The 57,671-nt window shown below is 63.4% G+C and carries 53 protein-coding genes (2 of these 53 only partly in view); 39 read left to right on the top strand and 14 right to left on the bottom strand.

Going from position 1 to position 57,671, the window contains the following annotated elements:
• Nucleotides 1-601, bottom strand: partial view of a DUF1177 domain-containing protein gene (locus C1717_RS07545; RefSeq protein WP_102372612.1) — the 5' portion only. Its footprint begins 338 nt before the window's first position; 601 of the gene's 939 nt are visible here — the first part of the coding sequence; the start codon lies at nt 599-601; the stop codon falls past the left edge of the window.
• Between the two features lie 246 nt (nt 602-847).
• Here C1717_RS07545 and C1717_RS07540 point away from each other — a divergent pair, with 246 nt between their 5' ends.
• From C1717_RS07540 to C1717_RS07485, 12 genes are all read left to right on the top strand, one after another.
• The gene (locus C1717_RS07540; RefSeq protein ID WP_102372611.1) at nt 848-2,461 is read left to right on the top strand and encodes an ABC transporter substrate-binding protein; all 1,614 of its coding nucleotides are present in this window, start codon (nt 848-850) and stop codon (nt 2,459-2,461) included.
• A gap of 260 nt (nt 2,462-2,721) precedes the next feature.
• Nucleotides 2,722-4,167 (top strand): C1 family peptidase, encoded by a 1,446-nt coding sequence (locus tag C1717_RS07535; protein ID WP_102372610.1) that lies wholly within the window; start codon nt 2,722-2,724, stop codon nt 4,165-4,167.
• Between the two features lie 76 nt (nt 4,168-4,243).
• Nucleotides 4,244-5,860: an ABC transporter substrate-binding protein gene (locus C1717_RS07530; RefSeq protein ID WP_102372609.1), complete on the top strand. Its 1,617-nt coding sequence runs from the start codon at nt 4,244-4,246 to the stop codon at nt 5,858-5,860.
• A 78-nt stretch (nt 5,861-5,938) separates the two neighbouring features.
• Nucleotides 5,939-6,898 (top strand): ABC transporter permease, encoded by a 960-nt coding sequence (locus C1717_RS07525; protein WP_102372608.1) that lies wholly within the window; start codon nt 5,939-5,941, stop codon nt 6,896-6,898.
• A complete protein-coding gene (locus C1717_RS07520; RefSeq protein WP_219722294.1) occupies nt 6,898-7,806 on the top strand; it encodes an ABC transporter permease in 909 nt (302 codons plus the stop codon). Before C1717_RS07525 ends, C1717_RS07520 begins: the two co-directional genes overlap by 1 nt.
• 12 nt (nt 7,807-7,818) lie before the next feature.
• Nucleotides 7,819-8,847 carry an ABC transporter ATP-binding protein gene (locus C1717_RS07515; protein WP_102372607.1) on the top strand — a complete coding sequence of 343 codons (1,029 nt, stop codon included), beginning with the start codon at nt 7,819-7,821 and terminating at the stop codon, nt 8,845-8,847.
• Nucleotides 8,844-9,872 (top strand): ABC transporter ATP-binding protein, encoded by a 1,029-nt coding sequence (locus C1717_RS07510; RefSeq protein WP_245859556.1) that lies wholly within the window; start codon nt 8,844-8,846, stop codon nt 9,870-9,872. Before C1717_RS07515 ends, C1717_RS07510 begins: the two co-directional genes overlap by 4 nt.
• Before the next feature lie 141 nt (nt 9,873-10,013).
• On the top strand, nt 10,014-11,276 hold the full coding sequence (locus C1717_RS07505) for a M20 family metallopeptidase (RefSeq protein WP_102372606.1): 1,263 nt from the start codon (nt 10,014-10,016) through the stop codon (nt 11,274-11,276).
• Nucleotides 11,277-11,288: 12 nt separating this feature from the next.
• Entirely contained in the window at nt 11,289-12,770 is a 1,482-nt protein-coding gene (locus C1717_RS07500) for a S10 family peptidase (protein WP_102372605.1), read from the top strand.
• A 147-nt stretch (nt 12,771-12,917) separates the two neighbouring features.
• Nucleotides 12,918-13,334, top strand: a complete 417-nt coding sequence (locus C1717_RS07495) for a peptide deformylase (RefSeq protein ID WP_102372604.1) — start codon at nt 12,918-12,920, stop codon at nt 13,332-13,334.
• 44 nt (nt 13,335-13,378) lie between these two features.
• On the top strand, nt 13,379-14,716 hold the full coding sequence (locus C1717_RS07490; RefSeq protein ID WP_102372603.1) for a M18 family aminopeptidase: 1,338 nt from the start codon (nt 13,379-13,381) through the stop codon (nt 14,714-14,716).
• A gap of 195 nt (nt 14,717-14,911) precedes the next feature.
• A complete protein-coding gene (locus C1717_RS07485; protein ID WP_102372602.1) occupies nt 14,912-15,235 on the top strand; it encodes a TFIIB-type zinc ribbon-containing protein in 324 nt (107 codons plus the stop codon).
• Here C1717_RS07485 and C1717_RS07480 read toward each other — a convergent pair.
• From C1717_RS07480 to C1717_RS07450, 7 genes are all read right to left on the bottom strand, one after another.
• Nucleotides 15,232-16,026 (bottom strand): ABC transporter ATP-binding protein, encoded by a 795-nt coding sequence (locus tag C1717_RS07480; RefSeq protein ID WP_102372601.1) that lies wholly within the window; start codon nt 16,024-16,026, stop codon nt 15,232-15,234. The two genes, C1717_RS07485 and C1717_RS07480, sit on opposite strands and share 4 nt — an antisense overlap.
• Before the next feature lie 2 nt (nt 16,027-16,028).
• Nucleotides 16,029-17,015: an ABC transporter permease gene (locus C1717_RS07475; RefSeq protein ID WP_102372600.1), complete on the bottom strand. Its 987-nt coding sequence runs from the start codon at nt 17,013-17,015 to the stop codon at nt 16,029-16,031.
• A 317-nt stretch (nt 17,016-17,332) separates the two neighbouring features.
• Nucleotides 17,333-18,358, bottom strand: a complete 1,026-nt coding sequence (locus tag C1717_RS07470; protein ID WP_102372599.1) for an ABC transporter substrate-binding protein — start codon at nt 18,356-18,358, stop codon at nt 17,333-17,335.
• Nucleotides 18,359-18,436: 78 nt separating this feature from the next.
• Nucleotides 18,437-19,441: an ABC transporter substrate-binding protein gene (locus C1717_RS07465; RefSeq protein WP_102373089.1), complete on the bottom strand. Its 1,005-nt coding sequence runs from the start codon at nt 19,439-19,441 to the stop codon at nt 18,437-18,439.
• Nucleotides 19,442-19,536: 95 nt separating this feature from the next.
• Nucleotides 19,537-20,463 (bottom strand): hypothetical protein, encoded by a 927-nt coding sequence (locus tag C1717_RS07460; RefSeq protein ID WP_102372598.1) that lies wholly within the window; start codon nt 20,461-20,463, stop codon nt 19,537-19,539.
• A 209-nt stretch (nt 20,464-20,672) separates the two neighbouring features.
• Nucleotides 20,673-22,112 carry an asparagine--tRNA ligase gene (gene asnS, locus C1717_RS07455; RefSeq protein WP_102372597.1) on the bottom strand — a complete coding sequence of 480 codons (1,440 nt, stop codon included), beginning with the start codon at nt 22,110-22,112 and terminating at the stop codon, nt 20,673-20,675.
• Nucleotides 22,113-22,269: 157 nt separating this feature from the next.
• Complete coding sequence (locus C1717_RS07450) at nt 22,270-22,887, bottom strand: HAD family hydrolase (protein ID WP_245859553.1); 618 nt, start codon at nt 22,885-22,887, stop codon at nt 22,270-22,272.
• 267 nt (nt 22,888-23,154) lie between these two features.
• Here C1717_RS07450 and feoB point away from each other — a divergent pair, with 267 nt between their 5' ends.
• A complete protein-coding gene (gene feoB / locus C1717_RS07445) occupies nt 23,155-25,512 on the top strand; it encodes a ferrous iron transport protein B (RefSeq protein ID WP_102372595.1) in 2,358 nt (785 codons plus the stop codon).
• A 128-nt stretch (nt 25,513-25,640) separates the two neighbouring features.
• Here the strand turns inward: feoB and C1717_RS07440 are convergent, their stop codons facing one another.
• Entirely contained in the window at nt 25,641-26,171 is a 531-nt protein-coding gene (locus tag C1717_RS07440) for a cysteine hydrolase family protein (protein ID WP_102372594.1), read from the bottom strand.
• 124 nt (nt 26,172-26,295) lie between these two features.
• Between C1717_RS07440 and C1717_RS07435 the strand changes: the two genes are divergently transcribed.
• Nucleotides 26,296-26,877 (top strand): uracil-DNA glycosylase family protein, encoded by a 582-nt coding sequence (locus C1717_RS07435; RefSeq protein ID WP_102372593.1) that lies wholly within the window; start codon nt 26,296-26,298, stop codon nt 26,875-26,877.
• Nucleotides 26,878-27,393: 516 nt separating this feature from the next.
• On the opposite strand, the gene C1717_RS07430 is transcribed toward C1717_RS07435, so the two are convergent.
• Together C1717_RS07430 and C1717_RS07425 are read right to left on the bottom strand one after the other, a co-directional pair.
• Nucleotides 27,394-28,086, bottom strand: a complete 693-nt coding sequence (locus C1717_RS07430) for a hypothetical protein (RefSeq protein ID WP_102372592.1) — start codon at nt 28,084-28,086, stop codon at nt 27,394-27,396.
• A 2-nt stretch (nt 28,087-28,088) separates the two neighbouring features.
• Nucleotides 28,089-29,879: an ABC transporter ATP-binding protein gene (locus C1717_RS07425; protein ID WP_102372591.1), complete on the bottom strand. Its 1,791-nt coding sequence runs from the start codon at nt 29,877-29,879 to the stop codon at nt 28,089-28,091.
• Between the two features lie 396 nt (nt 29,880-30,275).
• On the opposite strand from C1717_RS07425, the gene rplJ reads away from it, so the two are divergent.
• The 11 genes from rplJ to rpsJ all read left to right on the top strand — a co-directional run bounded on the left by rplJ (nt 30,276) and on the right by rpsJ (nt 47,194).
• Nucleotides 30,276-30,797 (top strand): 50S ribosomal protein L10, encoded by a 522-nt coding sequence (rplJ, locus tag C1717_RS07420; protein ID WP_102372590.1) that lies wholly within the window; start codon nt 30,276-30,278, stop codon nt 30,795-30,797.
• Between the two features lie 103 nt (nt 30,798-30,900).
• Nucleotides 30,901-31,278 carry a 50S ribosomal protein L7/L12 gene (rplL, locus tag C1717_RS07415; RefSeq protein WP_102372589.1) on the top strand — a complete coding sequence of 126 codons (378 nt, stop codon included), beginning with the start codon at nt 30,901-30,903 and terminating at the stop codon, nt 31,276-31,278.
• A gap of 571 nt (nt 31,279-31,849) precedes the next feature.
• Entirely contained in the window at nt 31,850-32,755 is a 906-nt protein-coding gene (locus C1717_RS07410; protein WP_102372588.1) for a UTP--glucose-1-phosphate uridylyltransferase, read from the top strand.
• Nucleotides 32,637-33,587: a glycosyltransferase gene (locus tag C1717_RS07405; RefSeq protein WP_146003676.1), complete on the top strand. Its 951-nt coding sequence runs from the start codon at nt 32,637-32,639 to the stop codon at nt 33,585-33,587. The genes C1717_RS07410 and C1717_RS07405 overlap by 119 nt, the downstream gene beginning before the upstream one ends.
• A 272-nt stretch (nt 33,588-33,859) precedes the next feature.
• Nucleotides 33,860-37,366, top strand: coding sequence for a DNA-directed RNA polymerase subunit beta (gene rpoB, locus C1717_RS07400; protein WP_180965935.1), 3,507 nt, complete (start codon nt 33,860-33,862; stop codon nt 37,364-37,366).
• A 6-nt stretch (nt 37,367-37,372) separates the two neighbouring features.
• Nucleotides 37,373-41,869: a DNA-directed RNA polymerase subunit beta' gene (locus C1717_RS07395; RefSeq protein WP_180965877.1), complete on the top strand. Its 4,497-nt coding sequence runs from the start codon at nt 37,373-37,375 to the stop codon at nt 41,867-41,869.
• A 409-nt stretch (nt 41,870-42,278) separates the two neighbouring features.
• Nucleotides 42,279-43,544 carry a CPBP family intramembrane glutamic endopeptidase gene (locus C1717_RS07390; protein WP_102372584.1) on the top strand — a complete coding sequence of 422 codons (1,266 nt, stop codon included), beginning with the start codon at nt 42,279-42,281 and terminating at the stop codon, nt 43,542-43,544.
• A 219-nt stretch (nt 43,545-43,763) separates the two neighbouring features.
• Entirely contained in the window at nt 43,764-44,138 is a 375-nt protein-coding gene (gene rpsL / locus C1717_RS07385) for a 30S ribosomal protein S12 (RefSeq protein ID WP_102372583.1), read from the top strand.
• A gap of 67 nt (nt 44,139-44,205) precedes the next feature.
• Nucleotides 44,206-44,679: a 30S ribosomal protein S7 gene (gene rpsG / locus C1717_RS07380; RefSeq protein WP_102372582.1), complete on the top strand. Its 474-nt coding sequence runs from the start codon at nt 44,206-44,208 to the stop codon at nt 44,677-44,679.
• 18 nt (nt 44,680-44,697) lie between these two features.
• Nucleotides 44,698-46,821 carry an elongation factor G gene (gene fusA, locus C1717_RS07375; RefSeq protein WP_102372581.1) on the top strand — a complete coding sequence of 708 codons (2,124 nt, stop codon included), beginning with the start codon at nt 44,698-44,700 and terminating at the stop codon, nt 46,819-46,821.
• 64 nt (nt 46,822-46,885) lie between these two features.
• Nucleotides 46,886-47,194 carry a 30S ribosomal protein S10 gene (rpsJ, locus tag C1717_RS07370; protein WP_102372580.1) on the top strand — a complete coding sequence of 103 codons (309 nt, stop codon included), beginning with the start codon at nt 46,886-46,888 and terminating at the stop codon, nt 47,192-47,194.
• Between the two features lie 119 nt (nt 47,195-47,313).
• On the opposite strand, the gene C1717_RS10820 is transcribed toward rpsJ, so the two are convergent.
• Complete coding sequence (locus C1717_RS10820; protein WP_146003675.1) at nt 47,314-47,835, bottom strand: GNAT family N-acetyltransferase; 522 nt, start codon at nt 47,833-47,835, stop codon at nt 47,314-47,316.
• Nucleotides 47,836-48,067: 232 nt separating this feature from the next.
• Between C1717_RS10820 and C1717_RS07360 the strand changes: the two genes are divergently transcribed.
• The 13 genes from C1717_RS07360 (at nt 48,068) to rplX (ending at nt 55,074) form a co-directional block, all read left to right on the top strand.
• Nucleotides 48,068-49,033, top strand: coding sequence for a Gfo/Idh/MocA family protein (locus C1717_RS07360; RefSeq protein ID WP_102372579.1), 966 nt, complete (start codon nt 48,068-48,070; stop codon nt 49,031-49,033).
• Between the two features lie 346 nt (nt 49,034-49,379).
• Nucleotides 49,380-50,000: a 50S ribosomal protein L3 gene (rplC, locus tag C1717_RS07355; protein ID WP_102372578.1), complete on the top strand. Its 621-nt coding sequence runs from the start codon at nt 49,380-49,382 to the stop codon at nt 49,998-50,000.
• Between the two features lie 45 nt (nt 50,001-50,045).
• Entirely contained in the window at nt 50,046-50,672 is a 627-nt protein-coding gene (gene rplD / locus C1717_RS07350) for a 50S ribosomal protein L4 (protein WP_102372577.1), read from the top strand.
• The gene (gene rplW / locus C1717_RS07345) at nt 50,673-50,960 is read left to right on the top strand and encodes a 50S ribosomal protein L23 (protein ID WP_102372576.1); all 288 of its coding nucleotides are present in this window, start codon (nt 50,673-50,675) and stop codon (nt 50,958-50,960) included. It begins immediately after the preceding gene.
• A 156-nt stretch (nt 50,961-51,116) separates the two neighbouring features.
• The gene (rplB, locus tag C1717_RS07340) at nt 51,117-51,947 is read left to right on the top strand and encodes a 50S ribosomal protein L2 (RefSeq protein ID WP_102372575.1); all 831 of its coding nucleotides are present in this window, start codon (nt 51,117-51,119) and stop codon (nt 51,945-51,947) included.
• 30 nt (nt 51,948-51,977) lie between these two features.
• Nucleotides 51,978-52,238, top strand: a complete 261-nt coding sequence (gene rpsS, locus C1717_RS07335) for a 30S ribosomal protein S19 (protein ID WP_102372574.1) — start codon at nt 51,978-51,980, stop codon at nt 52,236-52,238.
• A 14-nt stretch (nt 52,239-52,252) separates the two neighbouring features.
• Nucleotides 52,253-52,624 carry a 50S ribosomal protein L22 gene (gene rplV, locus C1717_RS07330; protein ID WP_102372573.1) on the top strand — a complete coding sequence of 124 codons (372 nt, stop codon included), beginning with the start codon at nt 52,253-52,255 and terminating at the stop codon, nt 52,622-52,624.
• Between the two features lie 5 nt (nt 52,625-52,629).
• Entirely contained in the window at nt 52,630-53,340 is a 711-nt protein-coding gene (gene rpsC, locus C1717_RS07325; protein ID WP_102372572.1) for a 30S ribosomal protein S3, read from the top strand.
• On the top strand, nt 53,340-53,768 hold the full coding sequence (rplP, locus tag C1717_RS07320) for a 50S ribosomal protein L16 (RefSeq protein ID WP_102372571.1): 429 nt from the start codon (nt 53,340-53,342) through the stop codon (nt 53,766-53,768). Before rpsC ends, rplP begins: the two co-directional genes overlap by 1 nt.
• Complete coding sequence (gene rpmC, locus C1717_RS07315; protein ID WP_102372570.1) at nt 53,768-53,983, top strand: 50S ribosomal protein L29; 216 nt, start codon at nt 53,768-53,770, stop codon at nt 53,981-53,983. The genes rplP and rpmC overlap by 1 nt, the downstream gene beginning before the upstream one ends.
• A gap of 16 nt (nt 53,984-53,999) precedes the next feature.
• Nucleotides 54,000-54,263 carry a 30S ribosomal protein S17 gene (gene rpsQ, locus C1717_RS07310; RefSeq protein WP_102372569.1) on the top strand — a complete coding sequence of 88 codons (264 nt, stop codon included), beginning with the start codon at nt 54,000-54,002 and terminating at the stop codon, nt 54,261-54,263.
• Nucleotides 54,264-54,360: 97 nt separating this feature from the next.
• On the top strand, nt 54,361-54,729 hold the full coding sequence (gene rplN / locus C1717_RS07305; protein ID WP_019239652.1) for a 50S ribosomal protein L14: 369 nt from the start codon (nt 54,361-54,363) through the stop codon (nt 54,727-54,729).
• Between the two features lie 18 nt (nt 54,730-54,747).
• Nucleotides 54,748-55,074 carry a 50S ribosomal protein L24 gene (gene rplX / locus C1717_RS07300; protein ID WP_102372568.1) on the top strand — a complete coding sequence of 109 codons (327 nt, stop codon included), beginning with the start codon at nt 54,748-54,750 and terminating at the stop codon, nt 55,072-55,074.
• 398 nt (nt 55,075-55,472) lie between these two features.
• Here the strand turns inward: rplX and rpiB are convergent, their stop codons facing one another.
• Entirely contained in the window at nt 55,473-55,934 is a 462-nt protein-coding gene (rpiB, locus tag C1717_RS07295; protein ID WP_102372567.1) for a ribose 5-phosphate isomerase B, read from the bottom strand.
• Between the two features lie 158 nt (nt 55,935-56,092).
• Nucleotides 56,093-56,746, bottom strand: coding sequence for a ribulose-phosphate 3-epimerase (gene rpe, locus C1717_RS07290; protein ID WP_102372566.1), 654 nt, complete (start codon nt 56,744-56,746; stop codon nt 56,093-56,095).
• A 290-nt stretch (nt 56,747-57,036) separates the two neighbouring features.
• Here rpe and C1717_RS07285 point away from each other — a divergent pair, with 290 nt between their 5' ends.
• On the top strand, nt 57,037-57,671 hold the 5' portion of the coding sequence (locus C1717_RS07285; protein WP_102372565.1) for a sugar phosphate isomerase/epimerase family protein. It continues 304 nt past the right edge of the window; the window shows 635 of its 939 coding nt (coding positions 1-635); the start codon lies at nt 57,037-57,039; the stop codon falls past the right edge of the window.

The raw sequence follows: 57,671 nt of genomic DNA, 5'->3' as shown, positions 1-57,671 counted from the left end.
GGGTCATGACATCCATCAGGTCGTTCGCAACGGGCAGGATGTAGCCGTCCTTGGTGGTGGGGGAGATGGCGATGCCGTTCACGTTGATGATGCGGTTGCCCTTGGTGGTGTCGATGGAGACGATTGCCTCCATGCGCGGGTCGACCTCCATGCGATTCATGGTAGCCATATCGATGGGGGAGTCCATGAACGGCACGGGCTCATGCGGGAGCGTCGGGGCGTCAGGGCAGACATGCGTCGCCACGATGACGTCACCGGGCAGGACATCGCCGGCGGCGTGCATCTCGACGAGCTTGAGCGCGCACGTGAGCGCGGCGAGCGCGCCATCGCCGTCCGATACCGCACCGATGAGCTCGGGGCGGGCGCCCAAGCCGCCAAGACGGCCGATCACGCCGAGGGTGGGCGCGTCTCCGCCTTGGCTCTTGCCGTTCGAGCCGGGGATGAGGATCTTGATGCAGTCGGTGCTGCCGGTCTCGGAGCCCACGGTCTCCACGGTGACATCGGTCGCACCACGCGAACGAAGCAGCTCGGCGACCTCCTCGCCGTTGGCCTGGGGCTTGTCGATGAGGTCGTAGATTTCGAGCAGTTGACGCAAAAGCATGGCGCTCCCTTCGATCGAAGTAGATATCCGAGAGCAAAGTCTAACGCAAATGGGGGTGCCGAATTGTCTGGGAACGGTGAAGTTGCGCCGCCCGTTGTTTCCTAACGGTGAACTGACGCGTTTCCCCGCCGGTGGGCGTTCGCCCTCCCTATAGTTACCTACAAGTTCCACACTCCGGTGCGCTAAGGCGCTAGCAGGAACAAGCGACATGCCTCGCGCACCGGTACGGTCGGGTTAGGAGTCGATATGAGCAAGTTGACGAGTAAGCGCATCACCCGCAGGGGATTCCTGGGCGGCGTCGCCATGGCGGGTGTTGCCGGAGCCGGGCTTATGCAGGCGGGTTGCGCGTCCGGCGATTCGGGTGGATCGGGTTCCTCTGCCACCGTCGAGGGCGGCACATTGAACATCTCGCTGGCATCGTCGCCGGCTTACCTCGACCCGGCAAAATATACCGGTGTCTACGAGTCCCAGATCATCAACAACGTTTGCGACACGGTCGTGCAGTACAGCATGGACCTCTCGGAGATCGTCCCGGCGCTTGCGACCGAGTGGACCGTTTCCGAGGATGGTGCGACCTACACCTTCACGCTGCGCGATGACGTCGTCTTCCAGGCGGGCGAGTACCAGGATGGCCGCGCGATGACCGCCGAGGACATCAAGTACTCGCTGGAGCGTTCCGCTAACGACTCGGCCATGAACCGTCTCGACATGCTCGACCACTGCAACGTCATCTCCGACACCGAGATCGAGTGCGTGCTCACGAGTCCCAACTCATCGTTCCTCACCGCGCTTACCGACGCGGGCAACGCCATCGTTCCCCAGGAAGAGGTCGAGGGCTGGGGTGACAGTTTCGGCGAGCACCTCGTGGGCACCGGTCCTTTCCGGATGGTGCAGTTCACGCGCGACCAGCAGACCGAGCTTGCGCGCAACGACGCGTATTGGGGCGAGAAGCCCAACCTCGATGGCGTGATCTTCAAGGTCATCACCGACGCCACCCAGTCGGCGAACGCGCTCTTCACCGGTGATGTCGACATGGTCACCGACCTCAAGGGCGAGTCGCTTCAGACGGTCCAGGGCGATTCCAACTACGTCGTCGACCAGATGGACGGCCTCAACATCGCCTACATCTATATGAACATGGTGAACGGCCCGACCGCCGACCAGCGCGTGCGCAAGGCCATCCTCATGGCGGTGAATCGCGAGGACCTCATCGCCGCCGGCTACCCATACGGCGGGGCCTCCGAGGCGACGCTCCCGCTGCCCAAGGGGAGCTGGGGCTACGACGCCGCCGTCGAGGACACCGTGCCGGTCTACGACCCCGAGGGCGCCCGCGAGCTGCTCGCCGAGGCGGGATACCCCGATGGCTTCTCGCTCAAGTACTACACGAGCAACACGACCCAGCGCCTCGACGTGGCCACCGTCTTCCAGCAGCAGCTCAAGGAGAACCTGAACGTCGACGTCGAGATCAACACCAACGACTGGGGCGCCTTCTCCGAGATCGCCGCGGCCGGTCAGGCCGACATCTACGCCATGGGCTGGAGCTGGTATCCCGACCCGTACTTCTTCCTGAACAAGCTGTTCGCGAGCTCCGAGATCGGGGCCCTGGGCAACGGTGCGGGCTTCAACGACCCCGAGGTCGACGACCTGCTCCAGCAGGCCCTCGAGGTGACCGATCAGGACGCCCGTGCGGACCTGTACAAGCAGGCGCTCGCGAAGATCGTGGAGAAGGACCCGATGCTGGTCTATGCGACCGAGGAGGTCTGCACGGGCCTCACGCAGGGGGTCCAGGGCTATGTCCAGCGTGCTGACCAGCTCGTGTACGTCGTGAACTCCGAGGTGAACATGTCCAAGTCCGCCTAGCGGCCGATCGGATCGGGCCAGCGTCGCGCGACGGCCCGAGGCCGCGAGCGGACATGAGGAAGCGCATGCATACGGCGCCGTGCGGGAGCACCGTGCGGCGCCGCCGCTTTGCCGGGATAAAGTGTTACCGATGGGTGAATTGAGGCGAAGGGGTATGCAGACATCACGATTCATCTTATAGTCTACTGGTAACATGCTAGAGCCATATTCATATCGCGCTGGCAAATATGCAGGTGAAGTTAACGAAAGGACCGTGGAGCATGGATAGCAAGGCCGTCCAGAACGACGTCTGCGACCGCGTTCCGGGTGGTGCAGTCGATCCGGGGCGCATCAACGCGCTCACTGAGGGATTCGCCACGAGCCGCGCGAACCGCATCGCCCGCAACGCCGTGACCTCGATGGGCATCGCAGCGGCGGCGCGCGACCAGCGCGCGTGCCGCGCCTACAAGGACACCTACGGCGTGTCGCTCGAGGCCGCCAAGACCGTGACGCACCAGCATAAGTCGGGTCGCTGCTGGATGTTCTCGACGCTCAACGTGGTGCGCGCGCGCACCCTGGGGATCCTCGACGTCGACGACTTCGAGTTCTCCCAGGCTTACACCACGTTCTACGAGAAGCTCGAGAAGTCGAACTCCTTCCTGGAGCGCATCATCCAGACGGCGGACCGCCCGGCGAACGACCGCCTCGTGTACCACCTCACCCTCCACACCGCGGCGGACGGCGGCCAGTTCATGTTCTGCGCGAGCATCCTGGAGAAGTGGGGCGCCGTGCCCAAGGACGCGATGCCCGAGACCGCGTGCACGCACGACACCAAGTACATGAACGAGGTCCTGGGCGACATCCTGATTCGCGATGCCGCCAAGCTGCGCGAGAGCGCTGCGGCGGGCGCCGCATACGAGGAGCTCGAGGCGGCCAAGGCGGACATGCTCGATGAAGTGCACCGCTTCCTGTGCTGCTGCTTGGGCGAGCCGCCGCTGGCAATCGATTTCGATTTCGAGGTCGGCGAGCATGCCGACGTCGATGCCAGCAAGGTTGAAATCACCTCCGACGGCCGCCGCATCCTGCGCGACCACGGTGTGACCCCGCTCGAGATCCTGGAGCGCTATACGCACTTCGATGCCGGCGATTATATCGAGCTCGTGAGCGTGCCGGGCGATTCGCGCCCCTTCGGCCACCTGTATGGCATCGATTGGTTCGACGCCGTCATGGGCGGCCGTCCGCTGCGCCTGCTCAACATGGAGATGCCCGTCGTCGAGCAGGCGGTCATCGCTTCGCTCAAGGGCGGCGTGCCCGCCTACATGATGTGCGACGTGGGCAAGCGCACCCTGCGCGGCGATTCGGATTTCGCGGGCGTGCTGGCTACCGATTCACTCGACCTCGAAGGTCTCTTCGATATCGATCTGTCCATCGACCGCGCCGACAACCTCGACCTCAACGGCACCGGCCTGTCGCACTGCATGGTGTTCCAGGGCGTGCAGCTTGACGATGCGGGGGAGCCGCTCGCCTGGCGCGTGGAGAACAGCTGGGGTGCCGACCAGTGCAAGGACGGCTACCTCATCATCAGCCGCGATTGGTGGCGCGCCTACGGCGGCGACGTCGTGGTGGAGCGCCGGTTCGTGCCCGACGAGGTGCTCGAGCTGCGCGACTCCCTGCCCGTCGAGCACGTCGACCCCTGGGACGGATTCATCAATTACCGAGCCTGGTAGCGTGGTATCTCACGGGTGCGCGACGTTCCGCGCGCACCTGTGGAAATAGCCCCTTTTGAAATGGAGGGAATGGAACATGAGCAAACTTACCAGCAAAACCGTATCGCGTCGCGGTTTCCTGAGCGGGCTCGGCGCCGTGGGTCTCACGGGCGCCGCGCTCTCCGTCGCCGGTTGCTCTTCCGAGGGCGGTTCGGGTTCCGCCGGTAGCGCCGAGGTCACCGAGGGCGGTACGCTCAACATCTCGCTCGCGGCCTCCCCGGCACTTCTCGACCCGGTTAAGTACACGGGCGTCTACGAGTCGCAGATCATCAACACCGTATGCGACACCTTGGTGCAGTACTCGATGGACCTCACCGAGATCGTGCCCTGCCTCGCGACCGAGTGGACCGTGTCCGACGACGGCATGACCTACACCTTCACCCTGCGCGACGACGTGACGTTCCAGCCCGGTGAGTACCAGGACGGCCGCGCCATGACCGCCGAGGACGTCAAGTACTCGCTCGAGCGCTCCAACGTCGAGTCCACCAACAACCGCCTCGACATGCTCGATCACTGCAACGTGATCTCCGACACCGAGATCGAGTGCGTCCTCAAGACCCCGAACTCCGCCTTCCTCACGGCGCTCACCGACGGCGGCAACGCCATCCTCCCGCAGGAGGAGGTCGAGGGCTGGGGTGACAGCTTCGGCGAGCACCTCGTGGGCACCGGCCCCTTCCAGATGGTGCAGTTCACGCGCGACCAGCAGACCGAGCTCACCCGTCATGAGGGCTATTGGGGCGAGCGCCCGAACCTCGACGGCGTGGTCTGGAAGGTCATCACCGACTCCACGCAGCAGGCAAACGCCCTGTTCACCGGCGAGGTCGATCTCGTCACCGACCTCGGTGGCGAGTCGCTGCAGACCGTTTCGGAGAACTCTGACTACATCGTGGAGCAGCAGGAGGGGATGAACTTCAACTACATCTACATGAACATGCAGAACGGCCCGACCGCGAACGCGGATGTGCGCCGCGCGATCCTCATGTCCATCGACCGCGACGAGATCCTCGCTGCCTCCTATCCGTACGGCGGCGGCACGGTCGCATCGGTGCCGCTGCCGCGTGGTAGCTGGGGCTACGATGAGTCCGTCGAGGAACTCGTCCCGTCCTACGACCCCGAGGGCGCCAAGGAGCTTCTCGCCGGCGCAGGGTATCCCGACGGTCTCGAGCTCGAGCTCTTCACCGGCAACACCACGACGAGCCTCGACGTGGCGACGGTCGTCCAGCAGCAGCTCAAGGCGAACCTCAACATCGACCTCGTCATCCACCAGAACGACTGGGCCACGCTCTCCTCGAACGCGTCGTCTGGCCAGTGCAACATGGTGTGCATGAGCTGGACCTGGTACCCCGATCCGTACTTCTTCCTGAACAAGCTGTTCAGCACTGCTGAGATCGGCGGCAACGGCAACTCCGGCCTCTTCAGCGTCCCCGAGGTCGACGACCTGCTCCAGCAGGCGCTCGAGGTCACCGACCAGGACGAGCGTGCGGACCTCTACAAGCAGGCGCTGCGCCTCATCGTGGAGCAGAACCCCATGATCGTCTACAGCACGGCCAACTCCAAGAACGGCCTGAGCAAGAGCGTCCAGGGCTTCGTCCAGCGTGCCGATAACCTGGTCTATGTCGTGAACTCCGAGGTCAATATCTCGAAGACTGCGTAGTAACCGCTGCGCGTATCGCCGCGCGCGGTAGGGTAGGTGCCCGCCGCGCGCGGTGTTTGTTAGGAAAGGTAGGGATTCGTGGCTAAGACGATTCTCAAGAGGGTGCTGCAGGCGATCCCCGTGCTGTTCGTGGTGATCACAGCGACGTTCATCCTCACGCGCATGGTCCCCGGTGACCCCGCCATCACCATGTTGGGACCCCAGGCATCGCCCGATGCTGTCGCCGAGTTGCGTGAGCAGCTCGGTCTCAACGAGCCCATGTGGAAGCAGTACATCGACTATCTCCTCGGCGTGCTGCAGGGCGACTTCGGATGGTCGACCTCGTATAACGGCGATGTCATGCCTCTCATCCTGAGCCGTCTTCCAGCCACGCTCTCCATCACCATGACCGGCCTCATCATCGCCGCGCTCGTGGGAATCCCCATCGGCGTCGAGTCGGCGCTGCACCAGAACTCGATTCTCGACTACGTGTTCATGGTGGTCGCCCTCGTGGGCGTGTCGATGCCTATCTTCTGGCTCGGCCTCATGCTCGTCCTCACGTTCAGCGTGAACCTGGGGCTTTTGCCAGCCATGGGTATGGGCACGTTCTCAAACGGCGTTTGGGACGTGGTGAGCCACATGATCCTGCCGGTGTTCTGCCTTGCCACCATTCCCGCTGCCACGCTCGCGCGCATCTCGCGTTCGAGCATGCTGGACACGATCGGTACCGACTACATCAAGTCGCTCCGCTCGCGCGGCATCAAGGAGACCCTCGTCATCTGGAAGCATGCGTTCAAGAACGCTTTGCCGCCGATCGTGACGGTCCTCGGTCTGCAGATCGCATCAGCCTTCACCGGCGCCATCCTTACCGAGACGATCTTCTCGTGGCCGGGGCTCGGCACGCTGATCGTGAACGCGGTCAACGGGCGCGACTACTCCCTCATCCAGGGCACGGTCCTCTTCACCGCTGTCGTGTTCGTCGTGATCAACCTTGTGGTTGACATCATCTACGCGGTCATCAACCCGCGCGTGAGTTACGAGGGAGGTGGCCAGAACTAATGGCAGCTACCGAGAACAAGGGCTCGGCGCTCGGTGTCGAGGCCCAGCTTGAGATGGTGCGCCGCGAGCGCAAGGCCAACAATGCCTGGCATAAGCTCTCGCGCAACAAGATGGCCGTCGTGGGCCTGGTCATCGTCGTGGTCATGGTCCTCATGGCGGTGTTCGCCAACCAGCTCTCGCCCTACGATCCCAACGCCATCGACATGACGAACGCCTACGCGGCGCCTGGCAGCGAGGGCCATATCTTCGGAACCGATAACTACGGCCGCGATCTGCTGTCGCGCATCATCTTCGGTGCGCGCATCTCGATCTTCGTTGCCGTGGGCGGTACGCTCGTGGGCGCGTTCATCGGCGTCCTCGTGGGTCTCGTGGCAGGCTTCTTCGGCGGCCTGCTCGACTCGATCATCATGCGCGTCATGGACGGCATGATGTCGTTCCCGTTCGTCCTGCTCGCCCTCATCCTCATGACGATCCTGGGCCAGGGAGCCATCAACGTCGTGATCGCGCTCGGTATCGGTAACATCCCGTACTTTGCGCGCGTCGTGCGCGGCCAGGTGCATATCGTCAAGAACGAGGAGTACTGCAACGCCGAGCGCGTCCTCGGCGCCTCGCCAGTGCGCATCCTCTTCACGCATATCCTGCCCAACGCCATGTCGCCGATCATCGTGTACTTCACGCTGAACGTCGCGAGCGCCATCATCTCCGAGGCGGCGCTGTCGTTCCTCGGCATGGGCATCACCCCGCCGACCGCGTCGTGGGGCAACATCCTCTCGGGTGGGCGCACCTGCCTGCGCACCTCCCCGCACATCGCCACGATCTCGGGCATCTTCATCCTCATCACGGTGCTCGGCTTCAACCTTCTGGGCGATGGCATTCGTGACGTGTTCGACCCCAAGCAGAAGCAGTAAGGAGGGTGCCGCATGGCTGAAATCACTCAAGACGGGGCCCGTGAGCACCTTCTTTCGGTGAAGGACCTCAAGACCTACTTCCATACCTCCGCCGGCATCTCCAAGGCCGTCGATGGCGTGAGCTTCACGCTCGATCGCGGTAAGACCCTCGGCATCGTGGGCGAGTCCGGTTCGGGCAAGAGCGTTACCGCCTCATCGGTCATTCGCTTGCTGCCCAAGACGGGTTCCATCGAGTCCGGCGAGATCGAGTTCGACGGCAAGGACATGGTCAACATCAGCATGAGCGACCTGCTTGAGATTCGCGGCAAGGACATCGCGATGATCTACCAGGATCCCATGACCTCGCTCGACCCGGTGTTCAAAGTCGGCAGCCAGATGATCGAGCTCATCCGCGCTCATGAGAACGTGAGCAAGGAAGAGGCCCGCAAGCGCTCCATCGAGATGCTGCGCTTGGTGGGCATCCCCGAGCCCGAGCGCCGTATGGACTCCTACCCTTACGAGCTCTCGGGCGGCATGTGCCAGCGCGTCATCATCGCTATGGCCATGAGCTTGCATCCCAAGTTCATCATCGCCGACGAGCCCACCACGGCTCTCGACGTGACGGTGCAATCGCAGGTGCTCGACCTGCTCCAGGGTCTGCAGGAGAAGTTCGGCACGGCGATCCTGCTCATCACCCATAACTTGGGCATCGTTTGGAAGATGGCGGATGACGTCATGGTCATGTACGCCGGACGCACCGTGGAGCACGCCTCTACCGGCGAGCTCTACGCCAACCCGCTGCACCCCTACACCTGGGGTCTCCTTGACTCCATGCCCAAGCTCTCGGACGATGAGGATGCCGACCTCAAGACCATTCCCGGCGTTCCCCCCGATCTGAGGCTCACCGGTACGTGCTGCAACTTCTGCAACCGCTGCCCGTACGCTAAGGAGATCTGCGAGCGCGAGGTGCCGCCTCTCAATGAGGTCGCGCCCGGCCACTTCGTCGCCTGCCACCTGCAGGACGGCAAGGGCGGACTTGTGAGAGGAGAGGTGAATCGATGAGCGAGATGACTCAGGCCACCGCAGCCGAGCAGGCGCAGGAGCGCCAGCCGATCCTTTCCATCCGCCATCTGAGCAAGGATTTCAAGCTCCGTGGAGAGGGGCTGTTCGACAAGCCCAAGACCCTCCATGCGCTGTCGGATGTGTCGCTCGACGTGTACGAGGGCGAGACGCTCGGCATCATCGGCGAGTCGGGTTGCGGCAAGTCCACGCTCGGCCGCTGCGTGGTGCAGCTGCACCAGGCGACCTCGGGTGAGATCCGCTACAAGGGTCAAGACATCAACGGCCTCAAGGGCCCCGAGCTCAAGGCCATGCGCAAGAACATCCAGATGGTGTTCCAGGACTCGTACTCATCGCTTGATCCGCGCTTCACCGCCGCGCGCGCTATCGAGGAGCCGCTGCGCATCTACAAGCTCGTGCCCGACAAGGCGGAACGCGAGAAGATCGTCTTCGACCTCATGAAGGAAGTCGGCCTCGACATCCAGCATATGGAGCGCTTCCCGCACGAGTTCTCCGGCGGGCAGCGGCAGCGTATCAACGTGGCGCGCGCCCTGGTGCTCGACCCCAAGATCATCGTGTGCGACGAGCCCGTCTCGGCCCTCGACGTTTCGATTCAGGCGCAGGTGCTGAACCTCTTCCGCCGTCTGCAGCGCGACCGCGGTCTCACGTACCTGTTCATCAGCCATGACCTTTCGGTCATCAAGCACATTTCGGACCGCATCGCGATCATGTATCTCGGTCGCGTTGTGGAGCTATGCCCGGCGCATCGCGTCTACGAGAACCCGATGCACCCCTATACGCAGGCGCTGCTCTCGGCCGTGCCGCCCGAGAGCCCCTTCCAGAAGACGGAGGAGCTCAAGCTCAAGGGCGAGATCGCGAGCCCCGTGGGCGATCAGGCGGGCTGCCCGCTTGCCGGCCGCTGCCCGTTCTGCGAGGAGCGCTGCCGCAAGGAGCGCCCCGCCCTCACCGAGGTGGAACCGGGACACCAGGTCGCGTGCTTCCGCTACCACGATGCGGTGACCGCCTAGCGCTTCGACGCCGCGCTCGCGTAGGCTTTGTGCTTAGTCGAGTACAAATCGGCCCGCTGCCGATTCTGGCGGCGGGCCGTTCTATGATGAGAGGCGATACGCTCCAAGGCGGTCGCCGACGAAGAAAGGTGGGTATGCCCTATGGCACCAACGAAGGAATTCCTGCACCAGGCTGTGCTCGACCAGCAAGACGAGCTGCTCGAGCTTTGTCGTGATCTGATTCGCATCAAGAACCAGAGTCCCATCGATAGCCAGGCTCCGGCAATCGCGTTCGTCCGCGACTACCTTGCGCAGGCGGGCATAGAGACCGAGGAGATCGTCGGTGATGGCGGCGAAGATTATCCGGTGGTCTACGCCCAGATGGGAGACCCCACGGGCTTCCGCGTGGTTCTCAACGGCCATGTGGACGTGGTGCCGGTGGGGCAGCTTTCTGGATGGGATTTCGATCCCTTTGGTGCCGAGATGCACGACGGCAAGATCTTTGGCCGCGGCGCCTCGGACATGAAGTGCGGCCTGGCCGTGCTGCTCTTCACCATGAAGATGCTTAAACAATCGGGCGCCGAGCTCAAGGGCGATATCCGCCTGCACATGGTGTGCGATGAGGAGATCGCGGGCAGCGGAACCAAATGGTTCTGCGAGAACGGCTATGCCGACGGAGCCGATGCGGTCATGGTGGGCGAGCCGACCGGTCACGAGACGATCGAGATCGGCCAGAAGGGCATCCTGCATGTGACGCTCACGGCGCATGGAGTGCCCGGCCATGGCTCCACCAACAACTACAAGGGCGACAACGCCATCGTCAAGCTGGCGCGTGTGCTCGTGAACATCGACCAGATCATCTCCGTGCCGGGACACTTCCTCCCCGAGCACGAGCGCGCGGTACGGAACTCGCGCATCGTGGCCGAGCAGACCATTCCTGCAGAGGGCGTCGGCAACGTCGTCGACCACATCTCGTGCAATGTGGGCCTCATCGAAGGCGGCAGCAAGATCAACCAGGTGCCCGACCTCGCGACCGCCCACATCGACGTGCGCCTGCCGTATGGCACCGACCACGATGAGGTCGTAGCCGCCGTCGAGCGCGTGATCGCCGAGAGCGGTGTTACCGGCGTGGAGGCCACCTATGAGTGGATTGCCGAGGGCAACGTGACCTCTGACACCTGCACGCTTGTGACGAGCCTCAAGAAGAACATCGAGGACGTCTGGGGCGAGGAGTGCCTGCCGGCATACCAGTGGGCGTCGAGCGATGCGGCGAACTACCGCCTGCTGGGATGCCCCACCATCCAGTTCGGCCCGTGCAACAACGACGGCATCCACGGCTACAACGAGGACGTGGACGTGATCGATGTCGTGCATGCGGCCGAGATCTACATGCTCACGCTCTGCGACATGCTGGGCGTTGCGTAAAGGAGGATTGCGATGGCAGAGATGGAGAGCGCGGCCGCAAAGCAAGCCGTGCCAGCGCAAGCGGTGCCAGAGCCGGCTGAGGCGAGCCTCATCTGGCGTGCCGGTGGCCGCGAGATCTCATACACGGCCCGCGCCGGCCACCTCGACGTGATCGATAGCGAGGGCGTGCTCGAGGGAAAGATGTTCAACGTCTCCTACCTTGCAGAGAAGGTGGATGGCAAGTGCGTTGACGCGCGCCGTCGCCCGGTGAGCTTCTGCTTCAACGGCGGCCCCGGGTCCGCCTCGGTTCCCATCAACTTCGGCGGCATCGGGCCCCGCCGCGTGGTGCCCAACGGATGCGGGTTCGTCGATGCTGCCAACTACGAGGTGGAGGACAACCCCGGTACGCTCCTTACCGAGAGCGACCTGGTATTCCTCGACGCGCTCGGCACGGGCTGGTCGTTCGTTGCCGAGGGATACGGTACCGAGCGCGTCTACGGCTTGGAGGCGGATGCGCGTGCGTTCTGTCGCGCCATCTGCCAGTGGCTCGAGGATAACGGTCGTTGGGGCTCGCCGCTCTATCTGGTGGGCGAGTCATACGGGACCATGCGTAACTCCGTGCTCATGCGCTATCTCGGCGAGGCGGGCGTGCCGGTCGCCGGTGTGGTCATGGTTTCCGCCCTCTTCGACTGGACGCAGAACCTACCGGGCAACGACCTCTATTACGTGGGCATGATGCCTTCGTTCGCAGCGACGGCGCAGCATTTCGGCCTCGCCGGCGAGAACGTTGACGAGGATGAGTGGTTCGATCGCGCCTCCGCCTTTGCCGGTGACGAGTACGCCTCGGCGTTGCTCCAGGGCGATCGCATCGATGCGTCGCGCCAGCGCGCCGTGGCAGAGCAGCTCTCGGCGTTCATCGGCCTTCCGGTCGAGTACCTCATCGCACGCAACCTGCGCGTCTCGCTCGAGGAGTTCCGCCGCGACCTCATGGCTGCCGATGAGAAGGTCATCGGTCGCCTCGACATGCGCTTTGCCGGAAGCGCCTTGCTGCCCATCCAGAAGGCATCGTTCTACTTCGCGTGCGACGATCCCGCGAGCCATGCCATCGAGGGCGCTTGGTACGCCGCGTTCCGAGCGTTCCTCCGCAACGAGGTGGGCTACCGGGGGCCGGCGAACTACCGACTGAGCGTGTGGGGCGAGATCGGCATCGGCTGGAATTGGGTCCACGACGAGCCCGGCGTGGACGAGACGACGGTCGCGGCGCCCAACGTAGCACTCGACATCGCCGTGGCGCTCCGTCGCAGCCCCACCACGAAGCTCATGATCATGGGCGGGCGCTTTGATGCGGCGACCCCGTGGTGGAACATGGAGCACACCATCGCCCAGCTCTACCTGCCGCGCGAGCTGCGCGAGAAGATCTGGTTCTGCCGTTACGGCTGCGGGCACATGTGCTATGTCGACGAGCCAACGCTGGCTCGCATGACCCAGGACTTCCACGAGTTCTACCAGGCCTAATGTCATCGATGCAGCGGCGTGGGAATCGGGGGGCGCCGGGAAGCGCTACCCGGTTATGATAGCTGCATGCTCGAGCCCGGCGAGCAGAGTCGGGCAAGACATCGCAAGCAAGCCCGCGCCGAGCGCGGACGACCAGAGAGGATTGCAATGATCAAGGAGATCGTGAAGGACCGCGAGTTTCTTTCGAAGCCCGCGGAGGCAGCGACCATCGAAGACGTGGAGGTCATGCAGGACCTGCGCGACACGCTCGAATCGCTTGAGGATGCCGTGTGCCTGGCGGCGAACCAGATCGGATCGCTCAAGGCCATCATCGCCTACGAGGATGGCGGTCGCATCTACACGATGATGAACCCCAAGATCAAGATCGCAGCGCAACCCTACACCGCTCAGGAGAGCTGCCTTTCGCTGGAAGAGGTCACCGAGGTCAAGCGCTTCCGCATGATCACCGTGACCTACCAGGTTCCCCAGGAGGGCAATCTGGTGCGCCGCACCAAGCGCTTTAGCGGTTGGACGGCCGAGGTTGTGCAGCATGCGATCGACCACTGCGCGGGCAAGCTCGTCTAATTGGGCGCCACGTCCTCGCTCGTTCAACTGCTAAGGAGTAGATCATGGTAGAAGAGCTTGATGTGAAAGCAGCCGAGGAGCTCATCGATTTCATCCAGGCGTGCCCGAGCATGTTCCACACCACGCGCACCATCGCCGCCGAGCTCGACCGAGCGGGGTTCACCCGCCTCGCGGAGGGAGACGCATGGGAGCTATCGGCGGGTGGGCGCTACTACACCACCCGTAACGGTTCGAGCATCATCGCGTTCAAGGTGGGGGAGCGCGCCGCCGCGGAGGGGAGCTATCACTTCCAAGTTACCGCGTCGCACGGCGATTCGCCCACCTTCAAGCTAAAGGCGCTGCCGCTCATCGAAGGACCCGAGGGGATGCTCCGCCTGAACGTCGAGGCATACGGCGGGATGATCGACTACACGTGGCTCGACCGCCCGCTATCCATCGCGGGCCGCGTGCTCGTTGAGGCGGACGGCCGTGTGGAAAGCCGCCTCGTCGCACCCGACAGCGACCTCGTCATGATCCCGAGCCTCGCGATTCACCTCGACCGCAGCGTGAACGACTCGTTCTCTCCCAATCGCGCGACCGACATCGTTCCCTTGGTCTCTGCCGGCGAGCTCACGGCGGAGGGCTTCGACGAGCTCATCGCCTGCGAGGCCGGCGTCGAGCGGGCGCAGGTCCTCGCGCGCGACCTCTTCCTGGTGAGCCGCGTGCCGGCGCGCGTGTGGGGCGCGGCGCGGGAGTTCGTCTCCTCGCCTAAGCTCGATGACCTCATGTGCGCGTTCACCTCGCTCAAGGCCTTTATAGCGGCCGAGAATCCCGCGAGCGTGAACGTGTACTGCTGCTTCGATAACGAGGAGGTGGGCTCCAATACCAAGCAGGGAGCGATGTCCACCTTCCTGCCCGATGTACTCACCCGCCTGACCGCAGCGCTCGGTCTCACGCCCGAGGACTATCGCCGCGCGCTCGCGAAGTCGATGATGGTGAGTTGCGACAACGCTCATGCGCTGCATCCGAACAAAACCGATAAGTACGACGGGCAGAACCGCTGCCGCCTGAACGGAGGCATCGTGATCAAGGAGGCGGCGAACCAGCACTACTGCACCGACGCCTTCAGCCGCGCTGCCTTCATCGCCGTGTGCCGCCGCGCGGGCGTGCCGTACCAGACGTTCGCGAACCGCAGCGACATGGCAGGAGGCTCGACCTTGGGCAACCTCTCCAACATCCAGGCAAGCATGCATGCGATCGACGTGGGCTGCGCGCAGCTCGCGATGCACTCCTCGTACGAAACGGCTGGTACGCGCGACGTGCGTCAGGTGATCGCCGCGCTCACGGCATTCCTCGAGGCGGACCTCGCGATCGACGGCGCCCAGGCGGTTACCTTGAGGTAGGGTCTCGATCGATATCTAGACAACGCGGGAAACAAGCAGCGGGACATCCGGCGGTTGGGATGCCCCGCTGCTCTTATTTACGGCCAACCGATTGTTTGGCAACGAGCAGCGATTACCGGCGGGAATCGGGGTATAAGGCGCGTAATGACTGAACGCTGGCGCCGACGCGTGTCGGCAAGGACGAGGAGGAGCACTATGAAATGCCCCGTCTGCAAGGACGTCACGCTGCTCATGAGCGAGAAGAACGGCGTCGAGATCGATTACTGCCCCGAGTGCCGGGGCATCTGGCTGGATAGGGGAGAGCTCGACAAGATCGTCGAACGCGCCCGCGACGCCCGTGACGGCTATCGCGAGGACGATCGCCATCGTGTCGAGGAACAGCGCTACGACGAGCGCCGTTACGACGAGCGCAAACGGTACGACGATCGCCGTTACGACGATAGCTATTACAAGAAGCACAAGAAGAAGAGCCCCATGTCTGCGCTGGGCGACATCATGGAGATCTTCGGCGGCGACTAGTTGAGCAGCATGCGGTCGTTCGCGAGCTCGCCGCCCGAGACCTCCTCGAACTTCTGGAGCAGGTCGGCGACGGTGAGCGCGGCCTTCTCAGCCCCGGCGACATCGTAGATGACGCGCCCCTCGTGCATCATGATGAGGCGGTTGCCCAGGCGGATCGCGTCGTTCATGTTGTGCGTGACCATAAGGGTGGTGAGCTTGCGCTCTGAGACGATCTTCTCGGTGAGCTCGAGCACCTTGGCGGCGGTCTTGGGGTCGAGCGCCGCCGTGTGCTCATCGAGGAGCAGCAGCTTGGGATCGGTGAGCGTCGCCATGAGCAGCGTCAGCGCCTGGCGCTGACCGCCGGAGAGCAGGCCGACCTTGGCTGTGAGGCGCTTCTCGAGCCCGAGCCCGAGCTCCTTCAGGCGCTCGGCGTACTCGTCCTTCTCGGCCTTGGTGACGCCCCAGGCGAGGGTCCGGGTCTTGCCGCGGCGCTTCGCCATGGCTAGGTTCTCGACGATCTGCATGTCTGCAGCCGTACCCATCATGGGGTCTTGGAAGACGCGGCCCAGGTACGTGGCTCGAGCGGGCTCAGAGAGGCGCGAGATGTTCTTGCCATCGAGCGTGATGGTGCCCGCGTCCATGGGGTAGACGCCGGCGATGATGTTCATGAGCGTGGACTTGCCTGCGCCGTTACCGCCGATGACGGTCACGAAGTCGCCTGGTGCGAGGTGCAGATCGACATGGATGAGCGCGCGCTTCTCGTTGATGGTGCCCGCGTTGAACGTCTTGCTGACGGAAGAGAGCTTCAGCATCGTTAGCGCCCCCCTTCGATGGTGGAGTCATTCGAGGTACTGCCCTCAGCGGGGTCTGTGGCGCCCGCGGAGGCAAGGGCCTTCGATGCGCGCGAATAGGAGCGCCTGAGCTGGTATTTCTCCCACACCACGGGTACGCACAGCGCGAGCGCCACAATAACGGCGGAGATGAGCTTCATGTCGTTGGCATCCATGCCCAGCTGCAGCACGATGGCACGGATGAGGAAGTAGACCACCGAGCCCACGACGGCGGCGGTGAGGCGGCTGCCGAATGCGCGCAGCTGCCCCGGCACGAGCCGCCCGAGCACCTCGCCGATCACGATGGCGGCAAGGCCGATGACGATGGCGCCGGTACCCATGCCGATATCGGCGTAGCTCTGGCTCTCGCACACCAAGCCGCCCGAGAGGCCCACCAGGCCGTTCGAAAGCGTTAGCGCGATCATCTTGGTGACCTTGGTGTTCACGCCGAGGGCGCGCACCATTGCCTCGTTGTTGCCCGTGGCGCGGCAGGCCGAGCCGATCTCGGTCCCGAAGAACCAGTAGAGACCGACGATGATGATAACGGCGAAGACGAGCCCCACGAGGATGGAGGCGATGTTCTGAGGCAGGCCGGTAGCGTCGGTCACCGAGGAGAAGAGTGTGTCGACGCGCAGCAGGGGCGTGTTGGACTTACCCATGATGCGCAGGTTGACCGACCAGAGCGCGATCTGCGTGAGGATGCCGGCGAGGATGGCCGGAATCTCGAAGACGGTGTGCAAAAAGCCGGTGACCGCTCCGGCGACCATGCCGGCGAGCATCGCCATGATGATGGCGAGCGTGGGGTCCATGCCGCCCACGACGAGCACGGCGCACACGCATCCGCCGAGCGCGAAGCTGCCGTCGACGGTAAGGTCTGCGATGTCGAGCAGCTTGTAGGTAATGAAGACGCCGAGGACCATGATGCCCCAGAGGATGCCCTGCGATACGGCGCCAAGCATGGCGAGTGCCATACTATCTCCTCCAACCTATCCCTCTATGCGCGGCGCGCCGCGCGTATACGGTGAGTTCACAGCAACACAGCAGTCTAGCATGCCGCCCGCGTCCGCGCGACAGCTAGCGCGAGCTGAATGGCTGGTTGTAATCGAGCGGAAACGAAGCGCCCCGGGCGGATGGTTCCACTCGGGGCGCAAGGGGGGCGATGGGGAATACTGGGAGGCGCTACCTGCGTTTGCCGTACCTTGGCGTAAACCCCGATTGCATGGTGCTCGGCTTTGCTACGGGGTGAGCGTTCAGCTTCCAGCAGGCACGGACGCGCTGTTAGGGGAGCCTACGCAGCGGAGACGTCCTCGCCGCCATCATCGGCGAGAGCGGAGACGTCGATGCCGATCTCGTCTGCGGTAGCCTGGTTATAGACGAGGTCGCAATCCTCGGCATCCATGGTCTCGATGGGCATCTCGGCCGGATCGGCGCCCTCGGTGAGGATCTCGACGGCCATCTCGCCCGCGCGGTAGCCCAGCTCGTAGTAATTGATGGAGACGGATGCGAGGCCGCCTGCCTCGACCATGCCCACCTCGCCGCAGATCGTGGGCACGCCGGCTGCGTTGGCGATGCTCGCAACCTGGGTCATGGCAGCGGCGATGGTGTTGTCGGTGGGTGCGTAGACGACGTCGACCTGGCCGACCATCGTCTCGACGACGCTCTGGATCTCGTTCGAGCTGGAGACCGTGAAGCGCTCGTGACCGATCCCGGCGGCGTCCAGAGCCTCCTCGGCCATCTCGATCTGGATCTCGGAATTGCTCTCAGCGGTGCAGAAGAGCAGGCCGACGGTGCCGGCATCCGGGATGAGCTGCTGAAGCAGGGCGATCTGGTCCTCGACCGGGTTCATGTCGGAGGTGCCGGTGAGGTTGCCGCCGGGTGCGTCGTTCGAGTCGACGAGGCCGGATGCGGCGAAGTCGGTGATGGCCGTGCCCACGACGGGGATGTCCTGCGTGGCTCCCAGGACAGCCTGCGCCGCCGGGGTGGCGATGGCCAGGATGAGGTCGCAGCCGTCGTTCACGAAGGTCTGGGCGATGGTCTGGCAGGCGTTCTGGTCGTTGCTGGCGTTCTGCTGGTCGGCTTCGTAGTCGATGCCCGCCTCGTCGAGCGCGGCGATGAAGCCCTCGTTTGCCGCATCGAGCGCGGCATGCTGCGTGAGCTGGAGCACGCCGATGCGGTACGAGCCGGAGGCGGCGGCAGAGCCGGAGCCAGAGCCAGCGCCCTGCTCGCCGCTGCAGCCGGCGAGGCCGAGCGCGATCGCACCGGTTCCGAGGATTCCTGCGGTAAACGAGCGGCGGGTGAGTTCGAAGCGGTTCATGGTGTTCTCCTTATCGCTGATGGGTACGCGCGCTGCCGCCGGGGGGCTTGGTGCCGCGCGGGTACCGGGTATGGATGGTTAGACGATCTCGGGATCGTCGAGGATCGAAAGGTCGACGCCGCAGGCATCGGCAGAGGCTTGGTTCGCGATGAGCGTGCACTCGCTCGCGTCGAGGAACTCGACGGGCATCTCAGCGGGATCGGCGCCCTCGCTGAGGATGCGCACGGCCATCTCGCCAGCTTTGCGACCGAGGTCGATGTAGTTGATGCTATACGAGGCGGTGCCGCCGTCTTGGACCATGGTGTCGCAACCCACGATCGTGGGGACGCCGGCCTCGTCGGCGATGGAAGAGACCTGCGCCATTGCTGCGGCGATGGTGTTGTCGGTGGGGGCGTAGATGACGTCGACCTGTCCGACCATCGTCTCCACGACGCTCTGGATCTCGTTCGAGCTGGAGACCGTCTGCTCGTTGGGCGTGAGCCCGGCGTCCTCGCAGGTGGCAACCGCGAGCTCGGCCTGGATACGGGAGTTCTCCTCGGCCGTGCAGTACAGGATGCCCACGTTCTGCGCGTCGGGCAGAAGCTCCTGCAGCAGGGCGATCTGATCGGCGACCGGGGTCATGTCCGAGCTGCCGGTGACGTTTCCGCCGGGTGCGTCATTCGTCTCGACGAGGCCTACCGACTCGAAGTCCGTGATGGCAGAGCCCACGATGGGGATGTCCTGCGTCGCGGCGGCAACGGCCTGCGCCGCCGGCGTGCCGATGGCGAAGATGAGGTCGCAGCCGTCGTTCACGAACGTCTGCGCGATGGTCTGGCAGGCGGTCTGATCGTTTGAGGCGTTCTGCTGGTCGACCTCGTAGTCGATGCCCGCCTCGTCGAGCGCGGCGATGAAGCCCTCGTTGGTCTGATCGAGTGCGGCGTGCTGCGTGAGTTGGAGCACGCCGATTCGATACGAGCCGGAGGCGGCGCTGCCGGCCTCCGAGCCTCCATCGGACGAGGTGCCGCCGCAAGCGGCAAGTGGTAGTGCGCCCGCAAGGGCGAGCGAGGAAATCAAGCTGCGGCGGCTCAGGACGGGTATGTTCATGGGGGTCCCCCGAAGATCGTGCGAGCGCCGGGACTCTGCCCGCTGCCCGCGATGGATGATGCGCATGCCCTATGGGGCTTAGTGCTCCATCATACCTACACACCTGCGCTTGCCGGGCGCTCGTCACCAACTTGTAACCTAGGGGGTGCGAGCGTGTCTACGGCGACCAACACGGTGCCGGTGGGGAGGCGGCATGAGAGGGCGCGGAACCTGTCGGTACGCAAGGTTCTGAGCAGCGGATGCTCGCCTCGCGCATCGACGATCTCGCCTTCGACGAAGAGGGTCCCCCCGGAGGGGAAGACGCTCAGCGGCCTCATGCGCTTGAGTCCCGATGGCAGCTCGAAGGTGGCGGTGGCTCCTGCGGCAAGGCAGCGGCGCAGAAGCTCTGGCGTCTTCACGGCCGCGACGTAGATCGTTCCGCACCGTCTCACGAGGTCGCTGCCTCCGCCCTGCTTGAGGAGCGCTTCGAGCTCCAGTCGCTGCGTTGGTCCCGCAAGGGGCACCAGCGCCCTCACGAGCTGGAGTCGGTGGGCGTTGCCGAGCGTACCTCCCAGAACCGCTCTGACGATTTGGCGTAGGTCGTGTTCGGTAAGCGCGCGCGTTGCGAGCGCGTAGCCATGGTTTTTGGCAGTGCGGATGTCGTAACCGAGTTTACGGAGCGTCGAGATGGAGTTGCGCACCGAGCTGGCGGCGACATGGAGCGTGACGGGGAGATCGGGTTTGCCCTCTGCTAGCAAAGAGGCGATGTTCGGCGCAGAGATATAGTGCCGATCGTCGGAATAGCGTTCGAGTGCGCGCAGCACGCAGAAGGTTCTCATCTCGGCAGGGATGTGCGGCTCGGCGCAGATGGACGCGACGCTGCCGTCCGAGTGACTCGGGTCGTTGCTATCAGAGCTGCTCGCGCTTCCGCAGGCTGTGCCGTTCACGCACGCGGAGCCTTCGCTGTTCGAAACGGCTCCCTCGGTCTTGCTGGTTGTCACCACGTGGTCGCTGCCCCGGATGGTCGCTCGTCCGTCCCGCATCGCTCCTCCTCGCGCTCGCCGCCGTCGCTGCTTGGCGGCACCGCCCCGTAGGCGATTAAGGGTACCGTTTCGGCGCGCGCAAATGGAAAACGCCCGCCGCATGCGGCTCCGTGCGTGCGGCGGGCGGTTTGGCAAGTTGTCAACATCCCCAGGTTCTTACCGAAATCCAACGCGGGATGCTGGAGACGGGATCGGGCGACCGGCTCTTCTTAGAACTCGGCGTTGCCCACGGTGCGAGGGTGCGGGATGACGTCGCGGATGTTTCCCACGCCGGTTAGGTACATCACGAGGCGCTCGAAACCCAGGCCAAAGCCGGCGTGCGGGCAGCTGCCGTAGCGGCGCAGGTCGCAGTAGTACTTGTACTGCTCCGGATCCATGCCCAGCTCGGCGATACGGCGCTCGAGCACGTCGAGGCGCTCCTCGCGCTGGCTGCCGCCTACGATCTCGCCGATGCCCGGTACCAGGCAGTCTGCTGCCGCAACCGTTTTGCCGTCGTCGTTCAGGCGCATGTAGAACGCCTTGATCTCGACGGGGTAGTCGGTAACGAAGGTCGGGCGCTTGAAGTGCTGCTCGGTAAGGAAGCGCTCGTGCTCGGTCTGAAGGTCGATGCCCCAGCTCACGGGGTAGTCGAACTTCTGGCCCGCGGAGACGGCCGCCTCCAAGATCTCGATGGCCTCGGTGTAGGTCACGCGTGCGAATTCGGAGCTCGCCACATGCTCGAGGCGCTCGATGAGGCCCTTGTCGACAAACTTGTTGAGCATGCCCAGCTCATCGGGGCATGTGGCCATGACGTCGCGGATGACGTACTTGAGCATATCCTCGGCGAGATTCATGTCGTCCTCGAGGTCGGCGAAGGCGATCTCGGGCTCGATCATCCAGAACTCGGCGGCGTGGCGCGTGGTGTTGGAGTTCTCGGCGCGGAACGTCGGGCCGAAGGTGTAGACGTCACCGAATGCCATGGCGAAGTTCTCGGCGTTGAGCTGGCCGGATACGGTGAGCGATGCCGGCTTGCCGAAGAAATCCTGGCTCCAGTCGATGTCGCCCTCGGCGAGCGCGCCGCCCGAGGCCGCTGCCTGCTCTCCGGTCACGCGGGGGGCGTTCGCCGGGTCGAACGTGGTCACGCGGAACATCTCGCCGGCGCCCTCGCAGTCCGAGGTGGTGATGATCGGCGTGTTCACATACACGAATCCGCGCTCCTGGAAGAAGCGATGGATGGCTGCGGCGGCGACGCTGCGCACGCGGAACACGGCACGGAAGAGGTTCGTGCGCGGGCGGAGGTGCTGCTGGGTGCGAAGGAACTCCACCGTGGCGCGCTTCTTCTGCAGCGGGTAATCGGGTGCGGAGGTGCCTACGACCTCGATGCTCTCGGCGGTGAGCTCGAAGGGCTGCGGGGCATCGGGGGTGAGTTTGAGGGTGCCGGTGGCCGTGATGGCGGCAGATACGTTTTGGTGCGCGATCTCGTCGTAGTTGCCGAGGGTGTCGCGGTTCATGACGATCTGCAGATCCTTGAAGCAGCTGCCGTCGTTTACGGTGACAAAGCCGAAGTTCTTCATGTCGCGGACGGATTTGATCCATCCGGCGACGGTGACGGTCGCGCCACCGAGTTTATCGGCGTCGCGGTACAGCTGAACGATTTTGGTGCGATCCACGGTTGCTCCTTCGCTTGGATTCTCGGCGCGTGCCGTCGGAGAACGGCCGGCCCATCGTAATGCCGTCCTCCATCATACCAGCGCCGCTGTCGCGCCGGGCCGTTCATGTCTCGAGCGCGATGGCGCTTTGCAGGCGCGCTGCGATTCGGGTGGATGACTAACCGGCCAAGCGGCGCTCGAGATCGGCTGCGGCGCGGGCGGGGTCGCCGGCGAAGTGGAACGACTGCATACCGGCAACTTCGGCGCCGATGCAGTTGTTGAGGTTGTCGTCCACGAAGAGGCATGTTGCGGGATCGAGTTCGTAGCGATCGCAGAGCAGCCGGTAGATGGCGGGGTCGGGCTTCATGAGACGCTCCTCGCCGGACACCACGCGCCCGTCCATGCTCGGATAGGCGGGGCAGTGGCCGAGCTGCTCGTCGATGCGGGTGCTCGCGTTCGAGAGCAGGTAGACACCGAGTCCGTGCTCCTTGAGGCGGGGTACCAGGGCGTTCGTCGCGGGGATGGGTTCGGAGTGCTCCGGCCAGTGCGCGATGCATTCGTGCAGGTTGGCGTGGAGCCGTTCGGGGAGCGCCGCCTCGGCGACGCGCTGCATGGTCTCGTGGCCAATCACGCCGGCGTCGAGGAGCGACCACTCGAACCGGTTGAACAGCGCGCGGTCGAGCAGCTCCGCATCGGCCTCGTTGTCGGTGAAGATGCGCGCGAACCGCATGCCGTTGAAGGTCATGAGGACGTTGCCCATGTCGAAGATGACGTTTTCGATGGGTGCGTTCGGCATGGATTCCTCCTTATGCGGGCAGGCGCCCGGGGCCCGCATCCCGTGTGATTGTACGCCAGGCGCCCGCCATCGCGGGGCCGCGGGCGCGCGGCGCGGGCGCAAAAGCATCGCACGAACGTCAAAACCGGCGAGCCGGCCGGTGGATTTGACGGGCATGCGATGCTTTTGCGGGACCGGGGCGGCTGCTCTGGCGGCATGCCGATACTTCACTACAATCTCGTAGGGAACCATGCAGGGGAGATTCGCCTGCCAACAGAGGGGGCACGCATGAAGCTCGATGAGCTCGAGATAGGCAAGGACGCCATCATCGAATCGGTGGATTCGGATGATTCGTCGCTGCGCCAGCACATCTTCGATATGGGGCTTACGCCCGGCACCGAAGTCACCATGATGAAGTATGCGCCCATGGGCGACCCGCTCGAGATCCGCCTGCGCGGCTACGAGCTCACGCTGCGCCGCGCCGACGCCGCTCGCATCGAGGTCGATGACGTGCACGACGCGCACAACTGCCCGCGCAAGAACCCGGAGGTTCAGGTGACCGCGCATCCCGCCTTCGGCGAGAGCGCGGCCCGCCCGCGCCGCGAGGGGGCCGCGTTGTCCGAGAACGCGCCGTTGCGCTTCGCCCTCGCCGGCAACCAGAACTGCGGCAAGACGACGCTTTTCAACCAGCTCACGGGCTCCAACCAGCACGTGGGCAACTTTCCCGGCGTTACCGTCGACCGCAAGGACGGCCAGATCAAGGGGCATCCCAACGCCACGATCACGGACCTGCCCGGCATCTACTCGCTTTCGCCCTATACGAGCGAGGAAGTGGTGAGCCGTCAGTTCATCCTGGAGGAGCAGCCGGACGCTATAATCGATATCGTGGACGCCACCAACATCGAGCGCAACCTCTACCTTACGTTGCAGCTCATGGAGCTCGACCGACCCATGGTGCTCGCCTTGAACATGATGGACGAGCTCACGGAAAACGGCGGTACCGTTGACGTGAACGCGCTCGAGGCGGCGCTCGGCATTCCCGTGGTGCCCATCGCTGCGGCGAAGAACGAAGGCATCGGGGAGCTCACCGAGCATGCCCTGCACGTGGCGCGCTATCGCGAGCATCCTGGCCGCGTGGACTTCTGCGCGCCGGACGGTGCGGACGGCGGTGCGCTGCATCGCTGCATCCACGGCCTCATCCACCTTATCGCCGACCACGCCGAGGCGGCGCGCATTCCCGTGCGCTTCGCCGCGACGAAGCTCATCGAGGGCGACCGGCTCGTTATCGAGGCGCTGGCGCTTGAGCAAAACGAGCTCGACGCGGTAGAGCACATCATCTCGCAGATGGAGGAGGAGGCGGGCGCCGACCGCATGGCGGCGCTGGCGGACATGCGCTTCTCGTTTATCGAGCAGGTGTGCAGCGCCTCGGTGGTGAAGCCGCACGAGAGCCGCGAGCACCTGCGTTCTGTGGCGGCCGACCGCATCCTCACCGGCAAGTACACCGCTATTCCGGTGTTCGTCGGCATCATGGTGCTCGTTTTCTGGATCACCTTCGATGCCGTGGGCCAGCGACTCTCCGACCTGCTGGAGATGGGCATCGGTGCATTCACGGACATGGTGGACGCCGCGCTTACATCCTTTGGGCTGAATCCCGTGGTGCATTCGCTCGTGATCGACGGCATATTCGCCGGCGTGGGCAGCGTGTTGAGCTTTCTGCCCATCATCGTCGTGCTGTTTCTGCTCCTCTCCATCTTGGAGGACTCGGGGTACATGGCTCGCGTGGCCTTCGTGATGGATAAGATCCTGCGCAAGCTGGGTCTTTCCGGGCGGAGCTTCGTGCCCATGCTCATCGGCTTCGGCTGCAGCGTTCCCGCCATCATGGCGACGCGCACGCTGCCTTCCGAGCACGACCGCAAGATGACCGTGATGCTCACGCCGTTTATGAGCTGCTCTGCGAAGCTGCCGGTGTACGCTCTGTTCTCGGCGGCGTTCTTCCCCGATAGCGCTCCGCTCGTCATGGTTTCGCTCTACCTCATGGGCATGTTGGTGGGCGTGCTCGTGGCGCTTGTGCTCAAGGGCACCGCGTTCAAGGGCGATCCGGTGCCGTTTGTGATGGAGCTGCCTAACTACCGTCTGCCCAGTGTGAAGACGACGGTGCGCTTGGCGTGGGACAAGGCGAAGGGCTTCGCTACCAAGGCATTCACCATCATCTTCGTGGCAAGCGTGATCATCTGGTTCCTGCAGACGTTCGATATCCGCTTCAATTTGGTGGACGATCAAGCGAGCAGCATGCTTGCCGCCCTCGGCACGCTCGTGGCTCCGCTCTTTGCGCCGTTGGGCTTTGGTAATTGGATTACGGCGGCTGCCATCGTGGCAGGCTTCGGCGCGAAGGAAAATGTCGCGGCGACGCTCACCGTGCTTATGGGCGGCTCGGTCGCGGCGCTCTCGACGTTGTTTTCGCCGCTTACCGCGTTTACGTTCCTCACGTTCGTTCTGCTGTATACGCCCTGCGTGGCGGCCGTGTCCGCCGTGCGCAACGAACTCGGGACGCGCATGATGCTCGCCGTGGTGCTCATGCAATGTGGCGTGGCCTGGGTCGTGGCGTTCGCGGTGCACGTGGCTGGCATTGCCCTCGGTCTCGCTTAGCGGGATACCGTGGTCGGGTTCGGCATCCCGCTGATAGGTTGCGCGCTGGGGTAACCGCCCTCGCTCGCGAGGTTCGCCATGGGGAGGGCGCCTTTGGACCAGGCGGCTCCGCCCAGCGTCTCGGATTGCTATGCCATTTCGATCTGGCAGCTCGCCATGGTAGCGAGGGCGGCTTCGTGGGCTTCTGGCGTGACGCCGGCGCAGAGGGCGGGATCGACCTTGACGGCAACCTCGGGCAGCGCAGCCTTGATGAGCAGCGCGTTCGACACCACGCAGATATCGGTGCACACGCCCACGAGCTCGATGGACTCGATCGGCTCCTCGTCATTGCATGCGACGAGGTAATGGGCGAGTTCGGTCGATCCAAACGTGGGCTTCTCGAAAACGCGCGCCTGTCGCTCGCGTTGGAGCTCGGCAAGGGCGGGGATGAGCTCCCAACCCTGTGTTCCCTTGATGCAGTGGGGGACGGGCAGGTGCTTGCCCTCTTGCGTGTCAAGGTAGTTCTCTCCATGCGTATCGAGCGTGAAGATGATCTCGCCATCGAAGGAGCTCACCGCTTCAACCAGGGCGCGGGCGATTGCCTGGGCCTCGGGCGTTCCGAGCGCCCCGTCGACAAAGTCGTTCTGCATATCGATGACGATGAGGTAGCGGCTGGACATGGTTCCTCCAATTGCCATGGGTTGTCGCGCATAATGGATGTGGCCAGCGCCCCGGCGCGTGCTGCGCGACCGTGCGGGCACATGGCCTTAGATTATGAAGCAAGATGCAACGCGGAGGGTCGGGATGACAGCCGGTTACCAGCATGTTTCCCACGGGTTCGATCCGGTGTTCGACGAACGCTCGCGCATACTCGTACTGGGCTCGTTCCCCTCTGCGCTCTCGCGTGCAAACGCTTTCTACTACGGTAACCCCAGCAACCGATTCTGGCGAGTCGTCGCAGCATGCACGGGAGACCCTGTTCCGCCAAACGAGGGCGACCCATTGCCCGGTGCGGCACCGCCTGCCGGTGTGGGAGCCGCGCATCCGGCGACTCTCGATGAGTCGATTGAGGCGAAGCGCGCCTTGCTCCTGCGCCGCGGTATCGCGCTTTGGGATGTGATCGAGAGCTGCGACATCAAGGGTTCCTCGGATGCGAGCATAAGAAACGTCGTGCCCGCACGCATCGAGCGCATCGTGGATGTGGCGCCGATCGACACGGTGGCGTGCAACGGCGCCACGGCGGGACGCTTGTATGCGCGCTACTTGCGCGAGCGAACGGGCATCGATGCAGTCGTCCTTCCATCGACGAGCCCGGCGAACGCGGCATGGAGCTTGGAGCGGCTTATCGAGCGCTGGCGCGAGGTGCTGTCTTGGCGTATGCGTTGATGTAGGGAAATCTGCGGTGTTGTCGGTTGCCTCCGAGGTGGGCCGGATGACATCAGCGCGTCGGATGCCCGCGCGGCATGCGGGCCGCTCGTCACACGATTGGGAAACCAAAGGATTTTTTATTTCAAACAATAGATAAAAGCTGCCGGGGTGCTCGGAGGGCGGTGCTGAACCGAAAGTGTCTATTGAGGTGCATCTCGATGGTGCTGGTTTTGCCGAGATGCCCTCAATTGGACAGAATCGGCTTTAAAAGGCCTTGAAATGGCTATCTAGCAGCATCTCGATTTCGAGAACGGTCCAACGACCGCGCCGAGATGCAGCAAAATAGCCATTTCTTCCAGTTTCTTGTGGTCGGCTCCTGTGGGGGCGCCCCGGCTTGGAACCAGGTCCCGTCGTGGAGGTTAGCCGGTCCTTATGAGAACGCCCGCTCCGTGGAACCAGCCGATTGTTGTGCGGGCGTCCCCGCTGTGGTACCAAACCGGTATTCGCAGGAACTGCCTTTCCACCGCCTCTCTTTCAGGAGCGATCCTTGCTGCAGCGCAAGCTGCGAAGTCTCAGCCAGAGCCGGGAAGGGGAGGCGATGATGGGAGCGCCGAGGGCGCTGCCCATGCGCATCGCGGCGATGAGGCTGTCGATGGACTCCGCGACCGGGCGGCGCCACATGCCGAGCCGGGGGGTGCGCATCAGCGCTGGAATTTGATCGCCGTGGGTAACGATGACGGAGCCAGCGTGAACGATGCCGTACGTGCGGAGCGAGTTGGAGAGTTCTCCCAGTTTGGACAGGGCTTCCGTCCCGTCCTCAGATGGACTCACAACGACCAGGTACACGTGCGCCCCGTCGTATCCGGGCGCATCGTGCGGGGGCGTGCCGAGGGCGGCGGCAACGGCGCCGGCATCGGGCATCGCGTTGGATGCGCATGGCGCGATCACCGCCCTACAGGGTGTCCCATCTGCCTTGATAAACAGGGTCCTTTCAGCTTCGTCTCCTTGGTAGGAGGACATGCGCTCGTAGGCGGCATAGGCATCTGCGAGGTCGTCTACGAGCAGCTTCGCCGCCTGTACGAGCACGTCGTCGCCGGCGCCTTCGCTTGGGGCAAGCACGGCGACGCGCCGCTCAATCTGGTGAGCCGGCCCCTCATGCCCGGCGGGGGAACCCGATGCGCTCGGTGCGCCGCCATCCTGCGATGTCGCTGATACCGGAGCTTCCATGCCTACTCGCTCCCCAAAAACGCGCCGGATTGCCGGCTCCACAGCTGCGCGTATTCGCCGCCAGCTCGAATCAGGTCTTCATGGCGACCGTCCTCCACGATCTCGCCGTCGCGAATGACCACGATGCGGTCGAGCGCGGCGACGGTCGAGAGACGATGGGCGATGACGAGCGAGGTGCGTCCGCGCATGAGGTTCTCGAGGGCGTCCTGGATGAGTTTCTCGCTCTCTGAGTCGAGTGCGCTCGTCGCCTCGTCGAGCACGAGTATCGGTGCGTCCATGAGGATGGCGCGCGCGATGGCAACGCGCTGGCGCTGCCCGCCGGAGAGCTTCACGCCGCGTTCGCCCACCTGCGTATCGAGGCCACGCGGCAGCTTCTCGATGAACTCGAGCGCGTTTGCCTCGCGCGCGGCGGCAAGGATCTCCTCCTCCGTGGCGTCTGGGCGCCCGTAGGCGATGTTCTCGCGCACGGTGCGGTGGAACAGAAGCGGCTCTTGCGGCACGTAGGCGATGTGCTGGCGCAGGCTCACTTGGCTGACGTGCGCGATGTCCTGCCCGTCGATCGAGATCGATCCGCCCGAAAGATCGGCGAGCCTCAGCAGCAGCGTGGTGAGCGTGGTCTTTCCCGAACCCGAGCGTCCCACGAGGCCAACGCGTTGGCCGGCGGGGATGTGCAGGTTGAAGTCGCTGAACACCGCGTCCTCGGCATTTGCGTCCGCATAGTGGAAATCGATGGCGGAAAAGTCGATCGATCCGGCGTCCACCACGAGATCGGGGGCACCCGGGTCGTCATCTACCAAGCGCGGCTCGTCAAGCGCGACGGTGAGGTCGTGTGCCTCGCCAAACGAGCGGTTGATCTGCTGGAACATCTGCGACAGCATGTTGAAGCGGCCTGTAAGCGAATTGGTATAGGTGAACATCATGACGAGCGTGCCCGCCGAGATGCCGAACCATGCGTTGCCGCCCGCGATGAACACGGCGACGAGCCCCATCATGAGCACGATGAGCGAGCTCGTTACCGCACCGGTCTTGACGGTCCGCCGCATGCGCCGGCTGTCGGCTGCCTTGACCTCCTGGTTCGCCTCCTCAAAGAGCCCCTGCTCGTAGGCTTCGCGACCGGCGGTCTTCACGGCGAGGATATTGGTTATCGAGTCGGATAGCTCTCCGGAGAGACGGTTCTGCGCGGCAGATGCCGCGGCGTTGATGGGCAGGATCTTGCGGTAGAGCCTGAACACGATGACGACGTAGGCGATGAGCACGACCGCGAGCACGGCAACATAGGCGGGTGCGAGTGGGACGAGCATGGCGATGGTGAGCACGGCGGTCGCGGCGGTGGGTAGCGCGGAGTAGGTGAAGTTGTCCATGAGCAGGCTATACGCCGAGACGAACTTCTGAGTGGAGCTCACGAGCGAGCCGCCGAATCGGTTGTTGTGGAAGGTCATCGACTGGTTGGAGAGCGTGTCGAACGCTTCGCGCCCCAATTCGTATCCGGCGCGGATCTCGAGCTTCGCGCAGGCGTAGTCCTGGAGCTTGCTGCATACCTGGCCTGCGATGTTCACGGCGACGAGCGCTGCGATGTAGGGACCAAAGACCGGCAGGACATCCTCGCTTCTGACACCGCCCGCTCCGACCATGTCGACGATGCGCCCAACGATGAGCGGGCTCGCGAAGGTGAGGAAGAAGACGTAGCCGAGCGTGACGGCCACGTCAAGGACGAACATGGGCAACTGGATTTTGGTTACGCCCCAGAAGTAATGGAGCGTTCGTATGGTGGTGGAGGATTTGCGGGTGGCCATGGGGCTCCTCATCGACGCTGAGGTTCTTCGTGTTCGCAAGCAGCATACCCCGCAATAGGCGGCGCGTGCTCGGCATGGCGGGACATCTTGCCCCGGAGCGGCGCACTTGCACACATTTCCTGCATGCTAACAGCGCAACCGTTGACGCGGCCGCGTCCAAGCGTCATACTATCCAGCGGTTCACGCACGAACCCGCTGCCAGAGACAGCCGGTGCCAAGGCGCAAGTGCCAAGGCTCAATGGGGAAACCCGCCAGCCGAGGTGGTCGAGCAGATAGCTCTTATGTCTTCTCGCCCCCGTCGCTCTTTGCAGCGCGGGGGTTTTCTTTTCCAAGACATCCCCGCAGGTCTTTTGGCGGGTCGTGCCTGGGAAAGAAATCGAGGAGGTGTTACGACAGATGCCACAGCAGTACAAGATCGACAAGGTCGCCGAGATCGAGTCGAAGATCGAGGAGAACAACGGCGTGTTCGTCGTTGGCTACAACGGCCTTACCGTGAAGCAGGCGCAGGAGCTGCGCCATCAGCTTCGCGAGGCCGGTGCCGAGATGAAGGTCTACAAGAACAACCTCGTCCGTCTCGCGCTCCAGAACCAGGACCAGCCTGCCATCGACGAGATTCTCGCCGGTCCGCTGGCCTACGTGTTCTATGAGAACGAGCCCGTCGAGGCAGCGAAGGCGCTCAAGGAGTTCGCTACGAAGTCCAAGGGCGTGCTCGAGATCAAGGGCGGTATTTCCGAGGGCAAGGCGGTCACGGCCGAGGAGGTCAACGCCATCGCCGAGCTCCCCACGAAGGATCAGCTTCTTGGTCAGATCGCTGGCCTTATCAACGGCTTCGCCCGCGATATCGCGGTCTGCGTCAACGGCGTGTCGAGCGGTCTCGCCCGCACGGTCCAGCAGATTTCCGAGCAGAAGGCTGCGTAGTCTTCCGCTCTGCGCGGCCTCATGGTCGCGCGCCTTGGCGCAACCGCGCCGCATGTTAGTTCACTACCGCGCTTAGGCGCGGCAACCGAAAGGAATGCTTACCATGGCTAAGCTTACCAACGAAGAGATCATCGAGGCCCTTAAGGAAATGACCCTTCTTGAGGCTTCCGAGCTCGTGAAGGCTATCGAGGACACCTTCGGCGTCTCCGCCGCCGCTCCTGCCGCCGTCGTCGCCGGCCCGGCTGCTGCCGCTCCCGCCGAGGAGGAGAAGACCGAGTTCGACGTCGTGCTCGAGGGCTTCGGCGATCAGAAGATCCAGGTCATCAAGGTCGTCCGTGAGCTCACCAGCCTCGGCCTCAAGGAGGCCAAGGAGGTCGTCGAGAGCGCGCCCAAGGCCGTTCTCGAGGGTGTCAAGAAGGAGGACGCCGAGGCCGCCAAGGAGAAGCTCGAGGCCGCTGGCGCTGCCGTCTCCCTCAAGTAACTCGACGCAGGCCATGCGCCTGCACGAGAAGGCGGCATGAGCCGCCGCGAACATCGTTCGCATGCGGGGTCCGGGAAACCGGGCCCCGTTTTGTTTTCGCCGAGATTCCGCTGGCTCACTCCGAGATTCCTCTGGCTCGCCCCGAGATCCTGCTAACTAGCCGGAACCGCGTCTAGGAATCCCGGATCTGTCCATTCTTGGGCATCTCGGCGTGTGATGGAGAGGCAGGGTTTCATCGAGGTCCCGCTGGCTAGCCAGAATCGCGCTCAAAATCGCCGAATCTGTCTAGCTCCCGGGATCTCGGCGAATGGAGGGGGGTCGACCGCTCACCGAGATCCTGTGATTTGGACACAAGTCGCTTCTTGGATAGTCGGTGCGTGCGGGTTCGGGTACGGGCAGCCAATGACGTGGATGATCAGGCCTGCGGGACACTTTATGGAAAGTCGATGTTCGTGCGGAAAACCTGGAAATAGGAACCCGAGGGAGACGAATACACCGCGCGGCGCTAAGATGCTGCCAGCAAGGCAACGCCGGGCGGGGCAGCCCGGCGCGTCGAAAGGAACATCCGCCCATGAAGGCCATCATCCCCGCAGCGGGCCTCGGCACCCGCTTCCTCCCCTCCACGAAGTGCACTCCCAAGGAGATGCTGCCGGTGCTGGACAAGCCGGTCATCCAGTATGTGGTGGAGGAGGCGCTCGAACCCGAGGGCGTCGACGATGTCATCATCGTCACCTCGCCCGGCAAGCCTGAGCTCCTGAGCTACTTCCAGCCCGATCGCTCGCTCGAGGGTCTGCTGCGCGAGCGCGGCAAGGCGGCTTACGCCGACGCTGTCGCTGCCACCGGCTCCATGCCCGTTGATTTCCGCTATCAGTACGAGCCGCGCGGCCTCGGCCATGCGATCCGCTCTGCCGCCGATGCCGTGGCGGGCGAGAGCTTCCTCGTGCTGCTCGGCGACTACGTCGTCCCTGGGCGCGACATCTGCACGAAGATGCTCGAGGTCTCGCAGGCGCATGGCGGCGCAAGCGTGATCGCGGTGGCACCCTGCGCGCCCGAGGAGGTCTCGCGCTACGGTGTCATCGCTGGCGAGCGCGCCGGTTCGCTGCCGGGTTCCGAGGACGCCGCCGATTGCGAGCCGGGCGCGGTGTGGCGTGTCTCCGGTCTGGTGGAGAAGCCCGCAGTCGAGGAGGCGCCATCCAACCTCTACATCGTCGGCCGCTATCTGCTGAGCCCGTTGGTCATGGATCTTCTTGCCGACCAGGAGCCCGGTGCTGGCGGCGAGGTGCAGCTCACCGATGCCATGGCTCGCTCGCTTGACCGCGAGAACATGTACGCTGTCGTCATCGACCCGCTCAGCGGCTATGACACCGGTACCCCTTCCGGCTGGATGGCCACCAACGCCCTCATGGCCGCCGAGGATCCACGCTTCAGCGGTGCCTTCTGGGATGCCATCGAGGAGCGCGGCGGCCTCAAGCGCTAGGCGCGGCCTCTTGATGATGGAGGGCGGCATGGCGCGAGCGGAAGGTTCGCGCCCCCAATATACAGATTCAGCTTGTACGGGGCGGGACGGCGAGGTGCGTGAAGCCTGGCGTTCCGCCCCTCTTCTGGCACTCATCACTCCATGCTTCAACGAGGCCGAGGTGCTACCGATCATGATCCCGCGGTTCGTTGAAGAGCTCGATCGGCTCGCGGCAGCGGGCTCTATCGCACCGGCGAGCTTCCTCGTGCTTGTCGACGATGGCTCGAACGATGAAACGTGGAGCCTCATCGACGCTGCGGCTGCGGCGAACCCTGGGCGCGTGCGCGGGTTGCATCTGGGCATGAACCAAGGGCAGCAGCGCGCGCTCGCATCCGGCCTTGCCTCCGTGCGCGGCAAGGTCGACGCCGCCGTCACGCTCGATTGCGACGGGCAAGACGACCCATCGGTGCTCGGGATCATGGTCGATCGGTACCGCGCGGGATTCGACGTCGTCTGCGGCGTGCGATCCGGGCGCCCGGCAGATTCCGCCATGAAGCGCGCGACCGCGCACGCCTTCTATAGGCTGCTTGAGCTCATCGGCGGCGAAGTGGTCTTTGACCACGCGGACTTCAGGCTGATGGCCTCCTGCGTACTCGACCGCCTGGCGTCAATCGACGAAGACCGCCTGTATCTGCGCGGGCTCGTGCCCACATTGGGGTTCAGCTTGTGTACGGTCGCCTACGAGCGCGGGGAGCGCGTGGCGGGCGATACTCGTTACTCGGCACAAAAGATGGTGCGGCTCGCCCTCGACGGTGTGCGGTGCGCCTTGAACATGGCGCGAAGAGGAAAGTAGCCCACATAAAACACATGAACATATGTTCGCTTTAAAGCTTGTACCTGCAACGATGCGGCAAAGTATTTTCACTACTTCAGATTCGGCGGCAAGTCAAGGACTTTCTTGCTAAACGGTAGGCGATTGATAAACTAATAGGTTGCGATACGTGGCCCCAAGGCGCGCGCTCTGCGTGAACGCGAGCCCAAGGGACGAGAGCCGCCTTTCCAAGAAGGAGGAAACTGCTGGTGCCAAACGCAACCCCCACCCCGCACATCACGGCGACCGAGCGCATGCGTCTGAACTTCGGGAAGATCCCGCAAGCGATGGAGCTGCCCAACCTCATCTCCGTACAGAAGCAGTCGTTCGACCGCTTCATGACCGAGGGCCTTCGCGAGGCCTTCAGGGAGTCGAGCCCCATCCAGAGCCAGAACCATGTCCTGGAGGTTACCTTCGGTGACCACCAGTTCGGCGACCCCTCCCACACCGTGGACGAGTGCCGCGAGAAGGACATGACCTATCAGGCCCCGCTGCTCACCGACGTGCGCCTTACCAACACGGAGACCGGCGAGATCAAAGAGCAGCTGGTCTTCATGGGCGACTTCCCCATGATGACCGAGCAGGGCACCTTCATCATCAACGGCACCGAGCGCATCGTCGTCTCGCAGCTCGTCCGCAGCCCTGGCGTGTACTACAGCTCCGAGGTCGAGAAGGATGCCGCCACCGATGAGGACGGCAACAAGACCGACAAGATGGTCTACAAGGCCCAGGTCATCCCCGCCCGCGGCGCGTGGCTCGAGTTCGAGGTCGACAAGCGCGACCAGCTCGTCGTCTCCATCGACCGCAAGCGCAAGCAGAGCGCGACCATGTTCCTGCGCGCGCTGGGCATCGCCGTCACCAACGATGAGATCATCGAGCTCCTCGGCGATTCCGATGTGGTGCGTCGTTCCATCGAGCGCGACGCCGCCCTCACCCGCGAGGATGCCCTCATCGAGATCTACCGCCGTCTGCGCCCCGGCGAGCCGCCCACCGTCGACGCCTCGCGCAGCCTCCTCGAGGGCCTGCTGTTCAACCCGCAGCGCTACGATTTGGCGCGCGTGGGTCGCTACAAGGTGAACAAGAAGCTTGGCCTCACCACCGATGAGGACGTGCAGATCCTCACCGATGAGGACATCGTCGCCACCCTGCGCTACCTCCTCGCGCTTGCCGCTGGCGAGCCCGGCTTCAAGACCGACGACATCGACCACTTCGGCAACCGCCGCGTGCGCACCGTGGGCGAGCTCGTCGCCAACCAGTTCCGCATCGGCATGAGCCGCATGGAGCGCGTCGTCCGTGAGCGCATGAGCTCGCAGGACATCGACGAGATCACGCCGCAGAGCCTCATCAACATCCGTCCGATCACCGCGGCCATCAAGGAGTTCTTCGGCTCCAGCCAGCTCTCGCAGTTCATGGACCAGGCCAACCCGCTTACCGGCCTCACCCATAAGCGCCGCCTTTCCGCGCTCGGCCCCGGCGGCCTTGCGGGGCACAAGTCCGGCTCGAGCCGCCGCACCAACGTGCCCACAGCCGTTCGCGACGTTCACAACTCGCACTACAGCCGCATGTGCCCGATCGAGACGCCCGAAGGCCCCAACATCGGCCTGATCGGTTCGCTCGCCCTCTATGCACGCGTGAACGAGTACGGCTTCATCGAGGCACCCTATCGCCGCATCGTCGACGGTCGCGTGACCGACATCATCGACTGGATGACGGCCGATGAGGAAGAGGACCACATCATCGCGCCCGCGAACACCCCGATCGACCCCAAGACCGGTGAGTTCGTGACCACCGACGCCGAGGGCAACCTCGTGCGCCCGCACACGATCGTTGCTCGTACTCGCGACTTCGACGGCTCGTTCGGCGCACCTGCCGACGTTCCCGTGGACAGCGTCGACTACATGGACGTCTCGCCGCGCCAGATGATCTCGGTCGCCGCCACGCTCATTCCCTTCCTCGAGCACGACGACGCCAAGCGTACCCTCATGGGCGCCAACATGCAGCGCCAGGCCGTGCCGCTGGTGCATCCTGCCGCGCCCTATGTGGGCACCGGTATGGAGCGCCGCGCCGCCGTCGACTCCGGCGAGGTCACCCTTGCCAAGCATGCCGGCGAGGTCATCTTCGCCGACGCTTCCAAGATCACGGTGAAGACCGCTGACGGCATGGACGAGTACAAGCTGCCCAAGTACCAGCGCTCCAACCAGTCGACCTGCATCAACCACCGCCCGCTCGTGCGCGTGGGCGACGAGGTGGAGGAGGGCCAGCCGCTTGCCGACGGCCCGTCCACCGACCACGGCGAGCTCGCGCTCGGCCAGAACCTGACGGTTGCCTACATGAGCTGGGAAGGCTACAACTACGAGGACGCCATCGTGGTGTCCGAGCGCGTGGTGGCCGAGGACCTACTCACCACCATCAACATCTCGCGTCACGAGATCGACGCGCGCGACACCAAGCTCGGCCCCGAGGAGATCACCCGCGAGGTTCCCAACCTCTCCGAGGACATGCTCGCCAACCTCGATGAGGACGGCATCATCCGCATCGGCGCCGAGGTGGGCCCCGGCGACATCCTGGTGGGCAAGGTCACACCCAAGGGCGAGAGCACCCAGACTGCCGAGGAGCGCCTGCTCAAGGCCATCTTCGGTGCCAAGGCCCACGACGTGCGCGATACCTCGCTCAAGATGCCGCACGGCGCCTATGGCCGCGTCATCGACGTGGTGCGCTTCAGCCGCGAGAACGGCGACGACCTCGCGCCCGGCGTGAACGAGCAGGTGCGCGTCTACGTGGCGCAGCGCCGCAAGATCCAGCAGGGCGACAAGATCGCCGGTCGCCACGGCAACAAGGGCGTCATCTCCGAGATCCTGCCGGTCGAGGACATGCCCTACATGGCCGACGGTACGCCGGTCGACGTCATCTTGAACCCGCTCGGCGTGCCTTCGCGTATGAACGTGGGCCAGCTGCTCGAGTGCCACCTGGGTTGGGCTGCTGCCTCCGGTTGGGACGTTGACGACGCGGACTCCAAGAAGTACGTGCCCGGCCCGTTCTTCGTCTCGACGCCGGTTTTCGACGGCGCGAGCGAGGACGAGATCGCCGAGGTCATCCGCCGCGCCAACAAGAACCTGCTCAACCTTGCCTCCGAGCGCTACGGTGAGCACATGCGCCCCGAGTTCGTGACGCAGCTCGACGAGCGCGGCAAGACCACGCTCTTCGACGGCCGTTCCGGCGAGGAGTTCCGCGAGCCCATCACCGTGGGCACGAGCTACATCCTGAAGCTCGGCCACATGGTCGACGACAAGATCCACGCGCGCTCGACCGGCCCGTACAGCCTCGTGACCCAGCAGCCGCTGGGCGGCAAGGCCCAGTTCGGCGGCCAGCGCTTCGGTGAGATGGAGGTCTGGGCGCTCTACGCATACGGCGCCGCCAACGTCCTCCAGGAGATCCTCACTGTCAAGTCCGACGATACGATCGGTCGCGTGAAGGCGTACGAGGCCATCGTCAAGGGCGAGAACATCCCCACGGCGGGCCTGCCCGAGTCCTTCAAGGTGCTCGTGAAGGAGATCCGCTCGCTTGCGCTCGACATCGAGCCGCTGCATGACGCCGAGCCCGCGCCCGCGCAGGCGGCTGCCTCCGAAGACGCCGCCGAGGCCGAAGTCGACCCGTTCGCCGACTACGCCGTGCTCGACGAGGAAGCTCCCGTCGACGCCGCCTCCGACGCCGCCGAGGCCATTCTCGGCGATGAGTTCGCCACCACCACTGATAAGGAGTAGTTGACCGTGGCAGATTTCGAAGCTACTGATTTTGATGCGGTGAAGATCTCCCTTGCCAGCGCCGACCAGATCCGCTCCTGGTCGAGGGGTGAGGTCAAGAAGCCGGAGACCATCAACTACCGTACCCTCAAGCCCGAGAAGGACGGCCTGTTCTGCGAGAAGATCTTCGGTCCCGCGAAGGACTGGGAGTGCTCCTGCGGCAAGTACAAGGGCATCCGTTTCAAGGGCATCGTCTGCGAGCGCTGCGGCGTCGAGGTGACCACCTCCAAGGTCCGCCGCGAGCGCATGGGCCATATCGAGCTCGCCGCCCCGGTGAGCCACATCTGGTTCTTCAAGAGCCCCACGAGCTTCCCCATGAGCCGCCTGCTCGACATCAAGAGCAAGGACCTGGAGAAGGTGCTCTACTTCGCGAGCTACATCGTCACGCATGTTGACTACGAGGCCCGCGAGGCCGACGCCGACGACCTGCGCGAGGAGCTCGCCGCCGATCTCGAGGAGCTGGACGCCGAGTGCGCCCGCCAGATCGAGGCCCTGAAGGAGCAGGGTGACCCTGCGAACTTCGACGAGTTCAGCGACGAGGAGCCGCTGACGCCTGAGGAGATCGCCGCCGGCATCATCGACATCGAGGAGGAGACGAAGGACGAGAAGCAGCTTCGTACCGAAGCCTTCGATGCCTTCATGAAGCTCCATGAGCGCGACCTCATCTCCGATGAGCCGCTCTTCCGCGAGATGAAGCGCTACTACTCCATGTACTTCTCCGGCGACATGGGCGCCGAGGCCATCCGCGACCTGCTTTCCGCCATCGACCTCGAGCAGGAGGCCGAGACGCTCAAGGCGATCATCGCCGACGAGGACGGCCAGAAGCAGAAGAAGGAGAAGGCGGTCAAGCGCCTCGAGGTGGTCGACGCCTTCCTGAAGGGCAGCAACGATCCCGCGAACATGATCCTGGACGTCATCCCCGTGATTCCGCCCGATCTGCGCCCGATGGTCCAGCTCGACGGCGGCCGCTTCGCCGCGTCCGACCTGAACGACCTCTATCGCCGCGTCATCAACCGCAACAACCGCTTGAAGCGCCTGCTCGACCTCGACGCGCCCGCGATCATCGTGAACAACGAGAAGCGCATGCTGCAGGAGGCCGTGGACGCGCTGTTCGACAACGGCCGCCGTGGGCGCCCGGTGTCGGGTCGTGGCGGCCGTCCGCTGAAGTCGCTCGCCGAGGCCCTCAAGGGCAAGCAGGGCCGCTTCCGCCAGAACCTGCTCGGCAAGCGCGTCGACTACTCCGGCCGTTCGGTCATCGTTACCGACCCCAAGCTCAAGCTGCATCAGTGCGGCCTGCCCAAGACCATGGCGCTCGAGCTCTTCAAGCCCTTCGTCATGAAGCGCTTGGTCGAGCTCGGCAAGGTCGAGAACATCAAGGGTGCGAAGCGCGCGATCGATCGCAACGCGAGCTTTGTGTGGGATATCCTCGAAGAGGTCATCGACGGCCGCCTGGTGCTGCTCAACCGCGCACCTACCTTGCACCGCCTCTCCATCCAGGCCTTCGAGCCCGTGCTCGTCGAGGGCAAGGCCATCCACCTGCACCCCCTCGTCTGCGAGCCCTTCAACGCGGACTTCGACGGCGACCAGATGTCGGTTCATGTTCCGCTCTCGCAGCAGGCCCAGGCCGAGGCGCGCATCCTCATGCTCTCGAGCAACAACCTGCGCTCGCCGGCGTCCGGCAAGCCCGTGAACACGCCGCGCCAGGACATGATCATCGGCGTGTACTACCTCACCCAGGAGCGCGACGGCCTCACGGGCGAGGGACATGTGTTCGCGAGCTTCGATGATGCGCTCAACGCCTACGACGCCCGCGCCGAGATCGACCTTCAGGCCAAGATCCAGGTGCGCGTGAGCGTTGCGGACGCCAACGTCATCGAGGAGGACGGCACCGCGAAGTTCGTCGTGAACAACGGCGGTGGCGACCGCCTGGTGCTCGACGTGACGGGCAATAAGACCGCACGTTTCGAGACGACCATCGGCCGCATCATCTTCAACCAGCAGTGCCTGCCCGACGACTACGAGTTCATCAACTACAAGATGGGCTCTGGAGACGTGAAGCGCCTCGTGGCAGAGTGCTGCGATCGCTATCCGCAGGCCGAGGTCGCGCCGATTCTCGACAACATCAAGTACACCGGCTTCCACTACGCCACTCGTGCCGGCCTCACCATCTCGCTGTGGGACGCTCTCATCCCGGATGAGAAGCCCGAGATTCTGGCCAAGACGCAGGCCGATGTCGACCAGATCAACGAGTACTTCGAGGACGGCTTCATCAACGAGGCGGAGCGCCACAACGAGGTCGTTAAGGCGTGGAACCAGGCGACCGACAAGGTGGCCGCCCTCATGCTCGACATGTTCGACGAGGAGAACCCGCTCTACATGATGGCCGACTCGGGCGCCCGTGGTTCCAAGACGCAGCTGCGTCAGCTCGGCGGCATGCGCGGCCTTATGGCCGACATGTCCGGTGATACCATCGACCTGCCCATTAAGGCCAACTTCCGCGAGGGCTTGCTGCCGCTCGAGTACTTCATCTCGACCTACGGCGCGCGTAAGGGCCTCGTCGACACCGCGTCGCACACCTCCGACTCCGGTTACCTCACCCGTCGTCTGGTCGACGTGGCGCAGGACGTCATCGTCCGCGAGGAGGACTGCGGCACGACCGAGGGCGTGACCTATCAGCTCACGCTCGCCGAGAGCGGCGACATCAATGCCGACCTCGTGGGCCGCTGCTTCATCGAGGACGTCGTGGCCCCGGACGGCACCGTGCTGTTCGAGCACGACGGCTACATCGAGAGCACCGACGACATCAAGCGCATGCTCGACGCCGGTCTTACCGAGGTCAAGCTCCGCGCGCTGCTCACCTGCCGTTCCAAGTACGGCGTGTGCCAGAAGTGCTACGGCTGGGACCTTTCCACGCGTCGCCCGGTCGCTATCGGCACCGCGGTGGGCATCATCGCCGCGCAGTCCATCGGCGAGCCCGGCACGCAGCTGACGATGCGTACCATTCACTCCGGCGGCGTCGCGGGCGTCGAGGACATCACCCAGGGCCTGCCGACCGTCGGCCGTATGTTCGACGTCGTCGGCAACGTGAACGAGAAGATCCTCGGCCGCGAGGCCGACCTGGCCCCGCATTCCGGCGTGCTGTCCATCAAGCCCGAGAAGTCCGAGTTCGTGCTCACCATCACCGACCAGGACGACCCGAGCCGCACCATCGACGAGATGCGCGTCCCTGGCTCCGTGCGCTTCATGCCCGGCATCCAGGACGGCTGCACGGTCCGCGCCGGCGATCAGATCACCAAGGGCTTCGTGAACTTCCGCAACCTGCGCAAGCTCACCGATATCGAGAGCACCATGCACACGTTCGTCCAGAGCGTGAAGGAGGTCTACACCTCGCAGGGCGTCGACCTGAACGACAAGCACATCGAGGTCATCGCTCGCCAGATGCTCCGTCGCGTGCAGATCACCAACCCTGGTGACTCCAAGTACCTCCTGGGCCAGTATGTCGACCGCTATGAGTTCGCCGACGAGGTCGAGCGCGTCGCCCGCCTGGGCGGTGCCGCGCCTGTTGCCGAACCCGCGATCCTCGGTACGCTCAAGGTCGCCTCGAGCATCGACTCCTGGCTCAGCTCCGCGTCGTTCATCCGCACCGCGGGCGTGCTCACTGAGGCCGCCATCGAGGGCAAGGTCGACCATCTGCTCGACCTCAAGTCCAACGTCATCGTGGGTAAGAAGATTCCTGCGGGCACTGGCCTCAAGCCGTACGCCAACGCGACGCTGACCTATCGTACGCCCGAGGGCTATGTGAGCATCGACGGCCCCACCTCCGCTACGTCTAAGAACCTGCCTGACTGGGCTCCTGCGGAGCTCAAGGAGCTCGAGACCGAGGTCCCGCAGCAGCTCGAGTGGGCGAGCTACGACGAGTTCGGCGGCGGCGACGGTTCGTTCACCCGCAACGGACGCACGATCTCTGCCGAGGACGCGCGCCTGTACCTCTTTGATGACCTGGGCGTTTCGCAGCGCTGGACCAACAAGTTCAGCGAGGTGGGCATCGAGACCGTGGGCGACCTCGTCGGCAAGAGCGAGGAGGACCTGCTGCGCATCGACGGTATCGGAGCCAAGGCGATCGAGGAGCTGCGCGATGGCCTGGAGGAGCACAACCTCCTCTACATCCTCGACAACAACGACGACGTTGCTGACGAAGAGGATCTCTCGCAGCTTCTCCAGATGGTGTTCAGCCCGGATGGCCCGGATGACATCCTGCTGGGCACGAGCGCGCCGCGCCACCACTTCGACTCCGATGAGGAGATGATCGGCGGTCCCGTGGACACCTCCACCAAGGACGGGCAGACCTCCGGCATCATCAACGAGGACATGGCCTCCCTCGACGAGCTGCTCAACCAGCTTGTGGACCCGGACGACGGCGACAATCCCGATGATCCGAACGGCCATAACTCGACCGAGGACTAACGCTCGGCGAGCTCGCCGCCGCGCATAGCGCTGTGTAGTACTTGGGCCCGTCCCCGATAGGGAGCGGGCCCATTTTCTGTGGGAGCGGATCGAAGGGCAGCAAACCTGCATCTCGATTCCATCTCATCGAGGAGGCCTATCGAGGTTCTACGAAAATGGCTATATTTCCGCACCTCGAGTATGGGTAGCCAATCGAGATCCGCCCGGATAGCCAGAATCGACTTCAAAAGAGCCCGAAATGGCGATCTGGCGGCATCTCGATGAGTGTGCATGTTTCGAGATGCCCCTATATTGACAGATTGCATGCGACGCAGCTGAATTGAAGCGATAGCTGGCGAGGGAAACGGGGAATGTATTAACTGCCTGCTACACTGGTGCGAATAGGTTTGATTCCAAGGAGGACGCTTAGATGATGGATCCTGTGAAGCGTTCGCGATTGTGCAATATCGGGCTTGCGGTTCTTGCGTTGCTGCTCATGTGCATTCTGCCGACGGTCATGAGCTACGCTGTAATGTTCGTCTCGATGACGGTCCCCGCGATCTTTGGTGGAAGGTTCGCAGCTGCGGGCGTGCTGGAATTCTTCATGGAGAACATGAACGTCTATTCGATCCTCTGCTACGTTGCCTTTGGAGCGCCCATTCTCGGTTGGCTGTATGTCATGATCGAGAATGCCCGCCGTGCGCGCCGTATGGTGCAAGCTGCTCAGCAGGCATATCGGCCTTTGCAGGTAGGGCAGATGTCCGGGGCGCAGCAGGCTCAAGCGGTTTCGCAGCCCTATAGCGCCCAGCAGGCCCCATCGGGCCAGTGGCCCGTATCCGGCCAGCAGACGGCACAGGCTCCGCAGTCTCATGCTGCTACGCAGAATGCCTGGCAGCAGCTGCAGTACCCGCCTCAGCCCGCGTACCGGCCCACGTACCAGGCTCAGTGCCAGCAGGCGAACAACGCCCAGGCTTGGGCTGCCCCGCAGGCGCAGCTTCAGGTGCCTCCAGCGTCTCAGGTTCCTTTCGCTTCGCCGAGCGATCCCCTCGCACGGGAACGGGTTCTCTGCATCGCGCCTAATCTCAATTGGCGCGGGCTCGGGGTTGTTCCCATGCTCAAATCTGCGTTCCTCGCCTTCGCCATGAACCACTTCACCACGGTGGTCATGGTAATCATCGCTATTCTGCTACCGCACGTCTTCGAGGAGTACACCGATATGGTGGATGGCTCGGGGATGACCGATTACGGCGTCGCCTGGTTCATCGCGACCATCATCCTCCCGCCGATCGTGGAGGAGTCGGGTTTCCGCGGGCTTGGACTCACGTACCTCGAGCGCGCGGGCGTGCCCTTCGCTTGGGCGAATCTCATCCAGGCGATCTTCTTCGGCATCTTCCACATGAATCTTGTCCAGGGCATCTATGCAGGCATCTTGGGCTTGGCACTCGGATACCTTGCGCATCACTATAAGTCTCTTGTGGCTCCCATGGTCATGCATGGCGTCTACAACGTATGGGGCACCTTGGGCACCGATCTCGAGAACATAGTGCTCCGAAACGTTCCCGACATCGTGATCATTGCGTTGGGGATCGCGGTGCCCATCATCGCGCTCAAGCTCATCATGGACGAGAGCAAATCCGGTCTCGCGGGCACCCCAACACAATCAAAGACGCCAGGCGGCAGCATGGTTGGACGTTAGCCCGCCCGGATGATAGGTGGCGGTTCCTGCCGTAAGCGCTTCTGTGGAGATTTTGGGAGAATCCGCCAAATTAAGGAAACGCCCGGGAGCGTGGTCTGTTGACACGGGCAGCAGGCACAGGTAAAGTTGCGAGTCGCGTGTTTCGAAGGTGGATGCTGACGCCTCGATTCAAGCCGTTGCACCAAAGTAAAGCTGGAATCATCGAAGAAGGAGTACGCTTTGCCTACAATTAACCAGCTGGTCCTTCAGGGCCGTAAGTCCAAGCCCGCGAAGTCCAAGAACGCGGCGCTGCAGCACAACCCGCAGAAGCGCGGCGTGTGCACCCGCGTGTTCACCACGTCCCCCAAGAAGCCTAACTCGGCTCTTCGTAAGGTCGCCCGTGTGCGCCTGGTCAACGGTATCGAGGTCACGGCCTACATCCCCGGCGAGGGTCACAACCTGCAGGAGCACTCCATCGTGCTCGTGCGCGGTGGCCGTGTGCGCGACCTCCCTGGTGTGCGTTACAAGATCATCCGTGGTGCCTACGACTGCGCCGCCGTGAACAACCGCAAGCAGTCCCGCTCCCGTTACGGTGCCAAGCGCCCCAAGAACTAACGCAATCGTCACGCTTCGCCGCGTGCTGAGAGTGCGTTAGGCGAACAGAACCAAGAGGAGAAACACCATGCCGCGTCGTGCGTCTAAGAATCATCGTCGCGAGGTCATGCCGGACGCCGTGTACAACAACCGTCTCGTGACCCAGCTCATCAACAAGGTCCTGCTCGATGGTAAGAAGGCTACCGCCGAGCGTATCGTCTACGGTGCCTTCGATATCGTTGCAAGCAAGTCCGAGCAGGACGCTCTTTCCGTCTTCAAGAAGGCTATGGAGAACGTCAAGCCCACGCTGGAGTGCAAGCCCAAGCGCGTCGGTGGCGCCACCTACCAGGTGCCTATGGAGGTCAACTCCCGCCGCTCCACGCAGCTGGCCATCCGCTGGATCGTTAACTTCTCGCGTGCCCGCAAGGAGAAGACCATGGCTGAGCGCCTGGCTAATGAGATCCTCGACGCCTCCAACGGCGTCGGCGCTTCCGTGAAGCGTCGCGAGGACGTCTTCAAGATGGCTGAGGCCAACCGTGCCTTCTCGCACTACCGCTGGTAATTCTGGGAGGAATTGAAAGTGGCTAAGAAGAAGTACAACCTTGCCGATACCCGCAACATCGGCATTATGGCGCATATCGACGCTGGTAAGACCACCACGACCGAGCGCATTCTGTACTACACGGGCAAGACCCACAAGATCGGCGAGGTGCATGAGGGCGCAGCCACCATGGACTGGATGATCCAGGAGCAGGAGCGCGGCGTGACCATCACCTCCGCTGCCACCACGTGCTTCTGGCACAAGGGCGGCAACGTCAACGAGGGTCCTGCGTATCGCATCCAGATCATCGACACCCCGGGCCACGTGGACTTCACGGCCGAGGTCGAGCGCTCGCTGCGCGTCCTCGACGGTGCTGTGGCTGTGTTCGACGCCGTTGCCGGCGTGCAGCCCCAGTCCGAGACCGTGTGGCGCCAGGCCCGCAACTTCAACGTTCCCCGCATCGCCTTCATCAACAAGTACGACCGCGTGGGTGCTGACTTCTTCCATGCGATCGACACCATGAAGGAGCGCCTGAACGCCAACGCTGTGGCCATCCAGGTGCCCATGGGCGCCGAGGATCAGTTCTGGGGCGTCATCGACCTTGTCACCATGACCGCATGGGACTTCAAGGCCGACGACAAGGGCATGACCTACCCCGAGCCGATGGATGCCATCCCGGCTGAGTTCGAGGACATCGCCGCCGAGAAGCGCGAGGAGCTGCTCGACGCCGCCGCCAACTACGATGACGAGCTGATGGAGCTCATCCTCGAGGACGAGGAGATTCCCGTGGAGAAGCTCAAGGCCGCCATCCGCACCGGCGTGCTTTCGAACGAGCTGAACCCCGTCCTCGTCGGTTCCGCCTACAAGAACAAGGGCGTGCAGGAGCTGCTCGACGCCGTCGTCGACTACCTGCCGAGCCCGCTCGACGTTCCCCCGGTGGAGGGCACCAACCCCAAGACCGGCGAGGCTGACAGCCGTAAGGCCAGCGATACCGAGCCGTTCTCCGCGCTCGCCTTCAAGATCGCTACCGACCCCTACGTCGGTAAGCTCACCTTCTTCCGCGTGTACTCCGGTCATGTGGACGCCGGCTCCTACGTGGTGAACGCCACCAACGGCCAGCGCGAGCGCTTTGGCCGCATCCTCGAGATGAACGCGAACGACCGCGTCGACGTGGACGGCGCCTCCACCGGCGACATCCTCGCCGCTGTGGGCCTCAAGAACACCACCACCGGTGACACCCTCTGCGAGGAGGGCAAGGAGATCATCCTCGAGTCCATGGAGTTCCCCGATCCCGTTATCGACGTCGCCGTGGAGCCCAAGACCAAGGCCGAGCAGGACAAGATGAGCCTCGCGCTCACCAAGCTCGCCGAGGAGGACCCGACCTTCCAGGTGCGCACCAACCACGAGACCGGCCAGACCATCATCGCCGGCATGGGCGAGCTGCACCTCGAGATCATCGTCGACCGCCTGCTCCGCGAGTTCAAGGTCGAGGCCAACGTCGGTAAGCCGCAGGTTGCCTACCGTGAGGCCCCGGGCCACGATGTCGACCGTGCCGAGGGCAAGTTCGTCCGCCAGTCCGGTGGTCGCGGCCAGTACGGCCATGCCGTCATCAAGCTCGAGAAGATGGAAGAGGGCTTTGGCTACGAGTTCGTCAACGGCATCGTTGGCGGTGTCGTGCCGAAGGAGTACATCCCCTCCATCGACAAGGGTATCCAGGAGGCCCTGGAGACCGGTGTCATCGCCGGTTACCCGGTTGTCGACGTCAAGGTGACGCTGTTCGACGGTTCCTACCATGAGGTCGACTCCTCCGAGGCCGCCTTCAAGATCGCCGGCTCCATGGCGATCAAGGACGCCCTCAAGAAGTCCGACCCGATCCTGCTCGAGCCTATGATGGCTGTTGAGGTCGAGACCCCCGAGCAGTACATGGGCGACGTCATGGGCAACCTGTCCGGCCGTCGTGGCAAGATCGAGGGCATGGACGACCGCTCCGGCAACAAGGTCATTCGCGCCAAGGTGCCGCTGGGCGAGATGTTCGGCTACGCCACCGACCTGCGTTCGCAGACCCAGGGTCGCGCATCCTACACGATGCAATTCGATTCCTACGAGCCGGCGCCCAAGTCCGTTGCCGAGGAGGTCGTCAGCAAGGCTGGCGGCAACGCGTAAGTTCTCGCGATCGCTCGCTTAAGGTTCTATCGCGAGGATGCCCTCGCATATCAAGGAGGTAACGTTGTCTAGCCAGAAGATCAGGATCCGCCTCAAGGGCTATGATCACGAGGTTGTGGATCAGTCCGCGAAGCTCATCGTCGACACCGCTCAGAAGACCGGTGCCCGCGTGTCCGGCCCCATCCCCCTGCCCACCGAGCGCAACCTCTACACGGTCATCCGCTCGCCGCACAAGGACAAGGACTCCCGCGAGCAGTTTGAGATGCGCACCCACAAGCGTCTCATCGACATCATCGACACCACGGCTGCCACCGTCGATTCGCTCATGCGTCTCGACCTGCCCGCAGGCGTCGACATCGAGATCAAGCTCTAAACAATAGTCGCTAGCTTGTAGAAGCGCCCCCTGGTCTCCAGGGGGCGCTTTGCGTTACACGGCCGGTATGGATGACGAGCACAATGCCATGGGTTCAGTTTTGAGCGTTTTTTGCTCCATCACGCCAATAGGTGCTCCCATTCAGGATGCTTCCTGAACCAATCTTCTGCGTAGCTGCAGGTTGGATGCGCCTTGAGCCCGGTGCGTTCGAGCTCGCGGGCACAGGCCTCCATCAGTTTTCCCGCCATACCTTGACCGCGTAGCGCCGGGTCGACGAACGTGTGATTGATGTTGACCGTGCCGTCTCCATCTGTCGGGTACGTGACTTCGGCCAGGGCCGTTCCGTTTTCGGTGCGGTATCGAATCGCATGGTCTTCGATCGAGAGCTTGCGCGGCGCGTTGGTTACAAAGCGCTCTTCGAGATAGGCGATGATCTCGTCGGATTCGTACATCGGTGCACCGTCGATGAAGAGGCATGGTACCTGTACCTTGCCGCCGACGCGTTCGAGTGTGGCGCGCGCCTCGGCGTCCTCGTTGATGTCGCGGAGCGGGATCTCGATTCCGTGCTGGTACATATAGCGAATCACTTTGCGGCAGAAGGGGCAGGTCTTCATGATGTAGAGCTCATACGTGGTGGCCATGAGGTCCTCCGATCGTTTTGATGCTGTCGTTTGGCCTTGTGGCGCTTATACCCAATGTTATTAGAAAAGTAGCAATTGAAATGCAGCTACGACCGCAGGCGTGCGCTTTGCCGGAGGTTGCTTTCAGGCGTGCGGCACAGGCTGCAATCGGTGCGTTTTCGAGCGGATGCTTGGTATACTGGGCAGCGGATGGACGATATGCGCGTGGCGTCACTGTTCGTGAGGAGGACGCATGATTCACTGGGGTATTTTGGGTGCTGGGAACATCGCTCATCGATTTGCCGCGAGCCTCGAACATGTTGATGATGCAGAGCTTGTTGCGGTGAGTCGCCGGAGCGAGCAGAAGGCCTGGGAGTTCCTTGCCGAGGTTCCGTGCGCCGTCGACGCGCGCGCCTATGGCGATCACGAGGCGCTGCTCGCTGACCCTGCGGTCGATGCGGTCTACATCTCGTTGCCTCACGAATTCCATCATGCATGGTCCCTGGCGGCCATCGCTGCCGGCAAGGCGGTGCTCTGCGAAAAGCCGGCCATGCTCACCGCTGATGAGATGAGGGAGGTCGCGTCGGCCTCGCGCAGCGCTGGGGTGCTCTTCATGGAAGCCATGAAGGCGCGATTCGTCCCGGCTCACGAAGAGGTGCTTAGCGCCGTGGAGCACATCGGCCCCGTTGAGAGCGTCGTTGCAACCATGTGCGGGAACTCTCTTGCGAAGTACATCGAGAACGGCTGCTACCTGCTCGGGGGCGGTCCGGGTTCGGGCGTGCTGCTTGACTGCGGCACGTACTGCGCGAGCTGGATCGACGAGCTGCTGCCCGGCGACATCGAGGTCACATGTGCGACGTGCGAGCGCTACCGTGATGGCTCGGATGTGTATTGCGACGCCGAGCTCTTGATTGGCAGGGTGCGCGCTGAGCTGGAATGCGCCTGTGATCGGGCGAAGCCACGGGCGCTGAGGATCGAGGGGGCTCGGGGAACCCTGGTCGCGCCTTCCCCGCACCGCCCCGAGCGCATCGAGCTTGAGCTGAGCGATGGGGAGGCTCGAGTCATCGAGGCGCCGTATGTGGTCGATGACTTCTACGGTCAGATCACGCATTTCTGCGAGTTGCTGCGTAGGGGGGCAGTGGAGAGCCCCGTTATGCCGCATGCTGCATCAATCAGATGCGCGGAGATCCTGGATGCCATTCGGATCGCTATGGGTTAGGCGCGGAGGCGGCGAACAGGTCCAAAGCCGAATGCATCGCAAGCATGCGGAATGACTGCAGGATTGTGCCTCCGTTCAATATCTCAACTTGTGTCCCATGTGACCTGCAGAAAGCTAATGCGAAGACTTTATGTAGACATATGGATACGCCCGCACGCGTGTATACTGGACAGGCTGTGTTTATGGGGCGTATTCTGTCTCGTCGACGCTCGTCGCAAATGGGTTGCGCGACTGAACAGGCAGGATGGGGTGCAAACCGGCGCATAGCACGTCGGAAGTGGTCCGCTGGGGGCGAGCGCAAGGGGCGCTCGCGGGTCCCAAGACCACAGAGGGTTAGGATCATCGAATGATCAGTATGATTCTCGGCCGCAAGATCGGCATGACTCAGGTGTGGGATGACGACGATAACGTCGTGCCCGTCACGGTCATCCAGGCTGGCCCCTGCGCAGTCTCGCAGGTTAAAACCAAGGCTACCGACGGCTACGATGCCGTCCAGATCGGTTTCGGTGAGATCAAGGCCAAGAACGTGAACAAGCCCATGGCTGGTCACTTCGCCAAGGCCGGCGTCGAGCCCGTCCGTTACCTCCGCGAGGTCCGCGTCGAGAACGGCGAGGACCACAAGGTCGGCGAGGTCGTCACCGTCGCGGATTTTGCCGATGTCGCCAAGGTCGACGTTATCGGCACCTCCAAGGGTAAGGGCTTCCAGGGTCGCATCAAGCGCTGGGGTCAGCGTCGTGGTCCTATGACCCACGGCTCTCACTTCAAGCGTCATCCGGGCTCCATCGGCCAGTGCGCCTACCCCGCACGCGTCCTCAAGGGCGTCAAGATGGCCGGTCACATGGGCAACGAGCGCGTGACCGTGAAGAACCTGTCCGTTGTTCGCATCGATGCCGAGCAGAACCTGATCCTGGTCAAGGGCGCTGTCCCGGGTGCCAAGAACGGTCTGGTCGCCATCCGTATGGCGTAATCGCTCTAGTTCGATAAGCCAACGTCATACCAAGGAGAACACCAAATGGCAAAGTTTGAAGTAAAGAACAGCGAGGGCAAGAAGGTCACCGAGGCCGAGCTCGCTGCCGAGGTGTACGGTATCGAGCCGAACACCCACGTGATGCATCACATCGTGAAGTGCCAGATGGCCAGCTGGCGTGCCGGCACCCAGTCCACCAAGGGCCGCAGCGAGGTCTCCGGTGGCGGTGCCAAGCCGTGGCGCCAGAAGGGCACCGGCCGTGCCCGCCAGGGCTCCATCCGCGCCGGTCAGTGGCGTCATGGTGGCGTCATCCACGGGCCCAAGCCCCGTTCCTACGCCAAGCGTATGAACGGCAAGGAGGTCAAGCTCGCCATGCGCTCCGCGCTTTCCGCGAAGGTGCGCGACAACGAGCTCGTGCTCGTGGACGACTACGGCTTCGAGAAGCCGTCCACCAAGGCCGCCGTCGCCATGCTCAAGGCTCTCGGGCTTGAGGGCAAGCGCCTCACCATCATCGTCCACGAGGACGATATCAACGCGTTCCTGTCGTTCCGCAACATCCCTAAGACGTTCATCATCACGCCTGATGAGGCCAACACCTATGACCTTATCAACAACGGCGCCCTGTTGATGCCCGCCGATGTTGCCGCTCACTTCGGGGAGGTGCTTGCATAAATGACCGCCCACGAGATCATCATTCGCCCGATCGTGTCCGAGCGCTCGTTCGACCTCATGGAGGAGAACAAGTACACCTTCGAGGTTGCGCGTTCCGCGAACAAGTATCAGATCAAGGATGCCATCGAGGAGCTCTTCAACGTCAAGGTCACCTCGGTGAACACCATCAACGTGAAGCCCAAGACCAAGCGCGTGCGCTACGTGGCCGGCAAGACCCGTCAGTGGAAGAAGGCCATCGTCACGCTCGCCGAGGGCGACTCGATCGAGATCTACGGTAACCAGGCCTAAGGCCGGCGCCGTACGAGCTTCCCCGGAAGGGGGAGTAATCGTATCGGGCGCTCATGATGGAGCCGCCCGGTACCGTGGTAATCCGGTGTCGATACACCCCGGGAAAACCCGGATCCCTGATGTATCGGCCAACGGAGAGAGATGAAAGGGATTGTAATGGCTGTCAAACACCTCAAGCCGACCAGCGCCGGCCGTCGTTGGCAGACGATCTCCGACTTCGCGGAGATCACCACGACGAAGCCCGAGAAGTCGCTTCTCGAGCCGCTGCCCAAGAAGGCTGGTCGTAACAACCAGGGTCGCATCACCGTCCGCCATCAGGGTGGCGGCGTGAAGCGTCGCTATCGTCGCATCGATTTCAAGCGCAACAAGGACGGCGTGCCCGCCAAGGTTGCCACGATCGAGTACGACCCCAACCGTTCCGCCCGCATCGCGCTGCTCCACTATGTGGACGGCGAGAAGCGCTACATCCTGGCTCCTAAGGGTCTCCAGGTCGGCGACACCGTCCTGTCCGGCCCCGAGGCCGACATCAAGCCCGGTAACGCGCTTGCGCTCGCGGACATCCCCGTGGGTACCCTCATCCACGCGATCGAGTTCCAGCCCGGCAAGGGCGCTGCCATCGCCCGTTCCGCCGGCACCGCTTGCCAGCTCATGGGCAAGGAGGGCAAGTACGCCATCCTGCGCATGCCCAGCTCTGAGATGCGCCGCGTGCTCATCACCTGCCGCGCCACGGTGGGCGAGGTCGGTAACGCCGACCACGCCAACATCGTGATCGGCAAGGCCGGCCGTAAGCGTCACCTGAACGTGCGCCCGACCGTCCGCGGTACGGTCATGAACCCTGTCGACCACCCGCATGGCGGCGGCGAGGGCAAGAACCATACCTCCGGTCGTCCGTCCGTCACCCCGTGGGGCAAGCCGACCAAGGGCTATCGTACGCGCAAGAAGAAGAAGGCTTCGAACAGCCTCATCATCCGTCGCCGCAAGAAGTAGCCTGAGATACCGAGAAGGAGTTAAGCACCTATGAGCAGAAGTCTCAAAAAAGGGCCGTTCGTGGAAGCTCGCCTGCTCTCGCGTATCGTCGCGATGAACGAGGCTGGCACGAAGGATGTCGTCAAGACCTGGTCCCGCGCGTCCACGATCTTCCCCGAGATGGTGGGTCACACCATCGCCGTCCATGACGGTCGCAAGCACGTCCCCGTGTACGTTACCGAGTCGATGGTCGGCCACAAGCTCGGCGAGTTCGCGCCGACCCGTACGTTCCGCGGTCACAAGGCCAAGTAGGGGGTTTCACGTAAATGGCAACTAAAGCTACCGATACCGAGACCCGCGAGGTTCGCGCCGTCGCCAAGTACGTGCGCGTCTCGCCGTACAAGGCTCGCCTCGTGGTCGATCTCATCCGTCGTAAGTCTGTTGAGCAGGCTTTCGACATCCTGCATTTCTGCGAGCGCGCCGTGGCGGTCGATGTGGAGAAGTGCCTCCGCTCCGCTGTGGCAAACGCCGTGAACAACAATCACATGCGCGCCGATGACCTCGTGGTCGCCGCCGCCTATGTGGACGAGGGCCCCACGCTCAAGCGCATCCGCCCGCGTGCTAAGGGTTCCGCTTCGCGCATCCTTAAGCGCACGAGCCACATCACCATCGTCGTCGCTCCGCGAAAGGAGGCATAAGCGCTATGGGTCAGAAAGTCTATCCTACCGGCTTCCGTCTTGGCATCACCGAGAACTGGCGCTCCCGCTGGTTCGCCGATAAGGATTACGCCGCGACGCTCGGCAACGATCTCAAGATCCGTAAGTTTTTGGGCAAGCGTCTCCGTCGCGCAGCCGTCTCCCGCGTGGAGATCGAGCGCGCTGGTGACAAGGTGAAGGTCATCATCTACACCGCCCGTCCGGGTATCGTGATCGGCAAGAAGGGCTCCGAGATCGATGCTCTGCGCACCGAGCTCGAGGGCGTTGCCGGCGTGGCCAAGGGCCAGCTCTCGGTCGACGTCATCGAGATCAAGCGTCCTGAGCTCGACGCCGTGCTCACCGCGCAGTCCATCGCCGAGCAGCTCGAGGGCCGCGTCGCCTTCCGTCGCGCCATGCGCAAGGCTGTCCAGTCCGCCCGCAAGGCCGGCGCCAAGGGTATCCGTATCCAGTGCTCCGGTCGTCTCGGCGGCGCCGAGATGGGCCGTCGCGAGTGGTACCGCGAGGGTCGTGTGCCGCTGCACACCCTGCGCGCTAAGATCGATTACGGCACCGCCGTCGCTCACACCACCATGGGTGCCTGCGGCGTGAAGGTGTGGATCTACCTTGGCGAGAAGCTCCCCGGTCAGCCCGTTCCTAACCCGGCGCTCGAGGGTTCCAGCCGTCCGCGTCGTCGTAACTCCGAGAGGAGGGGTCAGTAGTGCTTGCCCCTAAGCGTGTTCTTCACCGCAAGGTGCAGCGTGGCTCCATGAAGGGCCAGGCCAAGGGTAATACCGAGCTGCATTTCGGTGATTATGGCATCAAGGCCCTCGAGGCCCACTGGATCACCAACCGTCAGATCGAGGCCGCTCGTGTTGCCATGACTCGTTATATGCGTCGTGGCGGCCGCGTGTTCATCACGATCTTCCCCGACAAACCCATCACCAAGAAGCCTGCCGAGACCCGCATGGGTTCCGGTAAGGGCAACCCCGAGGAGTGGGTGGCTGTCGTCAAGCCGGGTCGTATCATGTTCGAGATCTCCGGCGTGGCCGAGCCCATCGCCCGCGAGGCGCTTCGTCTTGCCCAGCACAAGCTGCCCATCAAGACCAAGATCGTGTCCCGCGCTGACCAGGACGGGGAGGATAAGTAATGAAGCCCGCAGAGATTCGTGAGCTTTCGGACGCTCAGCTTGCCGACAAGCTGAAGGAGATGCGCGCCGAGCTCTTCAACCTTCGTTTCCAGATGGCTACCAGCCAGCTGGATAACACCGCTCGCGTCAAGACCGTCAAGAAGGACATCGCGCGTGTACTCACCGAGCAGCGCGCCCGCGAGATCGCGGCTGAGAAGGCCGCTGCGGCAGAGTAGAGCTTAAGGAGATAACATGAGCGACACCACGCGCAATACGCGCAAGGTCCGTCAGGGAACGGTCATCTCCATCTCGGGCAACAAGACCATCGTTGTCCAGACCGAGGAGCGCAAGCGCCATCCCAAGTACGGCAAGATGATGACCACCACCAAGAAGCTTCATGCGCATGATGAGGAGTGCACCGCAGGCGTGGGCGACAAGGTTCGCGTCATGGAGACCCGTCCTCTGTCCAAGATGAAGCGCTGGCGTCTCGTCGAGATCATCGAGCGCGCCAAGTAGGCTGCTTTGACTGTTCATGCCAGCGACGTGCACGGCTTGGCGATACGCCCGATAAGTGCCGTGCACCTCTCCCTGGCCTAGGTTCGGAGGAACTACCATGATTCAAATGCAAACCATGCTGAACGTCGCCGATAACTCCGGTGCGCGCAAGGTTCGCTGCATCAAGGTGCTCGGTGGCTCCAAGCGCCGCTATGCAGGAATCGGTGACGTGATCGTGGCTGCCGTCCAGGAGGCCACGCCCGGCGCCAACGTCAAGAAGAAGGACGTTGTGAAGTGCGTCGTCGTCCGCACGGTGAAGGAGGTCCGTCGCAAGGACGGTTCCTACATCCGCTTCGACGACAACGCCTGCGTCGTCATCAACAACGACGGCTCGCCCGTGGGCACCCGTATCTTCGGGCCCGTCGCGCGTGAGCTTCGTGACAAGAAGTACATGAAGATCGTCTCGCTTGCTCCCGAGACCCTGTAAGGAAAGGAGAGGTCACGTATGGCTAAGATGTCCATCAAGAAGGGCGACACCGTCAAGATTCTCTCCGGCAAGGATCGCGGCAAGCAGGGCACCGTTCTGCACGCGTACCCCGCCGAGGGCAAGATCAAGGTCGAGGGTGTGGCCGTCGTCAAGAAGGCCGTCCGCCCCAACCAGCAGAACCAGACCGGCGGCATCGTGTCGCAGGAGGCCAAGATCGACGCCTCCAACGCGCAGCTCGTCTGCCCCAAGTGCGGCGCTGCCACCCGCGTCGGCCACAAGCAGGGCGAGATCGACGGCCACAAGACCTCGATCCGCGTCTGCAAGAAGTGCGGCGCCGAGTTCTAATCGACGCCCGCGGTCGCCGTCAAGGCACATTGAAGAGCCGGTTTACCTTCGGGTGACCGGCTCTTTTTATGTCCACAGGCCCCCTTGGCTGCAGCTTGATGCGCAGCTCATCGGACATAGTGTCTTGCTGCAATTCGGCGTACAAATGAACCCCGAATTGCAGAAATCGCGCCATTCGGGGTTCATTTGAACATCGAGTTGCATGAAAGCTCATTCGATGAACTATTGTACAAACAGCCGTGTGTCACCGGACGGGCGGTAACCAATCTATCTGCACATATGCTGATGATGGAAACTCGAAGTGCAATTCGAGCACTTATTGAACGGGATTTTTTCTACAGAAATCAATCGAGTTGCAGAGAGCTGCGAGCAACTTGGAAGCACAGGACGGGAAACCGCTACTCGGCGGCTTCGAGGCCCTGCGTCTGCTCGATCTCGGCGATCATGTCGATGCGGTGCTGGTGACGCCCGCCCTGGAACTCGGCGTCGAGCCATTCGTCGACGATCATCTTCGCGAGCTCGGTGCCGACCACGCGGGCGCCGAAGGCGATGATGTTCGTGTTGTTGTGCTCGCGGCTGAGCTTTGCCGTATAGGGGTCGGAGCACACGCAGGCGCGGATGCCGTGGATCTTGTTCGCGGCGAGGCTGATGCCCACACCGGTCCCGCAGATGAGAACGCCGAGGTCAACGGTTCCATCCGCCACGGCGCGGCCGACCTTATAGCCCGAGATGGGGTAGTCGAAGCGGTCGGTGCCCGCGCAGCCGAAGTCAACGACCTCGAGGCCGCGCTCCTCGAGGTGCGCTTTGATTGCCTGCTTGAGCTCGACAGCGACGTGGTCGTTTCCGATTCCGATCTTCATGGAAGGCCTCCTTGGTCCAATGAATCGCCCGACCGCCTCTTGCGACCGGGCGTAGGTGCCGATGCCGTGCCCGCATCGCGCAACCGCTAGCCAAAGCGGCGGGCCGGGCGCCCGGTGCAAAGGGTTATATAAGGTTCATACGGGCTGCGCGCGGGCACCTATGCCGCTGAGCCCTCGCGGAGCGCACGGATGCAGGCGGCATAGCCGGCTTCCTTGCCGAAGAGCGCGCTCGTGCCTAGGATGAAGCCGTCTGCGCCAAGCGCGGAGAGCTCATGGATGCGCTCAGGGCTGCAGGCGCCGTCGATGGTGAGCGTGAAGCCGTAGCGGTCCTTGAGCTTGGCGAGGCGAGCGATCTTGTCCTTGGTGAACTCGACGAACGCCTGCCCGGCGAACCCGGGGTTCACGGTCATCACCATGACGTAGTCGCAGAGGTTGAGCATCTCCTCAACGGTGGCGACGGAGGTGTCGGGGTTGATGGCAATACCGGCTTTCGCCCCGCGGGCGCGGATCGCCTGGAGCGTCTTCACCGTATAGCGCTCGGACTCGGGATGGATGTAGATGAGGTCCGCACCGGCGTCGATGAAGAGGTCGACCTTGGATGCCGGGTTCTCGATCATGAGGTGGCAGTCGACCGGTACGTGCGAGAGCGATGCGATGGCGTGCACATCGGTGAGGCCGAGCGCGAAGTTGGGGACGAACGACCCGTCCATGACATCGCAGTGGAACATGTCGATGCCGGCGCTCTCGAGCTCGTCGATCTCGTCGCGCAGCTTGCCGAAATCGGCGCACATCATGCTGGGGCAGAGAAGCATAGGGGTACCTCCCAGGTGGTTTTCGACTCCTCACAACAAGGATAGCGCGTGCGGCGCAAAAATCAATCAGAGAGTGTCAAAACATTCCAGATATCGTTCTACCGGTTATACCTGCGAGAATATTAAGTAATTCTGACCGGCTTTAGAATAATCGTGCAAAATGATGAAACAAAATGACAAATACTTGAGAAATCCTATTGCAAATGAAAATCTTTGGAATAGAATGATTGTCGATGGAAGAGGGGTCGCGCAAAGCGCCTCAGAGACGCGACAGGACAGGAGGAGTGGATATGAAGCTTGCAACCCGCATCAACTCGTATTTCCGTGCGGGCGACAAGGACCTCGACCGCGTGTTCGCGCAGTTCGAGGAGGTGGGGCTCACGCACGTGGACCTCAACTATCCCGAGCATGTGGGGGATATCCCCGCAGATAAGATGAAGGCCCTGCTCGAGCGGCACAAGCTCGCGCTCAACGGCGTGGCGCTGCGCTTCCGCGGCGACTTCATCAACGGAGAGCTCGGCAACGCGGATCCCGCGATTGCGTGCCGGGCCCTCGAGCTCTGCCACGAGGCCTGCGACTACTGCCGCGCCGTGGGTGGCACGACCGTGACCATCTGGCTCGGTTTCGACGGCTTCGACTACAGCTTCCAGATCGATTACACCCGTGTGTGGAAGCAGATCGCCGCTGCGTACCGCGACGTGTGCGACTATGCGCCGGACCTCTCGATCAGCATCGAGTACAAGCCCTACGAGGAGCGCGCCTACGCCTTCATCGACAGCATGGGCATCACGGGCATGATGCTCGCCGAGGTGGACCGCCCCAACCTGGGCGTCACCCTCGACTACTGCCACATGCTCATGAAGCACGAGAACCCCGCTTTCGCGTGCGACCTCTTCGGCGGGCGCGGGAAGCTCTTCGGCGTGCA

Origin of the sequence: Enorma phocaeensis (genome assembly GCF_900186505.1) — a bacterium.
Classification (GTDB): Bacteria; Actinomycetota; Coriobacteriia; order Coriobacteriales; family Coriobacteriaceae; genus Enorma; species Enorma phocaeensis.
Note: the sequence above shows the minus strand (reverse complement) of the source record. Positions and strands in the feature narration are given on the sequence as shown.

Coding starts and splice junctions, on each gene's coding strand:
- rpmC (WP_102372570.1), top strand. CDS start 53,768: ATGAAGCCCGCAGAGATTCGTGAGCTTTCGGACGCTCAGCTTGCCGAC.
- C1717_RS07425 (WP_102372591.1), bottom strand. CDS start 29,879: ATGGCCACCCGCAAATCCTCCACCACCATACGAACGCTCCATTACTTC.
- rplV (WP_102372573.1), top strand. CDS start 52,253: ATGGCAACTAAAGCTACCGATACCGAGACCCGCGAGGTTCGCGCCGTC.
- C1717_RS07530 (WP_102372609.1), top strand. CDS start 4,244: ATGAGCAAACTTACCAGCAAAACCGTATCGCGTCGCGGTTTCCTGAGC.
- C1717_RS07540 (WP_102372611.1), top strand. CDS start 848: ATGAGCAAGTTGACGAGTAAGCGCATCACCCGCAGGGGATTCCTGGGC.
- rplD (WP_102372577.1), top strand. CDS start 50,046: ATGGCAAAGTTTGAAGTAAAGAACAGCGAGGGCAAGAAGGTCACCGAG.
- C1717_RS07435 (WP_102372593.1), top strand. CDS start 26,296: ATGACAGCCGGTTACCAGCATGTTTCCCACGGGTTCGATCCGGTGTTC.
- feoB (WP_102372595.1), top strand. CDS start 23,155: ATGAAGCTCGATGAGCTCGAGATAGGCAAGGACGCCATCATCGAATCG.
- C1717_RS07470 (WP_102372599.1), bottom strand. CDS start 18,358: ATGAACCGCTTCGAACTCACCCGCCGCTCGTTTACCGCAGGAATCCTC.
- rplC (WP_102372578.1), top strand. CDS start 49,380: ATGATCAGTATGATTCTCGGCCGCAAGATCGGCATGACTCAGGTGTGG.
- rpoB (WP_180965935.1), top strand. CDS start 33,860: ATGCGTCTGAACTTCGGGAAGATCCCGCAAGCGATGGAGCTGCCCAAC.
- rplB (WP_102372575.1), top strand. CDS start 51,117: ATGGCTGTCAAACACCTCAAGCCGACCAGCGCCGGCCGTCGTTGGCAG.
- C1717_RS07500 (WP_102372605.1), top strand. CDS start 11,289: ATGGCAGAGATGGAGAGCGCGGCCGCAAAGCAAGCCGTGCCAGCGCAA.
- C1717_RS07360 (WP_102372579.1), top strand. CDS start 48,068: ATGATTCACTGGGGTATTTTGGGTGCTGGGAACATCGCTCATCGATTT.
- C1717_RS07515 (WP_102372607.1), top strand. CDS start 7,819: ATGGCTGAAATCACTCAAGACGGGGCCCGTGAGCACCTTCTTTCGGTG.
- rpsG (WP_102372582.1), top strand. CDS start 44,206: ATGCCGCGTCGTGCGTCTAAGAATCATCGTCGCGAGGTCATGCCGGAC.
- C1717_RS07430 (WP_102372592.1), bottom strand. CDS start 28,086: ATGGAAGCTCCGGTATCAGCGACATCGCAGGATGGCGGCGCACCGAGC.
- C1717_RS07520 (WP_219722294.1), top strand. CDS start 6,898: ATGGCAGCTACCGAGAACAAGGGCTCGGCGCTCGGTGTCGAGGCCCAG.
- rpsC (WP_102372572.1), top strand. CDS start 52,630: ATGGGTCAGAAAGTCTATCCTACCGGCTTCCGTCTTGGCATCACCGAG.
- C1717_RS07460 (WP_102372598.1), bottom strand. CDS start 20,463: ATGCGGGACGGACGAGCGACCATCCGGGGCAGCGACCACGTGGTGACA.
- C1717_RS07480 (WP_102372601.1), bottom strand. CDS start 16,026: ATGCTGAAGCTCTCTTCCGTCAGCAAGACGTTCAACGCGGGCACCATC.
- C1717_RS07510 (WP_245859556.1), top strand. CDS start 8,844: ATGAGCGAGATGACTCAGGCCACCGCAGCCGAGCAGGCGCAGGAGCGC.
- rplX (WP_102372568.1), top strand. CDS start 54,748: ATGGCTAAGATGTCCATCAAGAAGGGCGACACCGTCAAGATTCTCTCC.
- C1717_RS07490 (WP_102372603.1), top strand. CDS start 13,379: ATGGTAGAAGAGCTTGATGTGAAAGCAGCCGAGGAGCTCATCGATTTC.
- rpiB (WP_102372567.1), bottom strand. CDS start 55,934: ATGAAGATCGGAATCGGAAACGACCACGTCGCTGTCGAGCTCAAGCAG.
- C1717_RS07505 (WP_102372606.1), top strand. CDS start 10,014: ATGGCACCAACGAAGGAATTCCTGCACCAGGCTGTGCTCGACCAGCAA.
- rplJ (WP_102372590.1), top strand. CDS start 30,276: ATGCCACAGCAGTACAAGATCGACAAGGTCGCCGAGATCGAGTCGAAG.
- C1717_RS07485 (WP_102372602.1), top strand. CDS start 14,912: ATGAAATGCCCCGTCTGCAAGGACGTCACGCTGCTCATGAGCGAGAAG.
- C1717_RS07450 (WP_245859553.1), bottom strand. CDS start 22,887: ATGCCGAACGCACCCATCGAAAACGTCATCTTCGACATGGGCAACGTC.
- C1717_RS10820 (WP_146003675.1), bottom strand. CDS start 47,835: ATGGCCACCACGTATGAGCTCTACATCATGAAGACCTGCCCCTTCTGC.
- rplN (WP_019239652.1), top strand. CDS start 54,361: ATGATTCAAATGCAAACCATGCTGAACGTCGCCGATAACTCCGGTGCG.
- rpsQ (WP_102372569.1), top strand. CDS start 54,000: ATGAGCGACACCACGCGCAATACGCGCAAGGTCCGTCAGGGAACGGTC.
- rplW (WP_102372576.1), top strand. CDS start 50,673: ATGACCGCCCACGAGATCATCATTCGCCCGATCGTGTCCGAGCGCTCG.
- C1717_RS07410 (WP_102372588.1), top strand. CDS start 31,850: ATGAAGGCCATCATCCCCGCAGCGGGCCTCGGCACCCGCTTCCTCCCC.
- C1717_RS07475 (WP_102372600.1), bottom strand. CDS start 17,015: ATGGCACTCGCCATGCTTGGCGCCGTATCGCAGGGCATCCTCTGGGGC.
- rpsS (WP_102372574.1), top strand. CDS start 51,978: ATGAGCAGAAGTCTCAAAAAAGGGCCGTTCGTGGAAGCTCGCCTGCTC.
- rpe (WP_102372566.1), bottom strand. CDS start 56,746: ATGCTTCTCTGCCCCAGCATGATGTGCGCCGATTTCGGCAAGCTGCGC.
- C1717_RS07495 (WP_102372604.1), top strand. CDS start 12,918: ATGATCAAGGAGATCGTGAAGGACCGCGAGTTTCTTTCGAAGCCCGCG.
- C1717_RS07535 (WP_102372610.1), top strand. CDS start 2,722: ATGGATAGCAAGGCCGTCCAGAACGACGTCTGCGACCGCGTTCCGGGT.
- rplL (WP_102372589.1), top strand. CDS start 30,901: ATGGCTAAGCTTACCAACGAAGAGATCATCGAGGCCCTTAAGGAAATG.
- C1717_RS07390 (WP_102372584.1), top strand. CDS start 42,279: ATGATGGATCCTGTGAAGCGTTCGCGATTGTGCAATATCGGGCTTGCG.
- C1717_RS07465 (WP_102373089.1), bottom strand. CDS start 19,441: ATGAACATACCCGTCCTGAGCCGCCGCAGCTTGATTTCCTCGCTCGCC.
- C1717_RS07405 (WP_146003676.1), top strand. CDS start 32,637: ATGACACCGGTACCCCTTCCGGCTGGATGGCCACCAACGCCCTCATGG.
- C1717_RS07440 (WP_102372594.1), bottom strand. CDS start 26,171: ATGTCCAGCCGCTACCTCATCGTCATCGATATGCAGAACGACTTTGTC.